The organism is Mucilaginibacter antarcticus (genome assembly GCF_042686155.1).
GTDB classification, from domain to species: domain Bacteria; phylum Bacteroidota; class Bacteroidia; order Sphingobacteriales; family Sphingobacteriaceae; genus Mucilaginibacter; species Mucilaginibacter antarcticus.
The window spans coordinates 57,672-115,342 of the sequence record NZ_JBHUON010000012.1 but is presented as its reverse complement, the minus strand read 5'-3'; the positions used below and the strand labels follow the sequence as shown (position 1 = coordinate 115,342).

The window sequence follows — 57,671 nt, the reverse complement described above, 5'->3', positions numbered from 1 at the left end:
ATATTTAATGGCGATGCGGATACTTACTCAGAAGATGTGATCAAAGCTTATGCAGGCTGTAGCTCCTTTTCCATTCCGGAGATTACTCTTATCAATAAGGAAAACATCGCGAAGCAAAAAATTGACTTTTAAATCCGGGGCATGAAAAAAATAGCAGTTATAGGATCTGGCACCATGGGTAATGGTATAGCCCACACCTTTGCGCAGCATGGTTTTCAGGTATCGCTGGTTGATATCAATGAAGATGCTTTGCTGCGTGCTTTACAGACTATAAATAGCAACCTGGATAAACAAATTAAAAAAGGGATTATAGACGATAGGCTAAAGGCCGACACTTTAAGTCGGATTCTCCCCTCTACCGATTTGAAACAATCAGTGCATGACGCTGAATTAGTTGTTGAAGCGGCGACAGAGGATAGGGAAATAAAGCTAAACCTGTTCAAACAGTTAAGTCATTTGTGCGGTGATAATGCCATTCTTGCTTCAAATACCTCCTCTATCTCCATTACGCAAATAGCTGCTGTTACCAACAATCCTGAGCGAGTTATTGGTATGCACTTTATGAACCCGGTGCCGCTCATGAAACTGGTGGAGGTTATCCGCGGAAAAGAAACCACCGACGCAGTAACTGATACTATAATGAAATTATCACGTCAGCTAAACAAAATACCTGTAGAAGTTAATGATTCACCCGGCTTTGTGGCTAACCGCATTTTGATGCCGATGATTAATGAGGCTATTTTTGCGCTGCATGAAAATGTATCGGGGGTGGATGAGATCGACACGGTAATGAAACTGGGCATGGCACACCCTATGGGCCCATTGCAACTGGCCGACTTTATTGGCCTTGATGTTTGCCTGGCGATAATGAATGTATTACACGAGGGTATTGGTGGTTATAAGTATGCACCCTGCCCTTTGCTGATTGATATGGTGGATAATAAAGTCCTTGGAATGAAGACCGGTGTAGGCTTTTATCAATATACAGCCGGTAGCAAAGAACTTACCGTTGCTAACCGCTTTAAACGCTTAAGAAATTAACGGCTAATTAGTTAACTAATGTAAGCCTGTGGAGAATATCCATCTAGCAACTATAGTTAACCGTGCTGCGTATAATGAACTGATTAAACCAAAACACATTAAGAAATTTTCTTAAAACAAGGTTATAATAATTACTTAATTATATTTAAATTTATACAATAACCACTAGAAATGCAGCGACCCATCCCTGCCCAATATTATCGCATCTGTATGGCCTACTCTGGTTTTCTGCACAAAAAACGCCTTTTACTTTATCGTCTGATTTTTTGTCTGTTTATGCCGATAGCCGGTTTCGCCGAAGGTAGTAAAGAGCTAAATCAAAATGGGGGATTTAGAGCATTTTTATATTCGAGTACCGAGGTTTCAATACCTTCATTCCTGTTTCCTACGCTGGGTACCATGAAGGTATATGCCAAAGTTGGCGAAACCTTATATCTGGGCTCAAGCGCACAAGGCATAGGCAGGGGTACTATAAATTTAAGATCTCCGGACGGTTCAACTTATACTAGTTCAACATCAACATCGACCGGGCGAATAAACAGCCGTGCAGAAGAGGTTGCCGGGCCATTGCCTAACGCCAACGGTTATACGCCATTTACCCGAGTGGTAGCAGCCGGTCAGGAAGGCGTTTGGGAAATTGATTTTGTAAGTGCCAGCAATGCAGGTGCAGAAAACCCTACTGCCCAGGCGGCTAACGGCAACTGGACTCAGGGCACGGGCCCATTTGTTGCGGCTTTTGATATCTCGGTTCGCAACACTGCAAATACCGCGTTTTTGAGCGGTCGGGTGTTTACTACTATTTTTTCGGGCATTATTGGTGGATTTACAGGTGGCTTTAACGGCATATTCTATATCGTTACTAAAGACGGCTACCAATATATTATGGATAACAATGGGCAGGCTGGTAACGGATTTACTTTTTTTGCCAATAACAAAGGTTTCAGGTCGGCGGATGGCAAAGCATCTTATAAAAGTTTAAATTCTGTAACTGGAGCAAATGTGCATAATCCAGGTGCGGCTGATACGCAAAACGATATTACCCACAAAATATTCTTCAATTCCCCGTCTGCAGATTTACCGTTATCGGCGCCAACGCCTGGTAATGGAACAACATGGTTATTAAACCCGCCATTTGTGCCAACAGTAAACGGAGTCAATTTTAAAGGTGGCGAAGGTACAGACGGTAAAACGGGTCCAACATTGGGAGGAGATATTAATTTCACCACAACATCAAATGGCAGTTATACTATAGTAATCGATGCTGATGGCAACGGTGTGTTTACCGATCCTGTTGACCGCACTTTAACAGGTTTGGTTGTGCTTGGCTCTAATAGTGTAAGGTGGAACGGTTTGGATGGCCTCGGTAATCTGGTACCCGCCGGCAATGTTGTTCATACTGCCAATATCAATCTGTCATTATTTAGTGCCGAAGTCCATTTTCCTTTTTATGATGTTGAACGCAACATCAATGGTATTAAACTAACCAGAACCACCGGCGCCAGCGCTCCGGATGATACTGTTTATTGGGATGACAGCGATCTTACAGTCACCGGCACGCCATCCTCGCCTATTGTTAATTTGAGCGGCATGAATAGCTTGGTAAATGGCCACAAATGGGGTAGCATGGTTTTTACCGAAGCAAACTCTGACTTTGGGAATGACCGTGGTATAGATACCTGGGCCTATGTGGCTAATGCTGTTATTAATACCACAACTACCTTTGTTATACAGGAGGCAGATTTAGAGGTTACCAGGTTAAGTTCTGACATTACAATAGGTTGTATAAACCAGGTTATTACATACACTACCGCTGTAAAAAACAATGGCCCTACAGATGTTACCGGCGCTACCTTTTCGTTCAGATTCCCCAAAGAATTAACTGGTATTAAAGTTACAAGTGCCGAAACAACAGGCATAACCGCCATATCCAATGAGCTAAAAACCGACACTTCTTATATTGCTACGCTTAATATACCTAATGGCGCTGTCAGAACTTTTACTATCACAGGCACAGTAACAAAAATCCCTGTAGCTACGCTTGATGTCACTGCGGCTATCTTACGTTCTGCAGATATTACCGACCCGGACGCAACCAATCCCGATAATGCAAAGCCAACGGATCCGTTTGATGAGTGTAATGCTGCTCCATCTGGCGTAGGTTGTAACAATATCAAAACAGCAAGTGCTACTTTCTTCGCCTTACCTAAGGCCGGTGCCGACCAGGTAGTTGAAAAAAATGTAGTTGTTACATTAACCGGCAGCACTACAGGTACCTGGTCGCAAGTTGGATCCATTCCTTCGGTGGCAACAATCGTTTCGCCTACAAGCTCATCTACAACTGTAACTGGTTTAACCACCGTAGGCGATTACAAATTTGCTTTTACAAATGCCAGCGGCTGTGCCGATACGGTGACGGTGAATATCACATCGCCAAATTTAGATGACTCGCCAAACGTGGTTACCCCCAACGGCGATGGTATAAATGACGTACTAACTATACCTGGTATTGAAAACTATCCGGGTAGTAAAATATCAATTTACAATCGTTGGGGCAACGAGGTTTATTATTCTGACAAATACGCTAACAATTGGGCAGGTGCCGGCTTATCAGACGGTACTTACTATTATATGTTTAGCCGTAAAGACAAAGCCGCAAATGTTAAAGTTTTTAAAGGCTGGATATATTTAAGACACTGAGATGAGAAGACGACTGATAAAATGTATCCTATTTATTTCAGTGTTTGGCGTTAATGCAAGTTACGCACAGCATACTATACACCTAAGCCAGTATTTATTTAACGGACTTGTTGTAAACCCTGCCTACGCGGGGTACAGAGATAACTGGACAATTAATGCAAGCAGCCGCTTACAATGGGAAGGTGTGAAAGGTGCGCCTAAAACTAATACCTTGTCTGTAGACGGTGCGCTAGGCGAAGACGGAAATGTAGGACTGGGGGTTTTAGTGAGTAACGAGCGCTTAGGGCCGGAAATTAATACCGCAGGTTATATCAATTATGCCTATCGTATCAAACTCAGCGATGATGATTCTCATCGTCTTAGTTTTGGTGTAGCGGCCGGAGCCGTTCAATATGCTATTGATGCTAGTTTGTTTAATGCCGGGGCAGCTATTGATCCAACTGTAACTACAGGCGTCCAAACCAAACTGGCGCCCGACTTTAGGGTTGGCATATATTATTATTCGCCGTTATTTTACGTTGGTGCATCTGCTTTAAATTTAATCCCTAACGCCTACCCTGATCCCAATTCAATTTTTGTCAGGGAAACCCGTACTTATTATTTAACCACGGGTTTCATAGTACCTATCAGTCCTGTTGTAAATTGGCGACCATCTATGTTGGTAAAAGAAGATTTTAAAGGCCCTACAAATATCAACCTGTCTACCTATTTTTTACTGGCAGACATGGTTTGGGTAGGCGCCTCGTACAATAGTGGCGTAGTGCTATGGAATAAAAGCAATCTGCAAACTAACCTGAATACAGTGGGCGCAGTTACCGGCGCGGTAGCTGTAAATATTACACCTTTATGCCGTTTTGGTTACTCTTATGATTTTGCCACGTCAAAGCTTTCCGGTTTTCAAGGCGCGTCGCACGAAATATCATTAAGCCTGGGTTTCAGTCGTCGAAAAGACAGAGTATTAAGCCCGCGTTTTTTTTAAGTTGATCAAAGAATGAAGAGAATAACAACTATCATATTACTTACTATTGGCTTATCATTAAATGGCTCAGCGCAAGATCAGTTGAATAAAATGCAATTGGCTGATAATCTCTTCAATCGCGACGAATATTTTAAAAGCTTGAGCATCTACCTTGATCTGGCTAAAAAGAACCAAACAAAAGTCCATGTTGTTGAACGCGCGGCTGATTGCTATCGTTTAATGAATGACTACGATAACGCAGAGGTTTGGTATCAAAAAGCAGTTGCATACCCTGACGCTCAAGTTATTGATCATTTTTACTATGCAGAGATGCTTCTTAGAAACAAAAAGTTTAAAGAAGCAAGAGGTGAGTATAAAGTATATGCTGATTACGAAAACGCGGAAATATTGCCGTTAAAATTGGCGGCGATAGATTCTGCTCAAAAGTGGATTCAAAATCCATCGGCAGCATATATTTTGCAGAATGAGCAAAAGTTCAATAGCAAATATTCGGACTGGGGACTAAACTACCTGGACAAGTCGGAATTTATATTTATATCAGACAGAAAAACTAACGCTAAACAACAGGCAATAAACGCCAGCAATGGCGACGGTTATTACAAACTTTATAAAGCTACCGACACGGTTGTTACTGCTGTTGAATTAAAGGTTAAAAACAATCCTATTTTTTCCGGGAATTATCACATTGGGCCAATTGCATTAACATCATCAGGGGATACGGCATATATCACTGTAACTACTACGGTACCTAAAAGTAAGCTTTCAATTGATGATAAAACTATTGGTACCGCGCAAACTTTATATACCAGGCGCCTGCAATTGATAGTGGCCAACAAAGTAAATGGCGAATGGACGAATTTTAAAAACTTTAGTTATAACAGGGTTAAAGAGTTCTCTATTGGTCATGCTGCCCTGGCTAAAAATGGCAGCACTCTTTACTTTTCATCTGATATGCCCGAAGGCGAAGGCGGCACTGACATTTGGTATTGCACAAAAAAGGCGGACGGAAATTGGGACGCCCCTGTTAATTGTGGCAAGCTAATTAATACCAAAGAGAACGAAGCGTTCCCTACCTTATCCGCCGATGGTAAAAGATTGTATTTTTCATCAAAGGGTTTACCAGGCATGGGTGGTTTCGATATATTTAGGGCCGATGGAAAAGACGCTGCCTGGAGCATGCCTGTCAACTTGAAATATCCGCTTAACAGCACAAGCGACGATTTTTATTATTCAACCAGCAATGACACTACCGGTTATATCTCGTCAAACCGCGAAGGTGGTAAAGGTAGTGACGATATTTATAGTTTTAACTACGACCGCACGAAGAGTACTGATAGGCCACCATTTATTGCAAAGTTGCCTAATATAAAAGAGCGTGCCGCGCCTGTAGATAATGGCCCTTTAAATCCAAAAAACATAATTACATCCGGTAGTCCGGGTATCGCTAAAGGTGGATTTGTACCCTCTCCGCAACCTTCTTCAGCAGTAGTTGAGCTTAAAAAAGGGGAAGGTGTAATATTGATAAACATCTATTACGATTTGAATAAATCAAATATCCGGGAAGATGCTGCTGAAGAATTGGATAGGTTAGTTCAGATTCTGAAAGAACATCCGAGTATCCGTTTAGAGGTTGCTTCGCATACGGATTCTCGTGCGCCCTCAACTTATAATATGATTTTGTCGCGTAAACGTGCTGATGCTGCCGTGGCCTATATGGTAAAACGAGGTATTGCTACAGACAGACTAGTACCTATAGGCTATGGCGATACCAGGTTGCTTAACACTTGCCGCAAAGGCGAATACTGCACCGAAGATGAACATCAGCTAAACAGACGTACGGAAGTTCACATTCTGCAAGAATAGATCCGCAGAAAGCGTCTATTGGATCTTAAATTGAAATAATCCCGAATCGGTGTAGTTTCCGTCTGCATCAAAAGTTATTATACGCCAGTAATATGTGGTATTAGCTGTTACTGCTACATCTTTTAATTGACTTTCGGTAAGCCCGTTTTTGATAGCCGGAGGGTTTGACGTGGTACCTAAGCATACGGTATAGCTTGCTATGTTGTTACCCACAGAATTACCGGCCCAATACAACTCTATTTTTCCGTTACTGGGGGTAATTACCTGCCCAAAAGCGGGGTACATAATATCAGCCGGAAACGGAGGATAACTTACTATGCCTGCTCCGGAATTGTAAAATTTCCACCCATCGCTTTGTGTGGTTGTAGATGATGAGTTTTGTTTGGCTGATATATACCATTCGTAAGGTGTGTTACGCAATAAGGTGGCGTTTATTTTTGTGTCGATTGTGTTGATGGTGGTTGAGGTATAAGTAAGCAGGTTTTTCAAAACTAAATCATAACTATCTGTATTAACAGCCGGGTTCCACGTAAATAATACCTGGCTTTCTGTAGCAGAAATAATGGTGCCTGATATACATACAGAATTTTGTGCAGGGGTGGTCAGCGCTGGTTTACCGGGTATGGTTGAGGTTACGGCTTTATTCTTTTTCTTGCATCCGGCAACCGCTAACACAATGAAAATAAAAATTAAGTACTTCCTCATTTCTTCAAAATTTTATAAGATGATATTTTGTTATCCAAACTGAGATTCAAATAGTAGAGACCCGCACCCAATTCTTTTAGGTCTAGTTGTAGAATGCCGGCCTTGAAGCTATAAGCCCGGGTGTAAATCTCTTTGCCAGAAACCAGGCTAAACACACTGACGTGGATCTGTTTTGATACACTTTTACCAATGTTAATATTTAAGGTATTAACAAAAGGATTAGGATAAGGAGTAAAATCGTTTACAACAATTTCTTTATCAAAAACACCCTGGCAGAGCCGATCTGTAGTTACGGTAACCTTGTTAGTGCCATTGGCTAGCGGGAACGAAAGTTGAGTTTGAGCCGTTGTATAAATCTTGCCATTTAGGTTAACAATGTACGATGTGCCCCCATAAAGCTGCAAAGTTATACTGTTTTGAGTTCTGTCGACGTTAGAAAACACGGACAGGTCTTTTGGCTCAACTACTTTAACGCTGTAGCACTGCGAATAAATTTGCCCTACTACAGTAATACAAATGGTATAAGTACCGGGCTTTAAATTACGTATAGTAACCGTATCTGTAAAATTGAACGATGTGTTGCCATTACCTGAATCTGTGACGGTAGCCGTGTAATTTAAGTTTTTGGTAGCTTTTATAGCTACCGAGCCATTATTACTGCCTTTGCAGCTGGCCGAATTGATCAGTAATTTAAAATTTTGCGGAGGTAATATAAATGCAGCCGTTACGGTTGTTACCGGCGAAACGGCGGAACGCCCGTTGGTTATGATACTGACTGTGTAGTCGCCTGATTTGGTGGCCTTGTAACTTGAAGCCGTGGCTCCCGGTATAGATGTCCCATTGTAATTCCATTGATAAGTGTAGCCTGCGGGATACGTTACCGACAGGATAACTGAATCGCCTGCTAAAAACGCAGTTGGACCGGCGGCACTGATCACTGGCGTGCCGGATATTGTTAAGCTCCCCGGTACATAAGAGAAGTTATAGTTATTAGCAATCCCATCACTTACAGTAATAGGATAAATCCCGGCTGCAGAGGCAGTAGTGGCGGTTGTTTGCGCTACCGGTAAAGTGGTTATTTTGGTGCTATCCTCGCCACTTGCAAAGCCAGAATATTTAAATGTTAGCGTAGGATTTTGCTGGCCAGTGATTTTTTGTTGATCATTGGCGGTAACCGTTAGCAGACCTTTGGTTATGGTTAATTGCTGTGTTATAGCGGGCGCAGGCTGATAGCTTGCGTCGCCGGCCTGGTTAGCAGTAATGTTGGTAGTGCCCAAACCAATTACACGTATAGCATTGTTAACTATTACCGCTACTAGTGTATTGCTGCTGGTGTAAGTTATTGGTATTCCAGGATTAGTACTTTTAGCAAAATTCTTAATATCCGGCGCTCCATATCCGGCACTGGTAATGCCGTTAAAGCTTAATGTCTGCGGTGCCGTGTTAGAGACGGTGATATTTATATTGGTGCTTGCAGCAAGAGAACGCGTATACCCCGCAACTGTATAGTTTGTAGACGGCGATAAAGCACTTGGCGTGCCTAAAATAGTAGCCTGGCCATCAAAGATTAACCCGCTTGGCAATTTTGGCGATATTTTAAAGCCGTTTAGTGATATGCGGCGTACTTGAAAGTTCTGTCCATCAGCTATAAGCAAATTGCCTGTAAAATCATATCCAATACCGCACTCTACGCCATATCTGGCCGATGTGTCTACACCTTCAAGATAATTTACACCATCGTAATGAACGCTATCGGCCCCGGCAAAAATTGTGCTAGTGCCGGTGGTAGATACTTTGGTAACAAAACCTTGGCTGTTACTTACAAAAAGTACGCCCGAACTGTCAATGGTAATACCTGTGGGTTTAGACAAGTTGGTGTTACGCACAACTGTGCTTACAAAGCCCGCAGGACTTACTTTTCGTAATGCGTTATTGTTTCTATCTGCAACATAAATCGATCCCGTACGGTCAAGTACCACGCCGTAAGGTAAATAAAAGCTAGCTGATGCGCCGGGTCCATCTACTAAGGCAGGAGCGCCATTACCTGCTATAGTGGTTACTCCCCCCTCTTGCGTAACTCGTTTTATACTGTTACTATAAGTGTCAGCCACTATAATATCCAAATTGGCTCCTACAGTTAGGCCGTAAGGCAAGTTTAAGCCACTTTTTGTTACGGTTGTAACCACACCTTCAGGCGTTATTTTACGGATACTGTTATTGCCAAAATCTGCAACATAAACATTGCCATCGCTGCCGGCAGCTACGCCTGTAGGGTAATTAAATTTAGCCGCTTTGCCGGTACCGTCTGTATTGCCGGCCCCGTTGCCGCCAGCTAAAGTAGAAGTACTACCATCGGGTTCTATTTTTCTGATAGCATTGTTATTGGCGTCCGCAACAAATATATTGCCATAACTATCCATAGTTATACCAACCGGGTTTGCAAAGCTGGCCATATATGACGTTTTAGAATCAAAATAACCATAACTGCCATTGCCGGCTATACCGCTGCCCTGTGCATAAAAACCTTCAGGTATTTGCGGGCCGGTATTAGTAATTTTTATCGGACTTATTGACTTACCTATGGCAAAATTTTGCGGCGTAGTATACGAAAGGACAGGCGTCTGTGCGTAAACTGTATTTACCAACAAAATACCCGCAAAAAAGTAAAATAACTTGTAAAGTCTATTCATACACAACCCTTTGTCAAATATATCGATATTTAGTACTTGTTGTTAAACAATTAAATACTAACCACACAAAAACGTATTGTCCTTTAAGTTAAACTGGGGAGACGATAGTTTTTGCTCGATAATCTTATCTCGTCGCCTCGGAAAAATTCAGGATACGAGTCGATAGTTTACGCTACAATAGCCGACAAAAAAACTGTTGGGGTGATACACTTGTACAAGTCGCTCGCGTTTGCACCGCGATCCTGATGTATAACAATTTCCAAAATCGCGAACTTTTAGTAACTAAAATCCGTTTAAGAGTTATTACGGCATTAATCGACATTACTTATAGCTACATTTAATTTCTTTAAAATAGCAGCAAGTGATAAGTAAAATGCACACATGTGGCGTTTATTATCTAACAAATTAAGTCAATACGGATGTTTCCCCTAACTACCCCAGTGTTATTTATAGTATTTAACAGGCCCGAAACCACAATTAAGGTTTTTGCGGCTATAAGAGAGGCGCGCCCTACTCGTTTATACATTGCAGCAGATGGCCCGCGTCCGGGTAATCAGTCTGACATAGATAATCAAAAGGCTGTTAAAGAAATTGTAAGCAAGGTGGATTGGGCATGTGATGTAAGAACATTGTATCGTGAGCATAATTTAGGTTGTGGTAAAGGCCCGGCCACTGCCTACGACTGGTTTTTTGAACACGAAGAAGAGGGAATTATTTTAGAGGATGATTGCTTGCCTGATCAAAGCTTTTTTAGGTATTGCCAGGAGCTTCTAAAGAAATATCGCCACGATACAAAGATCATGCATATTGCGGGTAGCAACTTTCAAAAGGGTTGGAAAAGCGATGAAGATTACTCGTACTATTTCTCCTCTTACCCGCACGAATGGGGATGGGCTACATGGCGACGCGCCTGGAAATTGTACGATTTTGACGTAAAGGATTATCCTGAGCTGATTAAGAAAGATTACTTTAAAGGGTACTTTGATTCAGAGTTAGAACAAAAGTACCGCCTTAGTAAAATCAAAAATAGCTATAATAACCCCAACGTAAACTGGTGGGATTATCAATGGTCGTTTACGTTATTCAGTCATTCCGGCTTAGCCATAATTCCAAATACTAATATGATAGAAAATATTGGTTTTGGCGCAAACGCTACCCATACCCTGTCTGCAAATGATGAATTGAAACAAAACAAAGCGCAGCCGTTAGAATTTCCGCTTAAGCATCCTTCATTTGTGATACGCGATAGTAAGTCAGATCATCGATATTTTAATAAACTACTGTTTAGCATTTTTAAACGTAAAATATTTAGCTTATTCCGGATCAAGGGATATAACTTTGGTGGATAAGTCTTAATTGGCCAAAAAATATCTTTATAATATTCTTGAACTTGACTCGGTAAATCCTTTACACCGGGTTTGAAGGTACGCCATCCCGACTCTTTTCATCACCGGGATTTTATTAATCGCAAAAGGCAGGCGTTATTACACACCAGTGTTATTGTGCAATATACATACTTCAGCACAATTTCTTAATCACATCCCTTATTTGTTAATCAATATCTGCTTTGGTGTTTTTTTTTCATTTAAGTTAAAACATCCAAATGTATTAGTAAATTAGTCGGGGTAGCAATGACTAAATTAACTTTTTGACGATAAGATACGGGACTTTGCTAACTAAACTGGATTATCCTACCATGGCTAAATCCTATATTTAATCAATTAGATGTAACTTAATGAATAAACGTTATATCGTCAGATTTGACTAATGCCTTTAAGTAAGATTTTAAAATACAGCCTAAATCAGAAGAAAGATAATGAGTAAGATATCATTACCTAAATATGAAGAGTTAAAACGGATAATGCTTGTGAATGCCGGCATAAACAATATGTTACCGGCAGAGTGCAGGTCATTATCTGACCGGGTATATAAAAAAATTGGTAATCGCGTAAGTGAAACAACTTTTAAGCGCATTTACGGGTTTGCTTACAGCAAGTACAGCCCCTCTTTATTTACGTTAAACGTGTTAGCTAGGTATTGTAACTATAAAAGCTGGGACGACTTTTCGCAAAAGCAAGAAAAGAAAGTTGCAAGCACGAATAATAACCAAAATTTAAACTGGCAATTATTAAAGCAAAATGCCAATAAAATAACTGACTTTACCTTACAAGCCTTAAGAAATAAATCAGGTATTCCATATAATCATACGATTGATAGAGCGTTCATCGATGACCATTTTGACGAGTTTTTACAGTCGGGTTGTACAGCTACAATACTGGCCGCTCCAGCAGGGTATGGCAAGACTATTGCGATTTGTCAGTGGGTAGAAAAGAAGATCGCTATAGATGACTTGAACGATAGCAATGACATTATACTACTATTTAGTAGTAATGCGATAATGAGCGTTCTGGTTAGTGGCCGAGATATTCATGATTGGATGTTGGCTCTTTTGGGTTACAATACAGACCATGATCTTAACGTATTACTTGATATAAAACAACGTGGCGGAAGCAAGTTCTACCTCATAGTTGATGGCCTGGACGAACACATGTTTAAAGGCGAAGGTTTTAAGGTAATACTTAACCAGTTAATTGATATATTTTCCTTCTATCAGCCGCATGATTGGTTTAAACTAGTGCTTACAAGCCGGTCTGCTACCTGGATAAACAATAGGCACGAACTTGAAGTTGGAAATAATACATGGTATACAGGCTTTAAAGATTCCGGCTCAGTCAATGTGCCCTTATTTAATCTTAACGAAATAAAGATCTTATGTCAAAAAATTAAACCCGGTACAGAAAATTCAATGGCTATCAACGTTGCCGAAAATTTTAACCACCCGCTTTATTTTCAATTTTTTTATCAACAACATAAAGACAATTTTACGTTAGCAAATGCAGACCGTGTTTGCTTTTACGATACCATTTCAACCTTTATCTACAATAAAGTGTACCTGGGGCATTATTCTGCCGAAAAAATATTACTAATAAAGGACCTTGTTGAACAACTTGATATTGAAAATAATATTAGCCAGATTAATAAGCTGGCGTTAAATAATATTATTAAAAAGCATCCGCATGCTTATCAGGAGTTATTGAGCGTAGGTTTTATCAGGGAATTGAACGAAAGTAATACTTACCAATACAATACATATATAATATTTGGCAACAAAAACTACCTTGAGCATAGTGTTGCTAAAATAATGCTGTTTAATAATGGTAACCTTCTTGATGCCGATTTGGTAAAAACTATTAATAACAAGTTAGGCAGTAATCAGCACAAGTTAAACATCTTAAAATGGTGTATCATACACGCTATAAAATCTGGCCAGTTAAAAAGTATAGAGTATGTTACCGATATCATTCTTTCTACAAATGAAAAGTCCGAGCTAATTACGTTTTTAGGCGAGGTTTTACAAAGTGAATATTCTTCGTCGAACAGAAATGATGCATTAATGCTTTATTTCAAACACTCGTTCAGCGAAAAGCTTTTTGATTATTTCTTCGGCTTAGAGCTTATTAATTCCGATTATAAGAAGTTTTTGGGTGTACTGCTTAAGTTTGAACTTTCAAATCGCAAAAAGATACTTATTCATTCAACACTCGCTATTATCGCAGCTATTCAGTTAGATCTTAGCGAATTAGAGGTTAGCCTTGCTGAATTGAAAACCTTTCCTAAAGGAGAGTATGAATCATTCCCGGTAAACCCATTAAACTGTCTTGATGCTATCTACTATCATTTAAAATACGGCATTATCAAAACGGAGGCCCTGGCAGACATTGCTCAGCTCAATTTTAACCCGGGATTGGCTTCGGGCTTGAAAGTTAGCGCTACCAATGATATCATTTATCTGCTCGCTTTACATACCTCTATTTTGAGTAACAACCCTAAGAAGGTATTGCGTTTTGCTAATTTCCTTAAAACTCATTACCGAAACGATGTCTCCGAGGAAAATACAATTCAATATGGCTTTTTTATAAAAACGGTTACCGCTAACGCCCATTTTGAATTAGGTGATACGCAAACAGTTACCGATTTATATCACTCGGTATCTACAGCTTATAAAGAAAACGATGAATTGTTGACGCCCTACATGCGTATACTTCTGCATAATTTAAAAATCAAAACACTTATTAATACGCCAAAAGAAAATTTGATAGCAACAGAAATGGAGGCTGTAGGTAGTATTGCTGGTCAGTATGGCTATAATTTTACTAAACTGTACATATCAGCTATTATATTGAAAAGCCTGACATTGAATAAAGCCATGCCCAAACTTTACGAACAAATAAATTACGAATTCAATACGATTATAAGCAAGTATAAGCTGAATGCTAAATTGTTTTTGCAAACAATAAAAGTTTAAAGGCGCTGACCCATCTTTAGTTTACTTTATAGATATAAGCACCCTCTTCAGTAAAAGAGATTTTAATATCACCGCTGCCGCTCTCCGACTTTCCCCCCAATAGTTCGGTTAGTTGATACCTTCGCCCTGTTTGCAAACCTAATTTTGTAGTATTAAGCGCTACTATTGCCCCTTGCTTTTTATAGTTAAATACTGCCAAATAAGTACCGCTTGCGTCTTTCCTGATAAAACTTTTTGAAGCCTCACCTGCTTCTCCATCATCAACCGGAGTAAATGCTTTCCCGCTTTTTATCAGTTGCTTAATTAGGGGTTTTTGAAGCCAGTCTTTAATTTCTTTTTGCCACTCCGCATCTTTACTGTAATCATCTCCCAAAATTACAGGCCCTAATATTAAACCAGAAATTAATCTGGCCCGGTTGGCTCTAACCGACTCCTTTTCAAAGACCAAATGATCTGCATCTACATAATCGTAAAGATATGTTTGCCACCAGCCGTAGCTGAGGCTATTTAAAGTATACTCAGTGTCTTTTATAGATTTAAAAGCATCACAAGCAATACGGCGCATATGCGTATAAGGGGCGGTAGCCATTGAGGGTGATATGGCCGCGTAGATCAACATGGTGTTACCCAAAGCGTCTGACACTGTTTCCATTCCTACTTTGTATGCTTGCATCCCAGTATGAATGGAAGGATCGTAAAATTTGGTTGATTCGGCCGCCGCATGTCCCAGGAAATCAATTTTGATCATCGTAAAGCCGCAATCTTTAAATTTGCCTAAAAGGTAAGCTACGCGGCCCTTCGTTCCGGGATGCGTTGGGTCAAGCGCTCTGGCACCATCGATATCATGATATCCCTTACTGGTCTTAGTCCACATATCCGCAAATTTGTAATTACCGCCTTCGGCAATACGCTCTTTATTTTTTGATTGAAAACCCCAGTCTACAAACGGCGCCCAATATATACCGGGTTGCAGGTTGCGTTGTTTACAATAGCTTACAAAGTCTTTCAGCTTAGAAAAATCTCCGTTAAACCCACCTTTAACCATGTTGTCCCAATACGAGTCCAGATCTATGTAAGCCGTCCCATCCTCGTTTTTAAAGGCTGGTATCTGCTTGTCGAAAAAATCCACAACGCCTGTTGCGTTACCGTAATTTAGTTTCGAGCCTAAAACGCCCCAGCTGTTCCATCCCACGGGTGTCGCTTTAGCCCAGCTTTTTATATATGATGGAGTAAGTGATTTCGCAGCTTTTGCATAGTTTTCAAGTCCTGTACGCCAGTCTTTAAAGTATCCGATAAATACTTTCGGCGACTTGATATGATCCCCTTCCAACGAACCATGAGGCATTGAGTCTCGCGTAACGGCAACTTCGTTAAGCCCACCCCAAACCTCTAATTGAGTAATTATGTTATCTTTCCCGGCACTCTTCACGCCCGATTTCCAACTGTCATGCGTTAATGAACCCAACACTAAGCCTTTTCTTGATTGCCTGTCGTATATCACGCCAACCTCGGCACTGATATTAGCCTGGTCAGAAAGCTCATTTGATTTATACCTGATAAAAGTATCATTATCAAAAGGCACAAAAAGGGTTTGCAGATTGCTGCCGTTAACATTTGCTTTAGACGCCACCAGCGGAGCCATATAGTTTGATTTCAGTTGTTGCCCCTGTAACTCCAGTTCGGTAACGATATAATCCTTTTCGCGATAGCAAAAAAAACGTTGCACCATTACCGGAATACCCGCTTTGACTGAGGTAAGCGTTACTAATTGGCCACTTCCTAGCTTATCATTAAGCCGTTGCTGTCTTAAAACACGTTTTGTGTAGTTAGCTGTGCCGTATTTTTGGTTGCCGATGGTGTATGATGCAGAGGCGTCAGTAATGATCGTCTTAGTGCCATATTTTACGCTATATAATCCAGTTGAAGCATTTATTATTAACTGATTGTTAGCGCCAAAGGCAGCTACAGTAATCTGGCCTGGTTGAGCAGACGCGTTGTAACAAAAAAAGAGGATTAGCAGTAGTGCAGCGTATTTACGTAACATAGTCAAAACTTTATCTGCATCAAAAATACCTCAAATCGCCGGAGCCATGTAAAGCTATTTGGCAAACCTATTAAACAATAATGGCAATAATGATTGAGGAGTATCCCCTCTCATTATTGCCATTAAAGCTAAGTTATTAAAACAGTATATCTACTTATTCCACGATCAAGGTTCCGGTCATCACATAGTAATGGCCGGGAACGGTACATACATAAGTGTATTTACCTGCCTTAGGCGCAACAAAATAAATTGTTTGCGACGAGCCGGGGCCTACTAACGTAGTATTGAATAATATTTTAGGTGTATTAGCAATGTAGCTTAGCTTAACAGCCTGTAACCCTAATTTACTCCCCAGCTCTCCAACAGCAATAGCCTGACCTTCTGGCACAACAACAAAGTTATGCGGCATATCATCGTTATTATTAAAAGTCAATTTTACTTTGCTGCCAGCTTTGACTTTAAGCTCCTTAGTATCATACTTTAAACCCGGCACGGTACCCAGGTTAATAGTCTGATCAATTTTAGTCCAGGCAGCCGGCTTAGTTAACTGGTTTTTCTTTAAAGCAGCAGCACCTTTAGTGGCGGTTTCTGCCTTAGCGGTTGCCTGAGTAGTAGTACCCATGTTCATAGTCGACATATCATGCGCCATTTTAGCTTTACGCTTAGGTACATTCAATTTAGCTCCGTCAGGGATATTATTTAAGGTATAATAAGCTACCGGATGCAATACGTTGTAAGCGCTATCTGCTGATACAATCTTTTTGTCTAGTTTAATTTCATGAACGTATTTCTCGCGTAAGCTGTCGGCAACCAAACGTACTCTCAAACCGTCTTCAGACACGATAGCCGCGTTAACAATGTGATTTTTCTCTCGAATGGTCTGACTACCATATACCGGATGATATTTGTAGGTAAATCCGGTGATGTTGTAAGCGTCTGGATCGGCAGCAGCTTGTTTGTTAACCGGTTGGGTAAACTCAATTTCAAAACCATCAGGCATTGCTCTAACAGCCTTCATTTCAAACGGAGTTTTCTTTGACCAAACCAAGCGCTCTAAACCAAATATTTTCTGTCCGGTTGAACCCCAGCCACGGCTGGTTTGACCAACAAATAATGACTGATCTGCACCCCATTCCAGTCTCATTACACCAGACTCAAAGCCTTCGCGAAACGCAAACGCAGCGCCTTGATCTAAGCCTTTAACTTTCTCTAAGAAAACACGGTTGATGCGACTTTGAGCTTGGTCGCCCACTAATACTTGTCCCGCAAAAGGTCCCCAATCCGCATTGTTTGGTATTTGTGTTAAAGCTGATGTAGAGTTACCCATTACACCGTGTGGTAACCATACCGCTGGTGTTTTATATCCTTTTTTAATTTCACCGGAAACTTCTGCCAAAGTTTTGAACGGGCGATTAGGGTCACGATCTTCAATTTTTCCTTCGGGATCATTAAAACGTGGGTTAACACGCGAGTATATATCTTCGGTACGTACTTTTACCGGCGATGCCGGGTCAGCTGCCCAACGCAAACCTGCAGGGTGCATGGCGAAATCGCCTCTGTCAAGCTGCATTATATAGCCAGATCCTACCCAGTCGCCCTGATTTTCTGCATAAAAATATTTACCATCTACTAAACCTTGTCCGGCAGGCGAACGGAAGCCTGTAGCAAACGGCTTCATTGTTCCATCGGGCGAAATCTCTAAGCACCATGCTCTCCATGGCACTAAGCTTTTACCTCTCCACCATTCGTTATCAAAACCTACGTTTAGGTTAACCATCATTTTACCTTCTGGTGTAACCACCGGGCCGTAAGAGTATTCGTGGTAATTACCTGATACCTGCCATGCGTAAACAGTTTCATAAACATCCGCTTTGCCATCGCCGTTTTTGTCTATAAGTTTGGTTAACTCGCCACGCTGAACGCAGTAAAAGTTGCCCTGAAAGTAAGCCAGGCCTAAAATTTCATGTAAGCCCGATGCGAATTTTTTGTAATAAGGCAACGTGCCATTTAACTGGTAAGGGTTTTGAATGATATAAATATCGCCACGACGTGTAGCAACACCCAAATCGCCGTTAGGCATTTTGGCCATGCCGCCAACCTCAAGCTCAATACCTTCGGGTACCGGCACGGTTACAATGCGATAAAAATCTTTCTCAGTAGGCGTAGTTTTTGCAGGTTTGTTTTGAGCAAATGCCGTAGTACAACCCAGCGCCGTTACAGAAAAAGTGAATAATATATTTTTAAAAATAGCTTTCATCTCAATATGTTTTTTACCTTATTAACTAATTACCAGATCAGTGAATATTGAACAAAGGTTCCTTTGTCGGTATTCTTCAACGGCAGCAACATCTCCTTACCTTTTGCAGATGCACGGATAAGTGGTTTAACACCCTTATCCAACTGCACATAATAAGTAAAGTTGTTTATAGCATACATGCCATTACCCAGGTCGGCAATATCGCTACCCTCGCTTACCCGTACGTAAAGATCTTTAGGTGCTGCAAGGCCATCAACGCTAATTCTGCGTAACAGGCCTTTGCCATCGTCACTGGTTGATCTATCGTTAATTTTAACGCCATCGTACTCATATTTAAAAGTAGGTATGCCGTCGCCATCAAGCTCATAGCCTTTTGGTTTGTAAACCATTTTAGCTAAAGTATCGGGCCATGCATCGGTTTCGCTACGGACATATGCGAGTGCTGGTTTATCGTCTAAAGAGACAATACTTCCGTTAGCTACAGAGTTACCGTCGCCGCGAGATAACCACATTGGGGACGCATTTACAAAATTGCCTTTCCACAGTTGGAAAATTGTACCGTTGCTTAGATCATAGCCATAGCTGATATTTTTTAACAGGCCAACGTTGGCGGCATGGGTTACCCTTTTGCCGGGGATATCAGCGAAACTGCGAAAAACGATAGGCGTGCCATTAACTTCAACGTTTACAGGTTTTTCACTCGAATCCCATACATTACGTGTCCCATCTGCCTGCGTGTTGTTTACGCGGGTGCTGTAACGAATATTTTTTATCGCAATCGCGCCATGGTCTCCTTGAATACGCAACGGACCGGTAGCGGCTTCGTTAGGGAAAGCAGATCCGCGGGTTGGTGCTTGCAACTCGGCGTTTTCAATAATTGGTACACCGTTTAACACTATACTAACTATACGTGCGTTAGCTATCTTTTTGCCGCCTGCATCAAACTTAGGTGCCTGAAAACGGATGCGGATATTTTGCCATAAACCCGGCGCGCGGCTAACGTTGATACGTGGCGCAACACCATCATACCCTTGTTGTCCGGCAGGTCGGCTATCATCCCACCGCTCATAAATTGAGCCAAGATCGCCGCTGGTTAAAGCTGATTTACCCCAACTATCAAGCAACTGAATTTCATAGCGGCCTTGCAGGTAGATACCGGAGTTTGACTCTTTAGGCATCATAAAGTCAACGCTCAGGTCTATGTCGCCATGCTCCATTACAGTAAAGATGTCCTTATTCTCGCCTTTACCGGGGATGCTGACCAATATACCGGCACCATCCGTTTTTGTTACGGTGTTGTGCTTGGTAAAGTCGGCAGCGGCAGAGTCGGCAACAGACCAGTTGGCACTTGGAGATTTGAACGCCGAAAGATCATTCAGCGCTATTGATTGCTGAGGTTGTTGTCTGTTTTGAGCCGAAGCAAAAAAAGGCACACAAACCGCCCATAAAAGCATCTTTTGTGGGATACGCTTTAGCAGGTAATTGTTTTGCATAGTTTTATCTTTTATAAAGCAATAGCAACTTGCGTTGCATGAATTGGTATTTACAAATATGTGATTATAAAATCAATAATTCAACTTTTATCTTGTATAGTCAACTTAAGTTTTTGAACATAAAATTTTGATTTCTGTTGTTTTATTGGCTGATTTAGCGCTTTATTGTATTTTTAGAGCATGCATACTGCCGTCATCCAATATACCTGCCTTTTAGCCGTCATTTTATTTAGTGTAATGTTGGCCCAAAAGATCAAGGTGGCCTACCCCATTTTACTTGTACTAATTGGCCTTCCGTTAGGGTTTGTGCCATTTTTACAAGGGGTTGAAATACAGCCCGAACTCATATTTATTATATTTTTGCCACCACTGCTTTATGAAGCTGCCTGGTACACCTCATGGAAGGATTTTTGGAAATGGCGCCGCGTAATCAGCAGCTTTGCTTTCCCCGTTGTGATACTCACATCATGCGCTGTGGCGTTTGTATCATCGAGCCTGATACCTGGTTTTACCTTAGCTACGGGCTTTTTATTGGGCGGCATTGTATCTCCCCCTGATGCAGTGTCGGCCAGCGCGATATTAAAAAACATAAAAGTGCCTAAACGCTTTGTCACCATAGTTGAGGGCGAAAGTTTGTTAAATGATGCATCCAGCTTAGTGGTTTTCAGGTTTGCCCTGGCTGCTATACTAACCGGCAGTTTTGTATTTGCCGATGCCGCTACTGATTTTGTGCTGGTGATAGTTATGGGCATTGCCATTGGTTTATTGGTAGCGCTGCTATTTTATTGCATTCACCGGTGGTTACCAACATCAAATAATATGGATGTAATTCTGACCTTTATAACACCGTACGCCATGTATATGGCGGCTGAAGAGTTCCATTTTTCGGGTGTATTGGCAGTAGTAAGCGGTGGCTTGTTCATGTCTGCAAGGCAACACGAGTTTTTATCACATCGAAGTAGGTTACAAAGCATTAATGTTTGGGAGGCAGTAGCTTTTGTACTTAATGGATTCGTCTTTATATTGATCGGACTTGAGTTTCCTGTTATTATTAAACACCTTGGCCCGGCAGGCATTGCACCGGCTATAAAGTATAGTGCCATTGTGATCGGTGTATTAATTGTCGGGCGTTTTATATGTACTTACGCTGCTGCTGTTGTTACCGTTGTAATGGGTAAGATCATAACCGTTGCAGACCCAAACCCCGGGTGGAAAGCGCCTGCCTTATTGGGTTGGACAGGCATGCGTGGCGTGGTGTCGCTGGCGGCAGCTTTGAGCATACCGGTGGTCTTAAAAAGCGGGGGGCCATTTCCTAACCGGGATATGATCTTATTTATCACCTTTTCGGTAATATTGGTTACACTTGTATTACAAGGACTTACACTGCCATTGTTAGTGAAATGGATTAACATGCCCGACCCGGATATGTCCATGCCGACCGCACAGCAGCGGCAGTTGGTACGTAAAAAGCTAGCCCAATTATCGCTTAATTTATTGGATACAACCTACCTGGCTCAAGCTGAAAATAACGATATGATTAAATCGTTAAAGATGCGTTATAGCGCTGACATGGAATTGCTTAAAGATTGGGAGAAAGACGACAATATCACTCGCGCCGAAGCGTATTACAAAGATTACCGTCACGTTATGGCCCGCTTACTTAAAGAGCAACGAGACCTGTTATTAACCCTAAACAAAAAGGAAAACATCAGCGATAGCCTGGTGAGGCACCAGCTTGAATTACTTGATTTAGAAGAAGAAAAGCTGCGCCAACACTTTGAAATCGCTGATTAATTTAGGCTTAAATCTCCTTAATATCGTTTGATTTAAGCCAGCCTTCGGTTCCGTTTGCCAGTATTATCCTGGTGTAGCCACCGCTGGTTTCTTTCAGGTTAACTTTTGTGCCCTCATGCAGTACAAAAGCGGTTTTCGCTTGTGTAGCCGGGCTACTTTTAACATTGGCTACACTGGCGAAGATGATTCCCTGCTTGTTTGTACTGAAATAGTCGACCTGGTTTTTTGCCATTAAGATGGAAAGTAATGCCGCTACAAAAAAAGCGATTGCCAGGAAGAATGAAACCTTTTTTATTGCAGGCTTTAGGCTAAAAAAGTAAGTGATAAGCAAGATTGAAGCAGTTATGAGTGTAACTACTGCAATTATTGCCCAATTATCTACAGAAAAACGCAACACTATTCCGTTCCACCATTTTGTTAAGAAAAACTGCGGGGCTTCTTCAATTTTGTCAACTGTTCGGGTGCTGGCAAATCGGATGTTGTGATTGATGTCTTCATCGCCAGGCGACAAGAGCCGAGCTTTTTCAAAATATAAAATCGCTGACGGTAGCTCGCCCGATTTGAAATAGGCGTTGCCCAAATTGTAAAACAGCGCTGCAGACTGCTGCCCGCCATTAATAACTGACTGGTAACTGGCAATGGCTTCCTTGTATTGGCCCTTTGCATAAAAGGCATCGCCCTCCAATCCATCCGCCGCAAGGCAAAAGGTTGATAATGCCAGAAAGCAAAACAATATAATGAGCCGTTTAAATTTCATTTTCAATAGCATTAATGATGTTCTTTGCTTTTTCAAAAACCTCGGTAGGTGATATGTGTGTTACCGGCGCATAACGGGCCATTTCGCACAGATCAATGGTTTCTAACAATTGCGTAATCAAGCCTTCACTTATCCCCCTCGCCTTCAGTGTCGCAGCAACGGTTTCCCTGTCCAGATCTGCATATGATAGATTGAGTTTGTGGCTTAAATAACCATAGAAACCTTTAAACAATTCCTCATAAAACGCTTTGGTATTGTTGGCTTGCAACTCTTTTTTAGCAGCGGCCAGGTGTTTTGCGGCAAGTTTACCAGCTCCCCTGCTTTTTACTTTAACAATGTCGCTATTGTACTTGCGCATTATATTGCGGTAAGCAAAAGCTCCTGCGCACATTACCGGGCCTAGTAGCAATAACAAATAAAAATCGGTGGACCCAAAAAAAGCCTCGCCCCGCTTTTTTAAACCTGCATCGCCCGTTTTTATAAAGTGAATATCCTTGTCCAACGGTTTATCGATTTCGGCATCGTCAGCTGCCAGTGAAGCCACGTTTTCGTCGGCAAGGCCTTTCTCAACTTTTACGTTGAAAGCTTTGATTTGCAGGGTTACATACTTTTTAGTTGCCGGATTAAAGTATGAGAAGTTTAGCGGTTGGATAGTAAAATCGCCTTTACGCCTTGGTATCACCACGTAAGTATAATCGCGATAGCCGGTTAAGCCCTTGTTAGTGATATTAATGCTATCTGTTAATTTAGGATCGTACTTTTCAAAGTCAGCAGGAAATATCGGATTAAGATCTTTCAGTAGCTTAAGGTTGCCCGCGCCCGAAATCCTAACCTTATAATTTATAGGTTCGTTGGCTTTTAGGTGGGTTTTATCAACCGATGCCTGGATACTAAAGTTGCCAACCGCGCCGGCAAAGCCCGGCGGCTTACCAGTCGCAGGCAATGGCTTTACGTGGATGACCACCGGCAAGCTTTTGGCCATATAATTAACCTCTTGGACATTATTGCCAAAAAACTGATCCATAAAATCGCGCGGTGCACTTTGTACACGCGCAATAAACTGCATGCTAAATGGCTCAATGGTAATGTTGCCAGAATGCTCAGGGAATAATACCACCCTCCGCAGATCAGCCACGTTATAGCGCTGGCCTTTATAGGTATCTATCTTAAATTGTGCAGGTTGATTGCTGCGTACCTCTTCTGCCCAAAAGCCGGTAAGATCCGGCATTTTATTAAGTTGATTTTGCAGAATGTCTACCCGGGTGTATACCCGATAGGTTAAAGTGATTTGCTGGCCCTGATATACATCTGATTTATCAACCACAGCCCTTAAGAATAGCTGTTTCGATAGGTCTACTGTATTTTCTCCCTCAGCTTTCGGGCGATTGTTGTTTTGTGGAACGACTTTGCCCTTAACCACCGCCATCTTTATCGGGGCTGATGTGTACTTTTTTCCGTTAACGGCTACAGTTGCCGCACCAATACTGAATGAACCTTCACGCACGGCCATTAATATAAAGCTATAGGTTGTATTGTAAGCCCTGTTACCGGTATTGTCAAACTCCATATAGGTTGATACATTGGGGCCACTTAGTAGCTGAAAATCGGCCATAGCCGGCGGCGCAAATCCTTCAACGTTACCGTTTATAGAATACGTGATTTGAAACTGCTCGCCCGTACCTACCGTTGTTTTACTTGCTGACGCCTGGAACTTAACCTCCTGCCCAAACAGTGCAGCCGCAAACAACAACAATAATATGGTTATGTAATATTTGATCTTCATTTATCAATTGCGGATTGCTACCAATCTTTTAAAGGTTTCCCCGCCACACCTTTTGCTTTTTTACCTTTTAACTTCTCCTGGGTTTGTTTCTCCTGGTTGTTAAGCGCGTCTAACATACGTTGCGCGTCTTCCTTGGATATTTTATCAGGCTGAGGCTGTGGTTGCTGCTGCTGGCTTTTATCGTCTTTTTTATCCTGATCCTTTTTGTCTTTATCGTCTTTGTTCTGATCCTTTTTATCCTGGTCTTTCTTGTTTTTATCCTTTTTCTCGTCTTTGTTTTTACCGTCCTTACCCTTATTTTGCTTTTTTAGCTGATCCATCGCATAAACTAAATTATAGCGCGTTTCTTCGTCTTTTGGATCGTTCAATAAAGCCTTTTTATAAGCAGCCACACTCTCCTCCAGTTTTTTACTTTCTAAAAGTGTGTTACCCAAGTTATGGTAAGCGCGGGCGGTAGTAGTTTTGTCTTTGTTACTTTCTGCAATTTTCGAGAATTGCTCAGCGGCTTTGTCGTACTTTTTTTGTTTGTAAAAAGCGTCGCCAAGGTTAAACTGTCCTTCAACGCTTTCCTTTTTCTTCTCTACAGCTTTGGTATAAAGTTCCGCAGCCTCAGTGTATTTTTTTTGCTGATACAGATCATTACCTTTTTTAACATAGCTTTTATCCTGCGCCTGTAATCGCGCAGCCGAAAGCAAAATCACACCTATTATTAATATCGCTCTCATCCGTTCCTTACCTCAAATAATTTAACGTTACTTAAGCGTACACTTTTACGGTTAGTAATAAAAAATTCAATAGCCAGGCAAAGCAGCGCTAAACCTATCAGGTATTGAAAGCGATCTTCGAAATCCTTAAAAGACTTGGCATCATAAGTTTTACGCTGAACTTTCTCTATCTGGCTTGTCACAATATTAAGGCCGCTGTTAGCATTGGTAGCCCGTACATATGTCCCCTTACCGGCGGCAGCTATCTCTTTACACATGGCCTCATTTAGCTTGGTAATTACAGATTGCCCTGAGCTATCGGTGCGGAAACCAACTTGTTTATTATCGCGATAAACCGGCATTGGGGCTCCCTCTTCTGATCCCATGCCTATAACATTTACAGATACATCCTGATCGACCGCTTTTTTAACAGCAGCAATAGCATCATCTTCATGGTTCTCGCCATCTGTAATTACAATCATAGCTTTACCTGTACCGTTTTTAAAATCAAACGATTTCAGTCCAAGCTCAATAGCCGCGCCAATAGCTGTGCCTTGTGTTGGCACCATATCCGTATTTATGGTATTTAAAAATAGCTTGGCGGCGGCGTAATCTGTTGTTACCGGGAGTTGCACGTATGCCTCGCCGGCGAAAACTATCATGCCTATACGGTCGCTGTGCAAATTATCAATTAACTGAGATATGGCTAGTTTGGCATTCTCTAACCTGTTTGGCGCCATGTCCTGTGCCAGCATACTGTTTGATACGTCAAGCAGGATCATTAAATCAGCCCCCTTCCGTTTTTCTTCCACTATCTTTGATCCAATCTGCGGGTCAGCAATCCCAACAACCAGAAAGGCAAAAGCCAGCATAAACAGCGCAAACTTAATCTTCGGGGCAGAAAAAGAAACCGCGGGAACAATTTTGTTGATTACCTGGCGATGGCCCAAAGCTTTAAGTGCTTTTTGTTTCCAGTTATTAACCCACAAAAATATCAGCAGAAAAAGCGGGATTGCAGCTAATCCCCATAAGTATTCGATATGTGCAAAACGTAGCATTAGGTTAGCGCTCCTTTCAGTAATGTATTTTTAAAACCAAACTCTAACACTAAAAACAACAGCCCAATAAAGGCAAACGGGAAAAATAGCTCTGTTTTTTTATTGTATTGGGTTACATCAATCTTGGCTTTCTCCATTTTGTCTATCTGCTCATAAATATTTTTAAGCGCTTCGTTATTAGTAGCCCTAAAGTATTTGCCGCCGGTAATGCGCGCAATTTTGGTAAGCGTAGGCTCATCAATATCTACCGCTGCGCGTTGGTACTGTACGCCCATAGGCGTTTGTACCGGGTAAGGAGCAAAGCCTTTTGTGCCTAAACCAACGGTATAAACCCGCACGTTAAACTGCTTCGCGATTTCGGCAGCGGTAATAGGCGGAATTGACCCCGAGTTGTTTGATCCGTCTGTAAGCAATATAACCACTTTGCTTTTTGCTTCGCTGTCTTTAAGCCTATTGACTGCAGTTGCTAAACCCATGCCTATGGCGGTACCGTCGTTTATCATCCCGTTTTTAATATCGGCAAACAGGTTAATCAATACCGAGTGGTCAATAGTTAAAGGGCATTGTGTAAAACTTTCGCCGCTAAATATCACCAGGCCAATACGGTCGTCAGGGCGGTTCTTTATAAAATCGATAGCGATGTTTTTACCGGCCTCTAAACGGTTAGGTTTAAAATCTTCGGCGAGCATACTGCCCGATATATCCGACGCAATAACGATATCTATACCCTGCGTGGTACTATTTTGCCAACTCAACGAGGTTTGAGGACGAGCCAGTGCAACTACTAAAGCAATAATGGCCAGGGATCTGAAAACGATCTCGAGGTGCCTTAATTTTGGCACCACGCTTTTAACCGGCAAAGTAAAGCCCTTTATAGACGAGATATTTAAGTGGCCAACAAGTACCTTTTGCCGCCATATATACCAGGTAACCATTACCGGGATAATCAGTAGCAACCAAAAGAAATCGGGCGATGCAAATTCGATACTTTTAAATAGTTCCATCAATGCCGCTCCCTCTAGTATGGTTATTTGTGGTCGATTTGCTTTCCTCTTTGGTTTTTAATACAAACGCTACAGCATTATCCATGCTTGTCTCGTTTTCAATTGGCAGAGGATTAAACTTGGCAAACTTAGCCAAATCGGCTAGCGTTAAAAGCTGTGTTAAAAGTACGTTAGCTTCGCTGTTCATAGCCCGATTGTTGAGCGAGGTCAATATCTCGTCGGTAGTCTTCTCATACACCTTTATCTCGTAGCGTTGCTCAAGGTATTCGCGGATAATGTCCGCCAGTTCGGTGTGGTATTCTTTGAAGTCACCTTGCTGCCATACTTTTCTGGCATTCAGATCGGCTAATTTACCTAAGGCAATAGTATGCGGTGGTACGGCAGGTTTAAGTATATTTATAATCGCATCTGCCTTTGGCCGGTTGCGCAGATAATAAACGATGCCCCCTATTAACACAATCATCCATAAAACGGCAAGTAGCCAAATCCAATTATCCTTAACCCAATCCATAAAGGTGTACGTAACAACTATGGGCTGTTTAATATCATAGATAGCTTTTGAGGTATCTATTTTGACCGTTTGCACCTGCAATGATAATTCGTTGCTTCTTAATGCCCCCGCCGAAGTACCAAAGGTAAAAGCCGGTAAATTATGAATACCTGCCTCAAAGCTGGTGATGGTATAACCCTGGGTTACCGTTATTCTATTTTTATCTTGTTGATCAACAACTGTATCGGCCTTATTGGTACTTACAATTTGTATTGGCCCGGTAATAGTATCCTGAAGTTTTGGAAAGGTTACACGCTCATTAGCCGCCTGGCTAACTATTAAAAACAGTTTGGTTTGGTCGCCTATTTTAATTGTAAAATCTTGTAAAGAAGCTTCAACTTTTACAGACTGTGCCGATGCTATGCCTGTATAAAGGAGTGTCGTACAAAGCAACCTGAAAGTGTATTTTAAAAACATTTTATTCATGGTTGATTATCGCTTTTTCTCGCGCTTTTTAAATAATGTCATCAATGGTTTAACGTAACTTTCATGTGTACCTATTGATGTGGTATCAACCCCGGATTTTTTAAAGGTTTCTTGTATACCGGCGTTTCGGCTCAACGCTTCTAGTTTATACGCTTCGCGGATGTTTTTATCGCCGGTATTAACCCAGGCTATCTGGCCGCTTTCTTCGTCTACCACCGGGATCAATCCAAGATCAGGAAACTCGTTTTCATGATTATCGAATAATCTCAGCGCAATTACATCATGCTTTTTGTTGGCGATCTTTAGCTCGGCTTCAAACACAGGGCTAATAAAATCTGAAATAATAAATGCGGTACATTTCTTTTTGATAACCGATGTAAAGTATTTAAGCGCGCCGCCAACATCAGTGCCTTTATTTACAGGCTCAAAAGCTATCAGTTCCCTGATGATCATCAGGATATGGCCGCGGCCTTTTTTAGGCGGAATGAATTTCTCTATCTTATCGCTAAAAAATATCACCCCTACTTTATCATTATTCTGTATGGCAGAAAATGCTAGCACCGCGCATAACTCTGTAGCCAAATCAAGCTTTTGCTGATTAATGGTGCCAAAATTACCGGAGCCGCTCACATCCATCAATAACATTACCGTAAGCTCGCGCTCTTCATCAAACACCTTAACATAAGGGTGGTTAAAACGAGCGGTAACGTTCCAGTCTATAGTGCGGATCTCGTCGCCCACCTGGTATTCGCGCACCTCGCTAAAGGCCATACCTCGGCCTTTAAACGCCGAATGGTATTCGCCCGAGAAGATATGATTACTTAACCCGCGGGTCTTGATCTCTATCTTCCTAACCTTTTTTAATAATTCCTGGGTATCTCGTGCCATGTTGAAATAGAGTTAAGAGGCAATAGTCAGAAGGTTTTTGAATTTCCGTTCCTGATTCTTGACGCTTAATTCCTCGATTCTAAATATTAAGGTACCTCTACCGCATTTAATATACCGGTGATGATGTCTTCACTAGTCATGCTTTCGGCTTCCGCCTCGTAGGTTAAACCAATACGGTGACGCAAAACATCGTGCGCTATTGCTCTAACGTCTTCCGGAATAACATAACCACGTCTTTTTATAAACGCGTAAGCTTTTGCAGCCAGCGCCAGGTTGATGCTTGCACGCGGCGAACCGCCGTAGCTGATCAGATTTTTATAATTAGCAAGTTTGTACTGCTCGGGGTAACGGGTAGCGAAAACAATGTCAATAATGTATTGCTCAATCTTTTCGTCCATATAAACCTCGCGCACAACTTTACGGGCACGTACAATATCCTCGGGCTTAATAATAGCGTTTGGTTTTAGCATACCTTGCGGGGATATGTTTGCCCGTATAATGCGTTTTTCGTCCTCTTTACTTGGGTAGCCAATCACTACTTTCAGCATAAAGCGGTCAACCTGCGCCTCGGGCAGCGGGTAGGTTCCCTCCTGCTCTATTGGGTTCTGTGTAGCCAGTACCAGGAAAGGGTTTGGTAGCGGGAAGGTATTATCGCCAAGGGTTACCTGTTTCTCCTGCATGGCCTCTAAGAGGGCACTTTGTACTTTTGCCGGTGCCCGGTTAATCTCATCGGCCAAAATAAAGTTCGAGAAAATAGGCCCCTGCCTAACTATAAACTCTTCCTTTTTTTGGTTGTATATCATGGTACCTACTAAATCGGCAGGCAACAAGTCTGGCGTAAATTGTATCCGGCTAAAATCTGCCTGGATAGCTTTAGCTAAGGTGTTAATGGCTAATGTTTTTGCCAAACCGGGTACGCCTTCTAAAAGTATGTGCCCGTCGGCCAGTAAACCTATCAGCAGGCGGTCTACCATAGCTTTCTGACCTACAATTACTTTATCCATCTCCAAGCGCAGCAGATCAACAAACGCGCTCTCGTGCTGGATCATCTCGTTGATGGCACGTATGTCCGTAGAATATGAGGTTGGTGCACCAGCTAAGGGTTGCGCTGTATTACTTAATGATTCTTCCATTTAGCAGTATTAAATATTGGTAGGCAAACTTAAACAGCAAATCAATTTTTTGCCAATCAAATTGCCGGTAATTTTGTTAAAAAGTGTTAAATTTTGTGAGAATGCTTATTAGCTGTAATGTTACATATTATCTAAAACTTATGAACCAAATTTTAATTTTTTGCAGTATTTTGCAACACCAATTATAATTACCCCTTAAAATGAAAAAGCACTTTATTATAGCATTAGCTTTTAGCTTGTTTACCGTTGTGCAGTTTGCCAAGGCGCAGCAGGTACCAAATCCAAAACCACCCATGTGGGACGATGTGCAGGCCATTAAAAGATACGACGGCATGTTTGCCCCACCGCAACACCCCATTATATTTACCGGCAGTTCATCTATCCGGAGATGGGACGATGCACAGTGGATCTTTGCTAATTACCCGGTACTTAATCGCGGTATAGGCGGCGCGGTAACTAATGACGTTTTATTTTATTTAAATGATATCGTATTAAAATATCAGCCCAAACAAATTGTGTTATATGTGGGCGAGAACGACCTGGTAGACAAACGTTTAAACTCGACAGTAGATTCTGTTTACAACCGTACCATGAAGTTGTACAGCGCTATTCGTGCAAAAATGCCCGAGGTGCCTATCCTTTATATTGGTATGAAACCCAGCCCGTCGCGCGAGGTAATTGTACCTATGGAGCTTGAGTTTAACAAAAGGATGAAAGACTTTTTTGCTAAAGAAAAGAACACTAAGTTTATTGATATATACCCCCTTATGCTTGCCAAAGACGGAAAAATGCGCCCCGAACTTTACGTAGGTGATAAACTGCACATGACAAAATTGGGTTATGATATTTGGGAGAAAGCCGTAAAGCCAAATTTGATCAAATAACAAATTTCTTTATAAAAAAACAAAGGGCAATACTTCATCAGTATCGCCCTTTTTTTTTTACTGGTAGTGCTGTATTACAGCGTCTTAACAGGCTGGCCGTATACTTTATGGTAAAGCATATAGGACGCCGCACCCAGCCCAATAGCTAATAGCATAAACAGTAGTGCTGAATTTACGCCAAACACGCATATTAATGAATAGGTAGCGCCAATCAAATCAAAAAACAAACCCGCATAGGCCCATTCTTTTATGCGGTAGTAGCCCGGAACAAGGATAGCGATACATCCTAAAATTTTAGCCACACCGATAAAGGGGATGAAATAAGCTGGATAACCAAGTTGCTTCATAAAAGCCACCGCCTCTTTTGCCATGGTAACGTTAGAGATGGAACTAAAGATCATAAACCCAGCAAACAGCAGGGTAACCACCCAACAAATAACTTTTGTTACTTTCATATTGTTGAGGTATGGTTAGTCTTTGTGGCTTAGCATCCAATTAATGCCGTATTTGTCAGTAAAGTTACCGTAATACGCACCCCAAAATGCATCTTGTACCGGCATTTCTACCACACCATCTACAGACAACTCGTCGAACAACCTTTTGGTTTCTGCTCTTGAGCCTGGTTCAATGTGGATATGCATATTGTTTCCGGGAATGACTTTAAAGCCCATACTTTCAGGAGCATCAGTTGCCATTAATACATGGCCGCCGATTATGGGTAGCTCAACGTGTAATATCATTTTCTTTTCGTCGTCAGACAATGGCGGCTGGCCTTCATGTGCCGGGAAGTCACCTAATCGCTTGATCCCACCAGAGAACGCTGATCTGAACACTGTGCGATAGAAATTAAGCACCTCTTCAGTATTACCCGGAAAATTAAGATAAGTACAAACTCTTGGCTTATTGTCTGTTCGTAGGTTGTTCTTTAATTCCGCGCGCGATTGCAGGTATCTATCCAATTTATCAAACGTACCGGCAAAGCCTTCTTGCATGTTGTCTTTGATAGAATGGTAAGTATCTTCTTGGGCTGTAGTGGCGTTTATCGGACTACCTTGTAATGTTAGTGTTGTACGACCATTAGTCTCCGTTAAAGTAAGTTGATTGAAAATCTCCAGCGGAAAATCCATCGGGAACGGAGAAGTACAGATATTGCCGGTTTCATCTGAGAATGAACTGGTGAATTCTATTAAATCGTACCTATTGATGTTGCCGTATTTGAACAAGCCCCACATGGTTTGGCCATGTCCTTCCATTTTATAATGAAATTTACCTCCGGTGGTAAAGTCAAAAGCTTTTACTATAAGGTCCATGCCCGCAGGGCCCCACCACTCTCCCATCGCTTCGGCATTGGCAAACGCTTCAAATACTACTTCTCTTGGTGCATTAAAATGGCGTACTATTTTAAGCCCTTGTTTTGATTGATTTATCATTTTGGCTGATTTTTATGCTGTATTTTATTAATGTATTTATCTAGTGAGTCAAATCTCTCCATCCACAACTGGCGATACTGGTCAATCCAGGTGGATACATCCCCTAATGCGTCAAGCTTAGCTTCGCAGTAGCGCTCTCTACCCTGTTGCTTTATTACCACCATGCCACACTGCGTAAGTATTTTTATGTGGTTAGATACAGCCGGTCTGCTGATATCAAATTTATCAGCAATGGCATTCAAATTCATTGGTTCAAAGGCAATCATGCCCAATATCTCACGCCTGGTGGGATCTGCAATTGCCTGAAAAACATCTCTTCTTGCTTCTGCTGCCATATATATATGTAATCAAATGATTACACGAAAGTATATGTAATCATTTGATTACGCAAATTTATTTGTAAAAAAAATCCCGACGCGGTTGTCGGGATCGTATTTTAATATAAATGAGAAGTATTTATTTATTTTAAAGTAGCATAATTATAGAACTGCAAACGGCCATTACCTTGTACCGTAATTGTTTTGATTTCTTCTACGCCCTGAGCATTTCTTAGGGTGATATCAACTTTGTTCTCTCCCATATTTAAAGGGATTCGGGCGTAAGCGATGTAAGCAGGTAACGTTTGCCAGTTGCGGGTATCGGCCTTTTCAGACAGGGCATTGTATAATTGTAAACCATAGCCTAAGCCTTCAAGCCAGCCATTGGTTTTACCGTTGCTGGTTGCAGCTTGCCGAACACTGTATTCGGCCATTTTTTTAACCGCCTGGCGCGATAATATTTTGCCCATCTCTTGTAATGCCCGCTGCTGCAACGTTTTAAAGGCCAGCTCATTTATATCTTCTGTTTTAACTAAACTTAACTGCTGACCGTTAACGCTGACAGAACCACCGGTGAAGTAGGGATTTTGAGCTATATATTTAGGGTATGCAATATGTAAGCTCTCTACAGCTTTAGTATTTACCCTGCCACGATCACCCCCATAGTTAAACGGGATGATGATACCGCCACCAACATCTGTAAAAAACAGATCGCCATTACTTTGCCTAACCAGCGTGAACAACATGTCTGCCTGGGTTTTAACCGGCGCTAAGCCGTTTTCCCAAAATACAACCAGCTCCCCGCCTTCTGAGGGGCTTGGCTGACTGTAGGTTATGCCAAATTTCCTTTCAAATTCTTCAGCTTCGGTATTGAAGCCATTTAAACGTGCTGTTCTTATAACGTCTTGCTGTAGTGTAAGTGGTATTGTTATGCCATACCAGGTTTGGTCTGGTGCTTTTAAATAAACCTCGGCCGCGTTGCGGTAAGCTATAAAAGCATTATTGATGTCGCTAACGCTCTCATATAACATGCCTTGCAATGTCAGCGAAAACGCGTCATTACTATAACGGTTATCTTTATTGTTAAACTTATCTGTCTGTTGTTGTGCCTGTAAGGTTATACGGCGCGCTTCAACTATGGCGTCCTCAGTTTTGTTAAGATATACGTAGTTAAGCGCTTTATAATAGTGGATCATGAATTTCTCAAAATCCTCTCCTTTATAAGTTTGTGACATTGAGTTAACAAATACACCCACCGCCCCGTCGGCAGCGCCGCCTAAGCCCTGATCTAATAGTTGATCAGCTTCATTAAAGTAGCGATTGCTAACGTCGTACTGGCCGTTTAAATGGCTCACACGCCCTTTCTCTATCAAGTATAGTAAACGGTTGCGGGGTTTTTTTATCAGGCTATTACCGTCAAGAGTTTTCTCGGCCTGTTTGTAATTTCCGGCGTGAACATTTTGGTAGTAAAGCGTAATCCGTTCATTATAGGTGGCGCAACCCAATAAAAAAAGCACCAACATTATTATTGATGATGCTTTTAAAATATGCGTACGTAAGTATGTCATTGATAATGGTTGATCTGGCAGCTCAAAAAAATACCGCGCAGATAAAGATAGCCTAAATTAATTTTTAACCGTTTTAGCTATTTTTTTCTCACCTATCCAAACAACCTCATTAGTTTGGATATTGGTAAGCTCTAGATTTACCTGGTAGTAAACCACTTTGTTCCGCTTGTGTGCGTCAACAATTGAGTTTATAGATCCCTGCAAAATATAGTCGGCACCATTTTCTAAACCAAATCTTTTCATGCTGGTAGTTGAGGCGTTAGTTTGCTGATCGGCTTTCTCGGCACGTAACTCATTACGTTTAGCGCCACCTTGTACCAAACGCACTTTCTGCGATTGGAGAAATGAGCTTTCTATATCTTTTACAAAAGTTTCTGCTTCAATATGTTCATGGCTTTTGTTTTGTACCATGCCCACAATAACCACCGGTTTTTTGCCTTGGTGTGCTTCCTGATGATCGCCTACCCAGCTAGCTCCTAAAATTTTTCCGGTCAGTTCGTCGGCTACCATGCGCGAGTCGCTATTGTTCCAGTTGCCACTTATATCGATAGTCTGATCGGTACTGACGCGGGTTACCTTCCGTGCGCATGAGGTTATAAAAAGAACGGTAACTGCTACGACAGCCACGGCTAATATTCTGTTAAATTTCATTTTGTTTATTATTTGTGATGTTAGATAGAATACAATATTGTTTGTTACCAGTTATAGCCGAAACCGATACTGGCACGTGGACCCCAAAAACCATTACGGCCCCACTGGCTACCCAAGCCATAGCCGTAACCAAAATTACCGTAGGGAGATGAGTACCCGCTGTACAACCCCCACGAGGGGTATGAATAAGCACCGCTCATAACTTCCTGATGGCGCCATTCGCGACGTTGTTGGCGGCGTTCTAGTTTATCCTGGTACCAATCAAAAGCTTTGTAAGTTTTTTGTACAGTCGTGCCTTGTAAAGCTGTTAAGGTATCGGCCATGGCGGTATATTTAGCCTGGCTTTCCATATAACGCGGATTTTGATCGGCCAAAAGCCCGCTTTGTGCGTTAACACGGACGCTACATAAGCCCTCAATTAGTAAAAGGGCAATGATGATGATTTTACTTTTCATCCTGAAGATTGTTATAAGGCAAAATTAAGCAATTTGTAATCAAAACGTTACTACCAATGTGAACTTGTTGTAATTGTTTTTCATACAGACTTACTAAGATGGATATAGTTTAACAGACTATAAAATTTTTATAGCAATTATGTTACAATAGATTTTTCATTTGCAATTAAACATAACCTACGGTTAGTTGTGTTTACCTTATGAATTATATCGACCTCATATTATTCGCTATCATCGCTATCATTATATGGCTCGATTTTAAACGAGGTTTCATTATCGCCATGCTTTTACTGGCATCTTGGGTTGGTAGTATGGCACTGGCCTTTTGGCTATATCCGCCACTAAGCGCATTACTCCATCGCATATTGCCTACTATAGATCTTTGGGCAGAACCGGTTGCTTTCATTTCATTACTGCTGCTTTTCAGGTTCATGTCAGATATTATATCCCAACATATAATTGAACACGTCCCCGATGAAGTGCATCAAAATATTACTAATAAAGTTTTAGGTATCATTCCAGGCGTAATAAACGGCTTAATATGGGCAGCCTTATTGTCTACCATTTTTATGCTAATGCCACTAACTAAAATAGCTGAAAAAGTTAGCGAGAGTAGTTTTTCAGACAACCTGGTAAAAAGAGTAAGTTGGCTTGAAACTAAATTAGCGCCTATTTTTAGCGAAGCTTTAAATAAAATTGTACGCAAAACCACTGTGGGTGATGAGACCCACGGAACGGTGAAACTACCTTATAAAGTAAAATATCCTAAAGAACGCCCTGATATTGCCGCCGACATGTTGGTATTGATTAACCAAGAACGTGAACAGCGCGGACTGAAAAAACTAAAGGCCGACCCCGAAATAGCAGTAGTTGCACTTAAGCACTCCGTGGATATGTTTGCCCGTAGCTACTTTTCGCATTATACACCAGAGGGTTTAGACCCTTTTGACAGGATGAGGAATGGCGGCATCAAATTTATTACCGCCGGTGAAAATCTCGCCTTGTCGCAAACGCTCAAAATGGCTCATACAGGTTTAATGAATTCGCCGGGGCACAAAGCAAATATCTTAAACCCTACATTCGGAAGGGTGGGTATCGGTATACTTGACGGCGGCATCTACGGTTTGATGATCACTCAAAATTTCAGAAACTAGTGGAGCAGAGTGAGCAACCTCTTTTAAGATAAAAAGCCAAAGGGTGCTAACGCAGTTGTTTATTGCCTGCAACTGTCTTTTAAACTTTTTTAACTTTTGCAGAACAATTGCAAAACCTAAGGGTTTAAACATTATTACTTTCCGCACCGGTTAACGCCTATTTTTCTGAAGCTCTATCGCGTTTTGATGAAACAATTTTACCAAAACTATGAAAAAAGAAACGGGGGAACCCAAATTCAGCACCAAAACATCGCCTAAAGAACAGCCTGCCTTACTTGAGTTGTTTACAGATGGTATAAAAGACATTTATTGGGCAGAAAATCACCTGGTTAAAAATTTACCCAAAATGATTGCCGCGTCAACCTCTAAAGCTTTAGCAGCAGGTATATCAGATCACCTTGAAGAAACTAAAACGCATGTAACCCGCCTTGAACAGGTATTTGAATTACTGGGCGAAAAGGTACAGGCGCAGAAATGTGACGCTATGGAAGGCCTTGGCAAAGAAGGTGAAGCCATTATAGAGAGCACTGAAGCCGGTACCGCTACGCGCGACGTTGGTATTATCCTGGCATCGCAAAAAGTGGAACATTATGAAATTGCTACCTATGGCGGCCTGCATCAGTTGGCAATAACCTTAGGCTTAGATGAGGTGGCCGAAATTTTGGCGTTAACACTGGCCGAAGAGAAAGCAGCCGACGAAAAATTAACAGAAGTTGCTGAAAGCGACGTAAACTATACAGCCGCAACAGAAGAATAAAATCATGGCAAAAAAACCATCACCCAAAATGGGCACCGAGGCCGCTATTGACAAAAAACTAGCGCCACAACCCGAAAATGCAAAAACTGAAAGCTTGGCAGCACACACCGCTGACGCAGCTGGGGAAATAATGAATACCAACACTGGTTTGCCTATTAATGATGACCAAAACTCGTTAAAGGCCGGGGACCGTGGCCCAACGTTGATGGATGATTTCATCTTCCGCGAAAAAATGACGCATTTTGACCATGAACGTATACCAGAGCGTGTGGTACATGCCCGTGGATCTGGCGCACATGGTGTGTTTAAAGTATATAAGCCCCTTGCGGAGTATACCAAGGCAGCTTTTTTAAACGATACTGAAGTGGAAACGCCGGTATTTGTGCGCTTCTCTACCGTTGCGGGCTCACGAGGATCAACCGATCTGGCGCGAGACGTTCGTGGTTTCGCAACCAAATTTTACACTACCGAAGGTAATTTTGACTTAGTTGGTAATAATATTCCGGTATTCTTTATCCAGGATGCCATTAAGTTTCCAGACCTGGTACATGCCGTAAAACCCGAGCCGGATAACGAAATCCCTCAGGCAGCCTCGGCCCATGATACATTTTGGGATTTTATCTCGCTAATGCCTGAGTCTGCACACATGATTATGTGGACAATGAGCGACAGGGCTATTCCCCGCAGCTATCGCATGATGGAAGGTTTTGGCGTGCACACTTTCCGTTTGATCAACGACGAGGGAAAAGCCAGTTTTGTGAAATTCCATTGGAAACCTTTACTGGGCGTACACTCCGTTGCCTGGGACGAAGCACAAAATATATCCGGCAAAGATCCCGACTTCCACCGTCGCGATCTTTGGGATGCTATAGAAAGCGGGGCCTATCCGGAATATGAGTTAGGCTTGCAAATTATCCCAGAGGAAGATGAATTTAAATATGATTTTGATCTGTTGGATTCTACCAAACTGGTACCGGAAGAACTGGTGCCGGTGCAACGCGTCGGCAAACTGACGCTGAACCGTAACCCTGACAATTTTTTTGCCGAAACAGAGCAGATAGCCTATCACATAGGCCACGTGGTGCCGGGTATTGATTTTACTAACGACCCACTTTTGCAGGGCCGTTTATTCTCTTACACCGATACGCAGCTTACTCGTTTAGGTGGGCCAAACTTCCAGGAGATTCCAATCAACCGCCCTATTGTGCCGGTGCACAATAATCAGCGAGACGGTTTTATGCGTCAGACCATTAACAAAGGCAAAACCAGTTATAGTCCTAACTCGTTAGGTAATAACGACCCACAGCAGGTACCAGAGTCGGCCGGTGGTTTTGTAAGCTACCGCGAACGTATTGATGCCAGGAAAGAGCGTATGCGCAACAAAAGTTTCTTCGATCACTTCAGCCAGGCAAGGTTATTCTTTAATAGCCAGTCTGACCCGGAGAAAAATCACATCATCGATGCATTGACTTTTGAATTAGGCAAAGTTAAAACCGTCGCCATCCGCGAGCGTATGCTGGGTATTTTAGCCCAAATAGAAAAAAGTTTAGCTACCCAGGTTGCTTATGGCCTTGGTTTGCACTTACCAGAAGTATTACCAACCAACCAAAGCATTCCGGCCGATGGCAACCCGGCAGATTACCAATCCATACAAGTAGAAGGGGCTTTATCAATGTCGCCTGCGTTAAGTATGGCCAATACGGTTAAAGACAGTATCAAAAGCCGTAAAATAGCTATTTTGACTGCTGACGGGGTTGATGCCGAATCATTAACTATTGTTAAAGATACGTTAACAGCACAAGGCGCCGTAGTAGAAGTGATAGCGCCGAGACAAGGGTTTGTAACTGCTATTGACGATACTCAGATTGCAGTAGATCATAGCTTTTTAACTGCGGCATCAGTATTGTTTGACGCTGTGTATGTGGCAGGTGGTACCAACGCTGTGGCCACACTTGAAGCCGAGGCAAACGCGGTTCATTTCCTGAACGAAGCATTTAAGCACTGTAAACCAATCGCCGCTGCGGAAGACGCGATGCAAGTTATTGATGTCACTTATTTCAGCAAAAAACTACCTCCCGACTTTTCGGAAGAATCGGTATTAAAAGAAGGCATACTAATTGGCAAGGCAAACAAAGATTTTGCCACGCTACTAGTGAAAATGATTGCACAGCATCGTTTCTGGGAACGCGAAAAACCGAGATTAATCCCTGCCTAAATCATTCGATCAATAATGACTGATACAATTCAACCTATCATCAACGCCGCCCGCATGGGCGACGTTGATGCTTTACAGACTTTAATCACGGCAGATACAAACCTTAACGCTACAGATGAAAAAGGGTATACCCCCTTAATCATCGCCTGCTATAATAATAGATTAGAAGCCGCACGCATTTTATTGGAGGCCGGCGCCGATGTTAACGCTGCTGACTTTGGGGGTAACACCGCCTTAATGGGTGTATGCTTTAAAGGTTATCCCCACATCGCGGAACTGCTTATTAAGCATGGCGCAGATTTAGACATGCAACATGGCAACGGCGGCACCGCGCTTATGTTTGCGGCCATGTTTGGTCGTAATGATCTGATAAAAATCCTACTAGGTCATGGCGCTGATAAAACTTTGCTAGACAGTCGCGGTTTATCAGTATTCGATTTAGCTGCACAACAGGGAAACGAAGATGGCATTCTGATCCTGGAAGAAAACTAATACGCCACAATGGACATTACACAAATTATCGGGTTGGTTGCGGGCATATGTACGTCTACAGCCAGTATCCCGCAAATTATCACCACCGTTAAAAAGAAAAAGGCGACGGATGTGTCGCCTTTAATGTTTATAATATTACTGGCAGGTAATAGCCTTTGGGTATGGTACGGCATTGAAAAATCAGATTTTCCTATTATCGCGACAAACGTTATCTCGGTAATATTAGACCTCACCATGCTGTTCCTCCGGATTCGATACAGACAGAAAACGAATCACTAAGACAAAGCCACATCGCACTTCACAATAATCGACCGTTATTTTCCGATACAGAACTTACTAAATATATTATCTAGTAAATCATCAGTTGTAACTACCCCGGTTATCTCACCAAGATAATGCAAGGCTTGCTTAATGTCCATCGACAAAAAATCAGACGTTACGGAATCTATACCACTGAGCACCCTACTCAGCGACTCTTCAGTTCTTTGCAAGGCTTCCAGGTGGCGGATGTTGGTTATCAGAGTTTCGTTACCGTCAAGTTGGTTTTTGACGGCTGAGTGGTATATTTTTGATTTTAGATCGTCTATGTGCGTTTTGTCTTTGGCTGAAATGAACAATGTTGCCGATTGCAGAAATGCCTCCTTTGTTTGGTCAGAGAGCAAATCAGCCTTATTGGCCACTATCAACATCGTCACCCCTGGGCGTTGCAGACTTGCGATGTCAGCCTCTAGTTCTTCATCTGTTAGTTGATCAGCGTCATATATATATACCAACAAACTAGATTGCGCAATCTTTTCCATAGTGCGCTCTACTCCTATTTTTTCAATGGCATCTGTGGCTTCGCGGATACCGGCGGTATCTATCAGGCGGAAATTGATCCCATTAATGTTTAATACTTCTTCTATGGTATCGCGGGTGGTGCCTGGGATATGGCTCACTATGGCACGCTCTTCATTTAACAAGGCGTTTAGCAATGTAGATTTACCAGCATTTGGTCGACCGGCGATCACCGTATTTACTCCATTTTTGATAACATTACCTAGCTCAAAAGACTGTATTAAAGCCACGATTACCTTATTGATCTCAAAGATCAGCTTCTTTAACTGGTCGCGATTTGCGAACTCAACATCCTCCTCTGCGAAATCAAGTTCTAGCTCTATTAATGAGGCAAACTGAACAAGTTGCTCACGCAAGATTTGTAGTTGATTACTGAATCCCCCTCTTAGTTGTTGAAGGGCCACTTGCTGCGACGCCTTTGAGTTAGCCGCGATCAGATCTGCTACGGCCTCGGCTTGCGATAGATCTAACTGGCCATTAAGGAAAGCCCTCAAGGTAAACTCACCCGCTTTGGCGGAGCGGGCACCTTGTTTTATCAGTAATTTGATGATTGACTCAATAATGTAGGTTGAACCATGACAAGATATCTCAACCACATTCTCTTTAGTGTACGATCTAGGGGCAATAAACAATGCCATCAGCACCTCATCCAAACTCAGGTTACCGTCTATAACGCTGCCGAAGTGGATGGTATGCGACTGCTGTTTGGTAAGATCTTTACCCTTAAACACACTATTGGCAATGCTGATGGCATCTGGGCCAGACAGACGGATAACGCCTATTGCCCCGGCGCCTGCAGGTGTAGCAAGGGCGACTATGGTTTCTTCAGTATTTGTCATTAAGGGCAAAGGTCGCAAATTAGCGCAAACAATGGCTATAACCGTAACGTAAAAAAACTAACTTGCACCCAATTATGGTAACCTCTTTCGAAGCATATTTAGATACAATTTCGGTACATCACGTCGGCAACCAGGCACAAAGCGAGCTATACGCTTTATCAGACCATCCTCTTGAACTAAAGGACGAAATCATATCCGGAATACTTAAGCAATACTTCCTTGCACCTTTTCAAAAGGTTGTTGAGGTATATCACCTGATGCATAATAGCGACGATCTGGCACTTAACGAGGTGCACCACTTTGTATCGCAAATTTTTGAGGATAAAGCAAAGTTTCATGAGATGTCGCAGCAATTGGCTAAGCACTTGTACAACGTTGCTAATCACCCTAACATCAAATCGGGCGAGGTATATGTGGCTTACTTTAAAGATGTACAGATTGAAGGCAACCAGCTAGATGCTATCGGCATTTTCAAGTCAGAAAATAAAGAGACCTACCTTAAAGTGTATCCAGACAAAGGCGGCTTCAATGTCGACTATGAAGAGAATGCTATTAACATCAATAAATTAGACAAGGGCTGCCTTATTTTTAATATCGAAAAAGAGAACGGTTACAAGGTAGTGGTTATAGACACTGCCAACCGCGGTCAGGATGCGGCCGTTTATTGGAAAGACGATTTCCTGCAGCTTAAGGTCCGCAACGATAGTTATAATCAAACGAGCAATACCTTAGGGGTATACAAGAATTTTGTAACCAACAAGATTGACGAAGCCTTTGAGATGAGCAAAACTGATAAGATAGATCTCCTTAATCGGTCGATGAAATACTTTAAGGAGAAAGAAACCTTTGATATTGACGAATTTGCCGAAGAGGTGATTAGCAACCCTCAGGCTATTCAATCATTTAAAGACTACAAAAGTCAGTTTGAGGATGAGTTTGATACGCGTATTAACGACACCTTCGAAATTTCAAATAACGCGGTGAAGAAACAGAACAAAGCATATAAGAGTATATTAAAGCTCGATAAGAATTTCCACATTTATATACATGGCGATAATAAGCTGATTGAAAAGGGTTTTGATGATGACCGCAATATGAATTACTACAAGGTATTTTTTAAGGAAGAGGCATAATACCGAGGCTGTTTTATTTTCAATAAATATGAAACAGTTGAATCACCATTTTTCCTTAACCAACTGTTTTATATTCCTTTACATAACTGTCTGAATCAGTTTGCAACAGCACTATTTGTTTAAGTTATAACGTATAAGTTATTGTAAAGTAACTTGTTAATAGTTTTTTGTTAATATTTCAATAATTGAATGAATCACCTGAAGTGAATCACCTCCGGACGGTTCTTAAAACCTAATATACCCTAACCAAGCTTTTCATACTGCGGCAAGTCTGCTGGTGACAAACTGGTGTCACCAACTCTTCCACAATCAGGCCGTATCTTAGTGGTATTCCCACAATTATTATGGACAATTATAACACTCCCCGGCTTTATCAGGGCAGGCCGGACGAAATCGAACTTATCAGGGCCGCCAACCGTGGCACCCTCACCAAAAAACAAACCCATCAGTTAAACCAACTTTTACGAAGCCCTAGTGATAGCAAGGACGCGTTCATTATCAAACCTGCAGGCGAATTTTTACAGGATGCTACGTCACGTCAAAACGGTGGCATGCTATTTGGCGATTTTTGGTATGAAGGCGAGCTTTGTATTTTGTTTGCTGATACCAATGTTGGCAAATCCATTTTGGCAGTGCAAATTGGCGACGCTTTAAGTCGTGGCCGGCCCCTACCCAATATCAACATGCGTGCGCAATCATCAATAGTATTGTATTTTGATTTTGAGCTGAATGATCAGCAATTCAGCAAGCGATACACCAGCGCGGAGGACGGGCAATACCAGTTTGCTGATACTTTTTACCGCGTAGTATTTAATCCGGATGCGGCCAGGGCTAATAGATTTACCAGCTACCACGAATATATTAACAACGCGCTCGAAAACATGCTCATCACTACCCAAGCGCGTATCATAATAATTGATAATATAACCTGCCTGCGTACCGGTACACAAGCAGCGGCGACGGCCATTGCCCTGATGCAAAAGTTGCAGGGACTTAAAAATAAGTACGAACTTTCAATACTAGTGCTTGCGCATACTCCAAAGCGCAACCCTGCTAAACCTATTAGCCGTAATGATTTGCAGGGCAGCAAAATGCTACTCAATTTTGCCGACAGTGCTTTTGCTATTGGCGAAAGCTATACGCGTGCCGACCTGCGTTACTTTAAACAGATAAAACAACGCAGCGGCCAATTAACGTACGGGGCAGATAATGTATATCTCGCCGAGATCATAAAACCTTATAACAATCTGCATTTCAGTTTTATCGGCGGCGCCAACGAAGCCGAACACCTGCTGCAATATACCGAGCAGCAGCGCCAAAGTACAGAAGAGCGCATTATTAAACTGCACCAACAAGGTCTTATTTACGGCAGGTTGCTGCGGATACCGGGACTGCATACTCTAAGGTATACAGGTTGATAAAAAGAATAGAGAGCAACGAAAATATAAAGTAAAAACACCCTGCTAATTTTAATCGGCAGGGTGTTTTTATGAAGCTACTGCTAGCGTATTAAACTGACAGTTATATATAACGAAAAAATGCTATTTCGCCATTTCAATATTTAAAGCTACTAATCCCTTAGGGCCTTTTTCAGTACTAAAGGTTACTTTATTACCTTCTTTAGCCTGGAAGGTTAGGTTGTTAACGTGGAAAAATATATTTTCCCTCGACTTATCTTCTGCAATAAAACCAAAACCTTTTGATGTATTGTAAAAACTTATAATACCTGTTTTAACGGCATCTTCTGGCTCATCAATTTGTTTCGGAGTAGATATCCTAACATCCTCTAAAGACACCTGCTTGCGTGGCACGCCATCCGGAGGTGTAGATGTGATATTACCATCGGCATCTATATAGGCCATCATATCTTCTAAGCCTTTACCCTTATCTGAGTTAGCTTTACGATCTTCGGCCTTTTCTTTTTTCTCCTGATGTTTTTTCAGGCGTTTCTTTTCTTTTTCTTTTTTGTTAAATGTTTCGTTCGATCTTCCCATTAGTTATTTTAAAGTGGACAACATATTGAATAAACAAAACAACTGCAGGGCTGCAACCGATGTTTAAGTATAATTTTATGGTGATAAATATATTACTAAAACGCTTGCCGCATCCAGACATTATACCTTTTTATTAGCCTCACTACTTTTTGTAGCCTGGCAAATTTTATAGATCAAGCCGTCTGTACTTGTACCCAATTGGCTAAATTAAATGCAGATCATTTCTTTAAAAAGATCAGGCTTTTTCTTGTAGCACGGTATGTTTTGTAGAATAGGCACAAAGGTATGCTTTTCTAATTACATATAAACATTTTTATATCAAAATATTGTAATGAATTCCCGGCTTGAAAAAGCCAGTTATTATCGAAATTTCAACATAATTGATAATGCTGCCTTAACATCACCTTAAATCAAAAATACCATCTTACAAAAAGTAAACATGTTAATTCAGTTTAACCTCGTGTTGATGTTGTTAATGCAGGCAAACTCTGGGTTTAGCTTCAAAACTGCAATGCTTAACATTAAATTAAAGAACACATGTTGTTTTGATAACCTACAGTTAGCATTGTGGAAATATGCGCGGATTAGTTTTGACAAAAAATTAATACGTGAAGAAATTATTATTAATCCTCATCCTTCCTGCTTTAATACACTTAAATGCTGTTGCACAGTCAACCGGCAAAATTGCAGGTAAAATCATCGACGCAAAAACCAGCGAGTTACTAATTGGTGCTACGGTTGGTATTGAAGGTACAACTAAAGCTATTGCTACAGACATCAACGGTCAATACGTTTTATCCGGCGTTGCCCCCGGCACTTATACCCTTGTAGTTAAATACATCGGTTACGAAACTAAAGCTATATCTGAGGTGGCTGTAAAGGCCGACGCGGTAACTACCCTCGACATCTCTATTGCCGAAGCTGCTAAGTCTTCGTTAAAAGAGGTCGTTATTCGTTCAACCTATCGCCAGGCATCTATAGCGTCGCTATACGCCGCACAAAAAAACAGCGTAACCATATCTGACGGTATATCATCCGAATTGATTAAGATGTCGCCTGATAAAAACACCAGCGAGGTTTTAAAACGCGTAAGCGGTGCTACTATTCAAGATAACAAATTTGTTATCGTTCGTGGTCTGAGCGATCGTTACAACACAGCATTGCTTGATGGTACTGTATTACCAAGTACGGAGCCTAACCGTAAGGCTTTCTCTTTCGATATCGTACCGTCAAACTTAATTGAAGGTATTGTTATCAGCAAAACAGCTACCCCTAACCTACCCGGCGATTTTGCCGGAGGTGCTATTCAAATCACTACTAAAGACATCCCTACAGAAAACTTTATTACCGGTAGCATAGGCCTTGGTTACAATACTAATACTACTTTTAAAGATTTTCAAAGCGGTTATCGCAACACGTCAGATTATTTTGGTTTTGACGGTGGCGCCCGTAAATTGCCATCAAACTTCCCTTCTACCAACCGGGTAGCTTCAGGCTCATTAACCTTGCCACAGCAAATAAATGCTTTAAAGTCATTAAACCCCAATTTTAATGTATACAACAGCCGCGCTACACCAAATCAAAGCTACCAGTTAACTTTTGGCCGCGTAGCCGAAGGTAAAAACGGCAATAAATTTGGTACCACTGTCGGTTTAACTTACCGTAACGCAATGCAAACTATCCGTGATCTGAAAATTGATTACTATGAGTTTGATTTTAACGATACTAAATACAAATTTTCTACCAGCGTAGGGGCACTGGCTAACTTTGCTTATACCTACGGCAAAAATAAGATCACTTTTAAAAATATATACAACCGTACGTTTGACGACCAATACTTATACCGTACCGGTTATAATAACCAAACCCAAAACCCTGACAACCATTTTACCGCGTTTGACCTGATTGAAAAAAGCTTACTGAAATCTACCCTAGCCGGTGATCACGCTTTTGATAACAACTCAAAAATTACCTGGATTGGCAGCTTTGCCAACGTAATGAACAATCAGCCAGATCAGCGTAAAACCAATTACGCTTTAATTGGTGGCCAATATGTTGCTGATAATACTACGGTAGGTAAACAAAACGCTCGTTTCTTCTCAGACCTTAACGAAAATATTTATAGCGGCCAGGTTGACTACAGCTTGCCGGTTAACATGTTTAAAGAAAAATCAAATTTAAAAGTTGGTTTAGCAACTTCATACCGCGACCGTACGTTCAGCCCGAGATTTATCGGCCCACAATTAAGAAGCGGCATGGATGGCGCCAACGATATCAGAACACTGCCGCTTAACCAGATATTCAGTCGTGCGATTATCAATAAGGGCTTTTACAACTTAACCGAGATCACATCATCAACGGATCCATACACTGCTCACACAATGGTTAACGCTGGTTATGCTATGCTAGACAATAAATTAAGCGATAAGGTACGTTTGGTGTGGGGTGTGCGAGTTGAAAAATTTGACCTGAAACTTAATGATAAAGAGCCTACTACTACAGAAACCCGTTTAAATAACGTTGATGTTTTGCCGTCGGCTAACTTGACTTACGCTATTAATGATAAATCAAACTTTAGGGCTTCATACTCGCATACGGTTGCACGCCCGGAAGCCAGAGAGCTTGCCGTTACCAGTTACTACGACTTTGAGTTACTAGCCAACATAGCCGGTAACAAAAACTTAAAACGTGCGCAAATCAAAAATGCTGATATCCGTTATGAGTTTTATCCTTCGGCCGGCCAGATCTTTTCGGTATCTGCATTCTATAAAGGGTTTAAGGACGCCATTGAGCCTGTTTATGATGATAAAAACTCTACTCCCGATTTTAGATTTTTTAACGTACAACGTGCTACCAACTTTGGTTTTGAACTAGAGCTGCGTAAAACGCTGGACTTTGTAGGCGAATCATTTAAAAACACCACATTTTATACTAACATAGCGGTAATTAAATCAAAAGTATCTGATGACCGTCCGGAGGTTGTTGCTGATGCATCAAGACCAATGGTAGGCCAGGCGCCATATGTTATCAACGGTGGTTTAATGCAAACCGCTTACAACAACAAATTAACCTTTAACTTACTATACAACCGCGTAGGCCCCCGTATAGCAAGGGCCCGCGGCGCAGTATTTCCGTCGGTATATGAAAACGCCCGCGACGTAATTGATGCTCAAATTAGCTATAAAGTAAGCAAAAAAGGCGAGTTCAAACTTAATGCCAGCGATCTGCTTAACCAAAATTCAATACTGTATTACAAAACGCCAACAACCCAATATGACCTAACTAAAGGTTCAACATTGGCATCATACAAAATGGGTTCAACATTTACGTTGTCTTACAGCCAATCTTTCTAAAAACTAAAACCAGACATACAATACATCAACACAAATTAAAAACTAACATGAAAAAACGTTCATTAATTTTAATGCTTGCAGCATCACTTTTTGTTACTGCTTGTTCAAAAAACAACGACCCGATCAATGACGGTCCGGATGTTGTTGTTCCTTCAAATACAGTTGAAGTAAGCGGCGACATATCTGCAAACACCACCTGGAGCGCCAGCAAAATGTATCTAATTAAAGGATTTGTATATGTAACCAACGGCGCTACATTAACTATCGAGCCGGGTACTATCATAAAAGGCGACAAAGCAAGCAAAGGCACTTTGGTTATCACCAGAGGTGCTAAAATCAATGCTGCAGGTACGGCAGCTAAACCTATTGTATTTACATCAAATGTTGCTACCGGTGGCCGTGGCGCAGGTGATTGGGGTGGTTTGATCCTTTTAGGTAAAGCGCCTATCAACTTTGCTAACGGTGTAAACAACATCGAAGGTGGTTTAACCCCAACGGGTGGTGGCGATCCTGTTAAATACATCCAATACGGTGGTACAGATGCTAACGATAACTCTGGTACGCTAACTTATGTACGTGTTGAATACGCAGGTATTCCATTCTCACCGGATAACGAGATCAACGGTATCACTTTAGGTGGTGTTGGTGCGGGTACTACTATAGATTACGTAGAAGTTTACCGTTCTGGTGACGATGCGTTTGAATTTTTTGGTGGTACAGTAAATGCTAAACACTTATTAGCTATTGGTACAACTGATGATGACTTTGATACGGACAACGGTTACTCAGGTAACATACAATTTGGTTTGGCGCAAAGAGCACAAGTAGTTGCCGATTTTTCAGGTTCAAACGGTTTTGAGTCTGATAACGACGCTACAGGTTCAAACAACCAGCCACAAACCAGAGCTGTGTTTTCTAACATGACAATTGTAGGCCCGCTATTTGCAGCTACTGCAACTGCACCGGGCGGTAGCTTATCAAACATCAACGCTAACTATCAACACGCTGCTCAAATCCGTCGTAACTCTTCTATCAGCATTGCTAACTCGGTATTTGCTAACTACTTTGAAGGTATTTATATTGACGAGAGCACTGTTGCTACTGCAGGCGCTACCACTAAAAATTATACTGATGGTAACTTAGTGTTTATAGACAATATTATTTACAACTGTAACGCAAAAGGCACCGAAGTTAAGGGCAACAATGTTACTAGCAAAGCTATTTTTGAAGCTAGCATGCGCCTTAACAACACTTTTGATGCTACTAAAACTGTAGGTGATTTATTAACTGACGCCTTAAAATACGGTACAGACTTTAAAGCAACCGGCAACGCATTGTTAGGCACACCAAACTTTACAGCAAAAGCTGGCACAGCAGCTGCTGCAGGCGCAAAGTTTGACAACGCAAAATTGAAAAACGCTTTCTTTGAAGTAGTTGCTTACAAAGGTGCATTTGGCACTACAGATTGGTCAACTGGTTGGGCTAAATATGATCCACAAACTTTACCTTACACTACCCCAGGTCAGGTATTGTAATTGCAATAATCAGATTTAAATTGATACTATCCCGTCCACACCCAGTGTGGACGGGATTTTTTGTTTTATAGCTATGTCGCCATTACGCCCCGTCTCTATTTTAATGCAATCAAATATTTTTTTACTGATTTACTTTGAAATGCAAAGTATTTATATTTAACTTTGTATATCAAAGTACTTTTTATCAAACAATCACTAAAAACTATTAAACCATGAAAATCTCAAGAGCCAGGTTTGTCACCTACTTCGTCCTTTCAGCCTTTGTATTTATATTTGCCTGTAAATTTCTGTTAAATCAACCGTCAGAGTGGCGGGCCCTGGCGGTGGATCAGTCTACCTGGCAATCAGTCATTTCGACGATTTTATTACCCATTAGGTTTATTTTAATGGCGCCGCTAATGCCTTTTATCGCTTTTCTGCGCCAGGAACCGGATACCCCACCCCCATTCTTTATGATCGGTTTCGCGATGTATTGGACCTTGCTTGGATTATTGGTGCACTACATCGTCATCAAAATAAGAGGCACTAAACCCAAAACCGCTTAAGCCCTAGCAACCCACAAAAACAAAGCCCCGTCTGATTGAACAGACGGGGCTTTGTTTATAGATGTGGGAGAATTAGTCTTTCATACCATATTTATCAGCATAACGCTTGTAAAGCTGCTTGTGCAGGTTATCAAGATTGATATCCCTGCCTTGTATGTAAGCTTTGGTTACATCAAGGGTAATCATATCCAACGCGTCACCGTTTGAAATAAATAGGTTGGCATCTTTACCGGTTTCTAAAGTCCCTGTCGTTTTATCAATACCCAATATTTTAGCATTGTTGATAGTGATCATACTTAAGGCCTGCTCTTTAGTTAAACCATAACCGACAGCCTGTCCGGCTTCGAAAGGTAAATTGCGCTGACGCCAGAAACCAATGCCGGTCAAACCATAAAGAACACCCGCATCCTGCAGTATCTTAGGTAATTTATAAGGCAAATAAACGTCATCTTCCGCACGCGATGGCAGGGTCTGTGTCTCGCGTAAAATAACCGGCACGTTGTTTTGCTTTAAAACAGATGTCACCAGGTACGATTCTTTACCGCCAACAATCACCGCCTGCAAGCCCAGTTTAGTGGCAAAGGTTACCGCTTCAATAATCTCTTTTGCGCCATCGGCATTAATAAACAGTTTTTTACTGCCGTTAAACAAGCCTTTCATGGCATCAAGGCGCAGGTTAATTACGGTTGGTTTGCTTTCAGCATACGCCTTAACTTGCGCAAATAAATTGTTGATAGCATCAAGGGTTTTCATCCTGGCTTCGTCCGGCGACTCAGCACCGGCTACAGCAGGTGCACCACCACCTCTACGGCCACGGCCTCCGCCGGCTGATGGCCAGGTTAAGTGAACCGCGATATCCATTTTATAAGCAGCGTCTTCCCAGTTCCAGGCATCCAGTTGCACAACCGATGATTGGCCGGCTATAGTACCGCCCTCCGGTGTGGGCTGTGCTAGTAAGATGCCGTTTGAACGTACGGTAGGAATTACCTTCGAATCGGTATTATAAGCGATAATTGAACGCACGTTAGGATTAAGATCTCCGGTTTCAGAGTCATCCACGGTACCGCGGGCACCGCCTTCAACTTCAATTAAACCTAAATTTGTTACGGGGCATATAAAACCCGGGTAAACCTGTTTTCCGGTGGCGTCAATAATTTCGGCGCCTGCCATGGATGGAGCGGTACCCTCGCCCACAGCGGTGATCTTTCCCTTATCAAAGGCGACATAGCCCTTACTGATCACTTTTCCGTCACCAATATGGATAGTGCCACCTGTTATAATTATCGTTTTCGCTTGTGGGTTGGCCGGCGATATAGTTGCCTGCCCGTATGTTAGGACCGTGCTTAGCAATAGTCCTCCAAAAATTAATATCTTTTTCATTTTGTCGATCCTATTTTTTGTTCAACATTCCGTTATACTCATCAGCAACTACAAAAGCGCTGTCCTCAACCGTATCGCAGGTATAAGACGGGCGACGTGCGCCACCAGTTGGCCTTTGCGTAACCGCGCCCTTACCTTTAGCATCAATCATTTTTTGGATGATACGGCCTTCGTCGGCTTTTAGCGCTTTTTGCTTTTCGGCATCTTTATCATAGTCCCAGTAAGCAATACCGTCAACATATGTTTTTTCAGCTACGGCATAGATGGATAAAGGATTAGCAGACCATAATACCAAGTCAGCGTCCTTACCCGCTTTAATACTGCCAACTTTATTATCAATGTGCAATATTTTGGCCGGATTAAGGGTAACAAGCTTAAGGGCTTCCTCTTCGCTCATTTTACCATAGGTAACCGCTTTACCGGCTTCCTGGTTAAGGCGACGGGCCATCTCATCATCATCAGAGTTAAAGGCTGTTAATACGCCTTGCTGGCTCATGATCTTACCATTATAAGGTATCGCGTCGCTTACTTCCATTTTATAGGCCCACCAGTCAGAGAAAGTCGAAGCAGCTATATTATGCGCTTTCATCTTGTCAGCCATCTTGTAGCCCTCTAAAATGTGGGTGAAGGTATTGATGCGGAAACCCAAAGAATCTGCCACATGCATCAGCATATTGATCTCAGACTGCACGTAAGAGTGACAGGTAATAAAACGTTTGTTATCCAGAATTTCTACCAAAGTCTCTAGCTCCAGGTCGCGGCGAACGCTATTGCCTTTTACAGCAAGCGCGGCTTTATACTCTTTAGCACGGGTAAACGCATCTACATACACCTGCTCAACGCCCATACGTGTTTGCGGGAAACGGGTGTTAGGGCCTGCCTGAATATTAGCGTTACTTTGTTTTACATTTTCACCTAAGGCAAATTTAATAAAGCCGTCAGCGCCTTCATATTTCAATTGCTCAGGCAATACGCCCCAACGGTGTTTCATTAATACGCTTTGGCCACCTATAGGATTAGCCGACCCGTGTAAAATTTGCGATGTAGTAACGCCACCAGCCAGTTGGCGGTAGATATTAATATCTTCCGGATCCAACACATCTCCCATACGTACCTCGGCCGTATTAGCTTGTGTGCCTTCATTGATACCCGCAGTTATAGCGATATGCGAGTGCTCATCAACAATACCTGCAGACAGGTGCTTACCGGTAGCGTCAACTACTTTAGCGCTACCGGCCGCAAGGTTTTTACCAACTGCTTTTATTTTACCGGCCTCTATCAATACATCGGTATTTTTAAGGATACCGTCTTTTTCGTTCGTCCAAACCGTGGCGTTTTTGAATAATACAGCTTCGGCTTTTGGTAACTCTGTATTACCGAACGGCGCGAATGGATATACTACCGGGCTAGCCGTAATATTAGGTTTTGCAGCATCGCCCTTTTTGTCAGCCGGGGTTGCCGGCGTAACACCGTTAGAAACTGCTGTCCAATTAGTAGCAGTACCGTCGGGCAGTATCGCAGTACCTGCCAAGCTCAATGGCGATGTCGAAGAAATATAGCCACTTAGTCTTACCGTTCCGGCTGGTTTTGCTTTCAAGTCAAATGTCATGCTTACCATGTCCCCGGTACGGCTAAAGGCACCACGTGAACGCACGCTGTCGGCTCCTGCACGCTGCACATCTAAATTGTACGAGCCTGGTGTCCCGCTAATTTTCAGGGTGATATTTTCTAAACCGTCAGCGGCTAATTTATAGGTACCTGCTATGCTCATTGGGGTTACCCGGCTGGCAACATACTGTTTACCTTCAACCCAGTTTTCATATATAACGTTTTCTTTTTTAAATAAACCGTCAGACGTAATCAGGAAATTAGCCAATTTACCCTTGGCCAGCGTACCAATTTGATTGCTTACGCCAAGCATTTCTGCCGGGATCTCCGTTAATGATTTTAACGCTTGGGTTTCAGTCAAACCATGATCAATAGCGGTGCGGATATTTGTCCAGAAATCGCGCGGATTATTCAAACCATACGATGTAATGGCGAATTTTATACCGGCTTTCTCTACGATTCCCGGATTTTTAGGGGCAAGCTCCCAGTCCTTCAATTGATCGTAGGTTACCCTGCGGGCCTGCAATGGATCTTCTACATCAAAAGCATCAGGGAATGTTAGCGGAATAATAAACGTGCTCCCCGTGGCTTTCATAGCGTCGATACGACGATACTCGTTGCCGTCGGTCTTGTAGATGTATTTTACGCCAAACTCTTTGGCTATTTTCTCAGCACGTAAAACCTCGAAAGCGTCTGATACTTCAAAAATTTGCGGTAAAGACTGCGTGCGGTTAAATTCTGCTATAGAAATATTGAATTCTTGCTTTTGCGATTTGTACCACTGCGCATCTAAATAAGTTTGACGTAGCAAAGCTATTGAGCCTGCTAATGACGAGGGATAATTGGTTGCAGCCGTACCTTTACTGAACGAGTAATGCGCCGCAGCTTCGCCGTTGAGCAACACCAGGTTATCACGCTCGTCGCCAAGGGTAGCTACTACCGATGTGCCACGGGCAATACCATCATGTATTAAGGACTGCACCGCGCCGAAACCTATCTTTTTTAAAGCCTCGGCCTTTGCAGCGTCAACATGGAAAATAGATTTTACGTTCATCTCCGGCTTTATCGCCTCGTTCCAGCCGTAAGCGCCCGGCTTGGTTGAAATAGGTGTAGCGCCACGAGCGCCGCCAAATGTGGTAGCAGCCTGCCTTGCTCCATCCGGCAAACCGTAGGTGCTGTAGGCATCAATTAACCCAGGGTAAACGTATTTACCCTTAAGGTCAATAACAATGTATCCTTTAGGGATAGGTGTAGCTGCGCCAACCGACTCGATTAAGCGGTCTTTAACCAGTAATGTTCCGTTTGTAATAGTTTGTGTGGAGCTTGCAATAATAGTTGCGTTGGTAAATGCATACAATCCTGGCCGGATGTCTTGCACGCCATTTACAGGGTAGGTTTGCTGTGCCCTGGCAAAATTGCAAAACAGCGCAGCGAAACCTAAAAGTAAGCGTTTCTTCATATGTTTAATTATGATCAGTTAATTTTAATTTCCCTAAATATAATTGGAAAAATCAAAAATAGTGGGGCACAACAAAAAAATAGTAAAGAAATCAGGGATTTGGTATCAATGTGATAACAAATCAAGTATGGCAAGTCTTTTTCCAAAAATCAGGTAGAAAAAAAAGGCCCTTTACCAATAAGGTAAGGGCCTTTTTAATTTATTTGTAAATACGCTTATTTTACTGCGTCAACCACTGCTTTAAAAGCATCCGGATGATTCATCGCTAAATCAGCTAATACCTTACGGTTTAAACCAATTTCGCTTTTTATTAATTTACCCATTAATTGAGAGTAAGAAATTCCGTGCTGACGGGCACCAGCGTTGATACGTTGGATCCATAAAGCTCTGAACTCTCTTTTTTTGGTTTTTCTATCGCGGTAAGCGTATTGTAAACCTTTTTCAACTGTGTTTTTAGCAACGGTATAAACCTTGCTTCTTGAACCCCAATAACCTTTGGCAAGGTTCATGATTCTTTTCCTGCGTCTTCTAGACGCTACGGCGTTAACTGAACGTGGCATTTTTTTGTCTTTTTGGTAGTGAGTGCCTTTCGGTCTTTAAAACTCTAATACCTGGTTAAAAATTAATTAATTACTTTCCGATACAAAGCATACGCTTTACGTTACCCATATCACCCTTAGAAACTAAGCTTGTGTGTGATAGGTTACGCTTACGCTTGGTCGACATCTTAGTTAAGATGTGGCTTTTGAATGCGTTTTTTCTCGCAATTTTACCGGTTCCAGTAAGCCTAAAGCGCTTTTTTGCACTGGAATTGGTTTTCATTTTTGGCATATCCGTTATTTATTTGTTAGTTATAGGCGTTTCGCAACGCTTTATCTTCAATTGTGCAAAAGCACATTTTGTTATTTTTTTGCGGCCTTTGGTGCAACGGTTAAAAACATCCGTTTACCTTCAAGCTTCGGTAATTGCTCAACCTTACCTACATCTTCTAATGCTTGTGCAAAACGCAGCAGCAATATTTCGCCCTGCTCTTTGTAAACAATTGCACGGCCTTTAAAGTGTACGTAGGCTCTTACCTTTTCGCCAGCCTCTAAAAACTTAGAAGCATGCTTTAATTTAAAGTCAAAGTCATGATCATCAGTATTCGGTCCAAAACGAATTTCCTTGATTACCGTTTGCTTGGCATTGCTCTTTATTTCTTTTAGCTTTTTCTTCTGCTCGTAAATAAACTTATTATAGTCAGTTACTTTACAAACTGGAGGTACAGCGTTTGGAGATATCTCCACCAAATCTAATTCCTGCTCTTCGGCAATAGCCAAAGCGTCTTTTAAGGCATAAATGCCTTGTTCTACATTGTCGCCGGTTAAGCGTACTTCTGCAGCTCTGATAAATTGATTGATGTTGTGTTCGGCTTCTTTCTTCTTGAAAGGTGGCCTTGGGCCTCTGTTAAAGGGTCTGTTTAATGCCAAGTTATACTGTTATTTCTTTAATTATTTGAATTTTAAATTCTTCAATGCTCATGCTTCCCAAATCGCCCTGACCATGTCTGCGTACAGAAACCTTGTTTTCTTCAGCTTCTTTTTCGCCCACAATCAGCATGTAAGGGATCTTTTTAACTTCGGCATCACGGATCTTACGACCAATTTTTTCATCCCTAAAGTCAATCAGCCCGCAAATATCGGAATTCTTTAACTCATCTGAAAGTTTTTTTGCATATTCTTCATACTTTTCAGAGATAGGCAGAATGATAAACTGTTCGGGCGATAACCAAAGCGGAAAATTACCGGCGCAATGTTCAATCAACACAGCCACAAAACGCTCTAATGAGCCAAAAGGTGCACGGTGAATCATTACCGGGCGGTGCTTCATGTTGTCGCTACCTGTATACTCTAATTCAAAACGTTCAGGCAGATTATAATCTACCTGTATAGTGCCTAATTGCCATTTTCGCCCCAACGCGTCTTTTACCATAAAGTCAAGCTTCGGGCCGTAAAAAGCCGCTTCGCCTAACTCAACCACAGTTTTTAAGCCTTTTTCGTCTGCAGCTTCAATAATAGCTGCTTCGGCAAGGGCCCAATTCTCGTCAGACCCAATGTATTTTGCTTTGTTTTCCGGATCACGAAGCGAAACCTGTGCGGTATAGTCTTCAAAACCTAAAGCTTTAAATACGTACAACACCAGGTCAATTACCTTCATAAATTCTTCTTTTACTTGGTCTGGGCGGCAAAACAAGTGAGCGTCATCCTGCGTAAAGCCACGTACACGGGTTAAGCCGTGCAGCTCGCCGCTTTGCTCATAACGGTATACAGTACCAAACTCGGCCAAACGTACCGGAAGGTCTTTGTATGAACGTGGTTTTGTTTTATAGATCTCGCAATGGTGCGGACAGTTCATCGGTTTTAAGAAGAACTCTTCTCCCTCCTGCGGGGTTTTTATTGGCTGAAATGCATCTGCACCATATTTTTCATAGTGACCAGAGGTAACGTACAAGTTTTTATGTCCGATATGCGGCGTAATTACCTGCTCGTAACCGGCTTTAGCTTGTGCTTTTTGTAAAAAATTAACCAGCTTTTCGCGCAATGCGGTTCCCTTAGGTAACCACAATGGCAAGCCCATGCCTACTTTTTCAGAGAAGGCAAACAGCTCCAGCTCTTTACCCAATTTACGGTGATCGCGTTTTTTAGCTTCTTCCAATAAATGCAGGTATTCTGTCAGCTCGCTTGCCTTAGGGAAGGTTACGGCATAAATACGGGTTAACTGCTTACGGCTTTCATCGCCGCGCCAGTATGCGCCGGCAAGGCTCATTAACTTAACTGCTTTAACAAAACCGGTG

46 protein-coding genes (2 of these 46 cut by a window edge) are annotated in these 57,671 nt (G+C 41.9%); 19 read left to right on the top strand and 27 right to left on the bottom strand.

What is annotated here, in order from left to right; genetic code table 11:
- From bioD to ACFSYC_RS11495, 5 genes are all read left to right on the top strand, one after another.
- Positions 1-132 carry the 3' end of a dethiobiotin synthase gene (bioD, locus tag ACFSYC_RS11515; protein ID WP_377127430.1) on the top strand. Its footprint begins 471 nt before the window's first position, so 132 of the gene's 603 nt are visible here — the last part of the coding sequence; the start codon falls outside the window, past its left edge; the stop codon is at positions 130-132.
- Positions 133-141: 9 nt separating this feature from the next.
- Entirely contained in the window at positions 142-1,041 is a 900-nt protein-coding gene (locus ACFSYC_RS11510; RefSeq protein ID WP_377127427.1) for a 3-hydroxyacyl-CoA dehydrogenase family protein, read from the top strand.
- A 171-nt stretch (positions 1,042-1,212) separates the two neighbouring features.
- Positions 1,213-3,738: a T9SS type B sorting domain-containing protein gene (locus ACFSYC_RS11505; protein WP_377127424.1), complete on the top strand. Its 2,526-nt coding sequence runs from the start codon at positions 1,213-1,215 to the stop codon at positions 3,736-3,738.
- Between the two features lies 1 nt (position 3,739).
- The gene (locus ACFSYC_RS11500; protein ID WP_377127421.1) at positions 3,740-4,717 is read left to right on the top strand and encodes a PorP/SprF family type IX secretion system membrane protein; all 978 of its coding nucleotides are present in this window, start codon (positions 3,740-3,742) and stop codon (positions 4,715-4,717) included.
- A gap of 12 nt (positions 4,718-4,729) precedes the next feature.
- Positions 4,730-6,580, top strand: a complete 1,851-nt coding sequence (locus tag ACFSYC_RS11495; protein ID WP_377127418.1) for an OmpA family protein — start codon at positions 4,730-4,732, stop codon at positions 6,578-6,580.
- Positions 6,581-6,595: 15 nt separating this feature from the next.
- Here ACFSYC_RS11495 and ACFSYC_RS11490 read toward each other — a convergent pair whose 3' ends face one another.
- Together ACFSYC_RS11490 and ACFSYC_RS11485 are read right to left on the bottom strand one after the other, a co-directional pair.
- Positions 6,596-7,285, bottom strand: coding sequence for a hypothetical protein (locus tag ACFSYC_RS11490; protein ID WP_377127416.1), 690 nt, complete (start codon positions 7,283-7,285; stop codon positions 6,596-6,598).
- Positions 7,282-9,975 (bottom strand): MBG domain-containing protein, encoded by a 2,694-nt coding sequence (locus tag ACFSYC_RS11485; RefSeq protein ID WP_377127413.1) that lies wholly within the window; start codon positions 9,973-9,975, stop codon positions 7,282-7,284. The genes ACFSYC_RS11490 and ACFSYC_RS11485 overlap by 4 nt, the downstream gene beginning before the upstream one ends.
- Positions 9,976-10,415: 440 nt before the next feature.
- Here ACFSYC_RS11485 and ACFSYC_RS11480 point away from each other — a divergent pair, with 440 nt between their 5' ends.
- Both ACFSYC_RS11480 and ACFSYC_RS11475 read left to right on the top strand, forming a co-directional pair.
- Positions 10,416-11,324 (top strand): hypothetical protein, encoded by a 909-nt coding sequence (locus ACFSYC_RS11480; protein ID WP_377127410.1) that lies wholly within the window; start codon positions 10,416-10,418, stop codon positions 11,322-11,324.
- A 467-nt stretch (positions 11,325-11,791) separates the two neighbouring features.
- Positions 11,792-14,341: a hypothetical protein gene (locus tag ACFSYC_RS11475; protein WP_377127407.1), complete on the top strand. Its 2,550-nt coding sequence runs from the start codon at positions 11,792-11,794 to the stop codon at positions 14,339-14,341.
- Between the two features lie 16 nt (positions 14,342-14,357).
- On the opposite strand, the gene ACFSYC_RS11470 is transcribed toward ACFSYC_RS11475, so the two are convergent.
- The 3 genes from ACFSYC_RS11470 to ACFSYC_RS11460 all read right to left on the bottom strand — a co-directional run bounded on the left by ACFSYC_RS11470 (position 14,358) and on the right by ACFSYC_RS11460 (position 20,135).
- Entirely contained in the window at positions 14,358-16,385 is a 2,028-nt protein-coding gene (locus ACFSYC_RS11470; protein ID WP_377127404.1) for an alpha-galactosidase, read from the bottom strand.
- 154 nt (positions 16,386-16,539) lie between these two features.
- Complete coding sequence (locus tag ACFSYC_RS11465; protein ID WP_377127402.1) at positions 16,540-18,642, bottom strand: plastocyanin/azurin family copper-binding protein; 2,103 nt, start codon at positions 18,640-18,642, stop codon at positions 16,540-16,542.
- A gap of 29 nt (positions 18,643-18,671) precedes the next feature.
- Positions 18,672-20,135, bottom strand: coding sequence for a 3-keto-disaccharide hydrolase (locus ACFSYC_RS11460; protein WP_377127400.1), 1,464 nt, complete (start codon positions 20,133-20,135; stop codon positions 18,672-18,674).
- Between the two features lie 180 nt (positions 20,136-20,315).
- Between ACFSYC_RS11460 and ACFSYC_RS11455 the strand changes: the two genes are divergently transcribed.
- Positions 20,316-21,929, top strand: a complete 1,614-nt coding sequence (locus ACFSYC_RS11455) for a Na+/H+ antiporter (protein WP_377127398.1) — start codon at positions 20,316-20,318, stop codon at positions 21,927-21,929.
- 7 nt (positions 21,930-21,936) lie between these two features.
- Here the strand turns inward: ACFSYC_RS11455 and ACFSYC_RS11450 are convergent, their stop codons facing one another.
- The 8 genes from ACFSYC_RS11450 to ACFSYC_RS11415 form a co-directional block, all read right to left on the bottom strand.
- The gene (locus ACFSYC_RS11450; RefSeq protein ID WP_377127395.1) at positions 21,937-22,686 is read right to left on the bottom strand and encodes a tetratricopeptide repeat protein; all 750 of its coding nucleotides are present in this window, start codon (positions 22,684-22,686) and stop codon (positions 21,937-21,939) included.
- A complete protein-coding gene (locus tag ACFSYC_RS11445) occupies positions 22,676-24,469 on the bottom strand; it encodes a BatD family protein (protein WP_377127392.1) in 1,794 nt (597 codons plus the stop codon). The genes ACFSYC_RS11450 and ACFSYC_RS11445 overlap by 11 nt, the downstream gene beginning before the upstream one ends.
- Positions 24,470-24,486: 17 nt before the next feature.
- Positions 24,487-25,194: a tetratricopeptide repeat protein gene (locus ACFSYC_RS11440; protein ID WP_377127389.1), complete on the bottom strand. Its 708-nt coding sequence runs from the start codon at positions 25,192-25,194 to the stop codon at positions 24,487-24,489.
- Positions 25,191-26,231, bottom strand: a complete 1,041-nt coding sequence (locus tag ACFSYC_RS11435; protein WP_377127386.1) for a vWA domain-containing protein — start codon at positions 26,229-26,231, stop codon at positions 25,191-25,193. Before ACFSYC_RS11435 ends, ACFSYC_RS11440 begins: the two co-directional genes overlap by 4 nt.
- Positions 26,231-27,235 carry a vWA domain-containing protein gene (locus ACFSYC_RS11430; protein ID WP_377127383.1) on the bottom strand — a complete coding sequence of 335 codons (1,005 nt, stop codon included), beginning with the start codon at positions 27,233-27,235 and terminating at the stop codon, positions 26,231-26,233. Before ACFSYC_RS11430 ends, ACFSYC_RS11435 begins: the two co-directional genes overlap by 1 nt.
- Positions 27,222-28,211: a hypothetical protein gene (locus ACFSYC_RS11425; protein ID WP_377127380.1), complete on the bottom strand. Its 990-nt coding sequence runs from the start codon at positions 28,209-28,211 to the stop codon at positions 27,222-27,224. The genes ACFSYC_RS11430 and ACFSYC_RS11425 overlap by 14 nt, the downstream gene beginning before the upstream one ends.
- 6 nt (positions 28,212-28,217) lie before the next feature.
- Positions 28,218-29,099, bottom strand: a complete 882-nt coding sequence (locus tag ACFSYC_RS11420; protein ID WP_377127377.1) for a DUF58 domain-containing protein — start codon at positions 29,097-29,099, stop codon at positions 28,218-28,220.
- Between the two features lie 86 nt (positions 29,100-29,185).
- Entirely contained in the window at positions 29,186-30,232 is a 1,047-nt protein-coding gene (locus tag ACFSYC_RS11415) for an AAA family ATPase (RefSeq protein WP_449288989.1), read from the bottom strand.
- 200 nt (positions 30,233-30,432) lie between these two features.
- Here ACFSYC_RS11415 and ACFSYC_RS11410 point away from each other — a divergent pair, with 200 nt between their 5' ends.
- The gene (locus ACFSYC_RS11410) at positions 30,433-31,116 is read left to right on the top strand and encodes a GDSL-type esterase/lipase family protein (RefSeq protein ID WP_377127375.1); all 684 of its coding nucleotides are present in this window, start codon (positions 30,433-30,435) and stop codon (positions 31,114-31,116) included.
- A 74-nt stretch (positions 31,117-31,190) separates the two neighbouring features.
- Here the strand turns inward: ACFSYC_RS11410 and ACFSYC_RS11405 are convergent, their stop codons facing one another.
- From ACFSYC_RS11405 to ACFSYC_RS11380, 6 genes are all read right to left on the bottom strand, one after another.
- Positions 31,191-31,571: a DoxX family protein gene (locus ACFSYC_RS11405; protein WP_377127372.1), complete on the bottom strand. Its 381-nt coding sequence runs from the start codon at positions 31,569-31,571 to the stop codon at positions 31,191-31,193.
- Between the two features lie 15 nt (positions 31,572-31,586).
- Positions 31,587-32,546 carry an SRPBCC domain-containing protein gene (locus ACFSYC_RS11400; RefSeq protein ID WP_377127369.1) on the bottom strand — a complete coding sequence of 320 codons (960 nt, stop codon included), beginning with the start codon at positions 32,544-32,546 and terminating at the stop codon, positions 31,587-31,589.
- On the bottom strand, positions 32,543-32,881 hold the full coding sequence (locus ACFSYC_RS11395; RefSeq protein WP_377127366.1) for an ArsR/SmtB family transcription factor: 339 nt from the start codon (positions 32,879-32,881) through the stop codon (positions 32,543-32,545). Before ACFSYC_RS11395 ends, ACFSYC_RS11400 begins: the two co-directional genes overlap by 4 nt.
- Positions 32,882-33,006: 125 nt before the next feature.
- Positions 33,007-34,431, bottom strand: coding sequence for a COG3014 family protein (locus ACFSYC_RS11390; protein ID WP_377127363.1), 1,425 nt, complete (start codon positions 34,429-34,431; stop codon positions 33,007-33,009).
- A 57-nt stretch (positions 34,432-34,488) separates the two neighbouring features.
- Positions 34,489-35,082 (bottom strand): penicillin-binding protein activator LpoB, encoded by a 594-nt coding sequence (locus ACFSYC_RS11385; RefSeq protein WP_377127360.1) that lies wholly within the window; start codon positions 35,080-35,082, stop codon positions 34,489-34,491.
- Positions 35,083-35,126: 44 nt separating this feature from the next.
- Positions 35,127-35,537 carry a hypothetical protein gene (locus ACFSYC_RS11380; RefSeq protein ID WP_377127357.1) on the bottom strand — a complete coding sequence of 137 codons (411 nt, stop codon included), beginning with the start codon at positions 35,535-35,537 and terminating at the stop codon, positions 35,127-35,129.
- A gap of 200 nt (positions 35,538-35,737) precedes the next feature.
- Here ACFSYC_RS11380 and ACFSYC_RS11375 point away from each other — a divergent pair, with 200 nt between their 5' ends.
- From ACFSYC_RS11375 to ACFSYC_RS11355, 5 genes are all read left to right on the top strand, one after another.
- Entirely contained in the window at positions 35,738-36,691 is a 954-nt protein-coding gene (locus ACFSYC_RS11375) for a CvpA family protein (RefSeq protein ID WP_377127354.1), read from the top strand.
- Between the two features lie 208 nt (positions 36,692-36,899).
- Complete coding sequence (locus ACFSYC_RS11370) at positions 36,900-37,448, top strand: YciE/YciF ferroxidase family protein (RefSeq protein WP_377127351.1); 549 nt, start codon at positions 36,900-36,902, stop codon at positions 37,446-37,448.
- A 4-nt stretch (positions 37,449-37,452) separates the two neighbouring features.
- Positions 37,453-39,663, top strand: a complete 2,211-nt coding sequence (locus tag ACFSYC_RS11365) for a catalase (protein ID WP_377127348.1) — start codon at positions 37,453-37,455, stop codon at positions 39,661-39,663.
- Between the two features lie 15 nt (positions 39,664-39,678).
- The gene (locus tag ACFSYC_RS11360) at positions 39,679-40,155 is read left to right on the top strand and encodes an ankyrin repeat domain-containing protein (RefSeq protein ID WP_377127345.1); all 477 of its coding nucleotides are present in this window, start codon (positions 39,679-39,681) and stop codon (positions 40,153-40,155) included.
- A gap of 9 nt (positions 40,156-40,164) precedes the next feature.
- Positions 40,165-40,434 carry a SemiSWEET family sugar transporter gene (locus ACFSYC_RS11355; RefSeq protein WP_377127342.1) on the top strand — a complete coding sequence of 90 codons (270 nt, stop codon included), beginning with the start codon at positions 40,165-40,167 and terminating at the stop codon, positions 40,432-40,434.
- Between the two features lie 35 nt (positions 40,435-40,469).
- Here the strand turns inward: ACFSYC_RS11355 and mnmE are convergent, their stop codons facing one another.
- Positions 40,470-41,831: a tRNA uridine-5-carboxymethylaminomethyl(34) synthesis GTPase MnmE gene (mnmE, locus tag ACFSYC_RS11350; protein ID WP_377127339.1), complete on the bottom strand. Its 1,362-nt coding sequence runs from the start codon at positions 41,829-41,831 to the stop codon at positions 40,470-40,472.
- Positions 41,832-41,905: 74 nt separating this feature from the next.
- Here mnmE and ACFSYC_RS11345 point away from each other — a divergent pair, with 74 nt between their 5' ends.
- Both ACFSYC_RS11345 and ACFSYC_RS11340 read left to right on the top strand, forming a co-directional pair.
- The gene (locus ACFSYC_RS11345; protein ID WP_377127336.1) at positions 41,906-42,964 is read left to right on the top strand and encodes a nucleoid-associated protein; all 1,059 of its coding nucleotides are present in this window, start codon (positions 41,906-41,908) and stop codon (positions 42,962-42,964) included.
- Positions 42,965-43,308: 344 nt separating this feature from the next.
- The gene (locus ACFSYC_RS11340; protein ID WP_377127333.1) at positions 43,309-44,382 is read left to right on the top strand and encodes an AAA family ATPase; all 1,074 of its coding nucleotides are present in this window, start codon (positions 43,309-43,311) and stop codon (positions 44,380-44,382) included.
- 123 nt (positions 44,383-44,505) lie between these two features.
- Here ACFSYC_RS11340 and ACFSYC_RS11335 read toward each other — a convergent pair whose 3' ends face one another.
- Entirely contained in the window at positions 44,506-44,958 is a 453-nt protein-coding gene (locus ACFSYC_RS11335; protein WP_377127331.1) for a cold-shock protein, read from the bottom strand.
- Positions 44,959-45,566: 608 nt separating this feature from the next.
- Here ACFSYC_RS11335 and ACFSYC_RS11330 point away from each other — a divergent pair.
- The 3 genes from ACFSYC_RS11330 (at position 45,567) to ACFSYC_RS11320 (ending at position 50,391) form a co-directional block, all read left to right on the top strand.
- Positions 45,567-48,311 carry a TonB-dependent receptor gene (locus ACFSYC_RS11330; RefSeq protein ID WP_377127328.1) on the top strand — a complete coding sequence of 915 codons (2,745 nt, stop codon included), beginning with the start codon at positions 45,567-45,569 and terminating at the stop codon, positions 48,309-48,311.
- A gap of 47 nt (positions 48,312-48,358) precedes the next feature.
- The gene (locus ACFSYC_RS11325) at positions 48,359-49,846 is read left to right on the top strand and encodes a hypothetical protein (protein ID WP_377127326.1); all 1,488 of its coding nucleotides are present in this window, start codon (positions 48,359-48,361) and stop codon (positions 49,844-49,846) included.
- A gap of 212 nt (positions 49,847-50,058) precedes the next feature.
- Positions 50,059-50,391: a hypothetical protein gene (locus ACFSYC_RS11320; RefSeq protein ID WP_377127323.1), complete on the top strand. Its 333-nt coding sequence runs from the start codon at positions 50,059-50,061 to the stop codon at positions 50,389-50,391.
- Between the two features lie 72 nt (positions 50,392-50,463).
- On the opposite strand, the gene ACFSYC_RS11315 is transcribed toward ACFSYC_RS11320, so the two are convergent.
- From ACFSYC_RS11315 to thrS, 6 genes are all read right to left on the bottom strand, one after another.
- Positions 50,464-51,771, bottom strand: coding sequence for an amidohydrolase family protein (locus tag ACFSYC_RS11315; protein ID WP_377127320.1), 1,308 nt, complete (start codon positions 51,769-51,771; stop codon positions 50,464-50,466).
- 10 nt (positions 51,772-51,781) lie between these two features.
- Entirely contained in the window at positions 51,782-54,838 is a 3,057-nt protein-coding gene (locus tag ACFSYC_RS11310) for an amidohydrolase family protein (RefSeq protein WP_377127317.1), read from the bottom strand.
- A gap of 215 nt (positions 54,839-55,053) precedes the next feature.
- Positions 55,054-55,398: a 50S ribosomal protein L20 gene (gene rplT, locus ACFSYC_RS11305; RefSeq protein ID WP_377127314.1), complete on the bottom strand. Its 345-nt coding sequence runs from the start codon at positions 55,396-55,398 to the stop codon at positions 55,054-55,056.
- Positions 55,399-55,468: 70 nt separating this feature from the next.
- Positions 55,469-55,669, bottom strand: coding sequence for a 50S ribosomal protein L35 (gene rpmI, locus ACFSYC_RS11300; protein ID WP_377127311.1), 201 nt, complete (start codon positions 55,667-55,669; stop codon positions 55,469-55,471).
- Positions 55,670-55,740: 71 nt separating this feature from the next.
- On the bottom strand, positions 55,741-56,307 hold the full coding sequence (gene infC / locus ACFSYC_RS11295; RefSeq protein ID WP_377127308.1) for a translation initiation factor IF-3: 567 nt from the start codon (positions 56,305-56,307) through the stop codon (positions 55,741-55,743).
- Between the two features lies 1 nt (position 56,308).
- Positions 56,309-57,671, bottom strand: partial view of a threonine--tRNA ligase gene (gene thrS, locus ACFSYC_RS11290; RefSeq protein WP_377127305.1) — the 3' portion only. Its footprint extends 563 nt past the window's final position; the window shows 1,363 of its 1,926 coding nt (coding positions 564-1,926); the start codon falls outside the window, past its right edge — the gene reads right to left on this strand; the stop codon is at positions 56,309-56,311.

Excerpts from the sequence above, each read along its gene's own strand:
- ACFSYC_RS11395 (WP_377127366.1), bottom strand. The coding sequence starts at position 32,881 with ATGGCAGCAGAAGCAAGAAGAGATGTTTTTCAGGCAATTGCAGATCCC.
- mnmE (WP_377127339.1), bottom strand. The coding sequence starts at position 41,831 with ATGACAAATACTGAAGAAACCATAGTCGCCCTTGCTACACCTGCAGGC.
- ACFSYC_RS11360 (WP_377127345.1), top strand. The coding sequence starts at position 39,679 with ATGACTGATACAATTCAACCTATCATCAACGCCGCCCGCATGGGCGAC.
- ACFSYC_RS11385 (WP_377127360.1), bottom strand. The coding sequence starts at position 35,082 with ATGAAATTTAACAGAATATTAGCCGTGGCTGTCGTAGCAGTTACCGTT.
- ACFSYC_RS11430 (WP_377127383.1), bottom strand. The coding sequence starts at position 27,235 with ATGGAACTATTTAAAAGTATCGAATTTGCATCGCCCGATTTCTTTTGG.
- ACFSYC_RS11450 (WP_377127395.1), bottom strand. The coding sequence starts at position 22,686 with ATGAAATTTAAACGGCTCATTATATTGTTTTGCTTTCTGGCATTATCA.
- ACFSYC_RS11440 (WP_377127389.1), bottom strand. The coding sequence starts at position 25,194 with ATGAGAGCGATATTAATAATAGGTGTGATTTTGCTTTCGGCTGCGCGA.
- ACFSYC_RS11365 (WP_377127348.1), top strand. The coding sequence starts at position 37,453 with ATGGCAAAAAAACCATCACCCAAAATGGGCACCGAGGCCGCTATTGAC.
- ACFSYC_RS11405 (WP_377127372.1), bottom strand. The coding sequence starts at position 31,571 with ATGAAAGTAACAAAAGTTATTTGTTGGGTGGTTACCCTGCTGTTTGCT.
- ACFSYC_RS11510 (WP_377127427.1), top strand. The coding sequence starts at position 142 with ATGAAAAAAATAGCAGTTATAGGATCTGGCACCATGGGTAATGGTATA.
- ACFSYC_RS11375 (WP_377127354.1), top strand. The coding sequence starts at position 35,738 with ATGAATTATATCGACCTCATATTATTCGCTATCATCGCTATCATTATA.
- ACFSYC_RS11470 (WP_377127404.1), bottom strand. The coding sequence starts at position 16,385 with ATGTTACGTAAATACGCTGCACTACTGCTAATCCTCTTTTTTTGTTAC.
- ACFSYC_RS11445 (WP_377127392.1), bottom strand. The coding sequence starts at position 24,469 with ATGAAGATCAAATATTACATAACCATATTATTGTTGTTGTTTGCGGCT.
- ACFSYC_RS11355 (WP_377127342.1), top strand. The coding sequence starts at position 40,165 with ATGGACATTACACAAATTATCGGGTTGGTTGCGGGCATATGTACGTCT.
- ACFSYC_RS11390 (WP_377127363.1), bottom strand. The coding sequence starts at position 34,431 with ATGACATACTTACGTACGCATATTTTAAAAGCATCATCAATAATAATG.
- ACFSYC_RS11425 (WP_377127380.1), bottom strand. The coding sequence starts at position 28,211 with ATGAATAAAATGTTTTTAAAATACACTTTCAGGTTGCTTTGTACGACA.
- ACFSYC_RS11335 (WP_377127331.1), bottom strand. The coding sequence starts at position 44,958 with ATGGGAAGATCGAACGAAACATTTAACAAAAAAGAAAAAGAAAAGAAA.
- ACFSYC_RS11345 (WP_377127336.1), top strand. The coding sequence starts at position 41,906 with ATGGTAACCTCTTTCGAAGCATATTTAGATACAATTTCGGTACATCAC.
- ACFSYC_RS11460 (WP_377127400.1), bottom strand. The coding sequence starts at position 20,135 with ATGCAAAACAATTACCTGCTAAAGCGTATCCCACAAAAGATGCTTTTA.
- ACFSYC_RS11310 (WP_377127317.1), bottom strand. The coding sequence starts at position 54,838 with ATGAAGAAACGCTTACTTTTAGGTTTCGCTGCGCTGTTTTGCAATTTT.
- ACFSYC_RS11320 (WP_377127323.1), top strand. The coding sequence starts at position 50,059 with ATGAAAATCTCAAGAGCCAGGTTTGTCACCTACTTCGTCCTTTCAGCC.
- ACFSYC_RS11410 (WP_377127375.1), top strand. The coding sequence starts at position 30,433 with ATGAAAAAGCACTTTATTATAGCATTAGCTTTTAGCTTGTTTACCGTT.
- ACFSYC_RS11465 (WP_377127402.1), bottom strand. The coding sequence starts at position 18,642 with ATGAAAGCTATTTTTAAAAATATATTATTCACTTTTTCTGTAACGGCG.
- ACFSYC_RS11420 (WP_377127377.1), bottom strand. The coding sequence starts at position 29,099 with ATGGCACGAGATACCCAGGAATTATTAAAAAAGGTTAGGAAGATAGAG.
- ACFSYC_RS11485 (WP_377127413.1), bottom strand. The coding sequence starts at position 9,975 with ATGAATAGACTTTACAAGTTATTTTACTTTTTTGCGGGTATTTTGTTG.
- ACFSYC_RS11455 (WP_377127398.1), top strand. The coding sequence starts at position 20,316 with ATGCATACTGCCGTCATCCAATATACCTGCCTTTTAGCCGTCATTTTA.
- ACFSYC_RS11435 (WP_377127386.1), bottom strand. The coding sequence starts at position 26,231 with ATGCTACGTTTTGCACATATCGAATACTTATGGGGATTAGCTGCAATC.
- ACFSYC_RS11505 (WP_377127424.1), top strand. The coding sequence starts at position 1,213 with ATGCAGCGACCCATCCCTGCCCAATATTATCGCATCTGTATGGCCTAC.
- rplT (WP_377127314.1), bottom strand. The coding sequence starts at position 55,398 with ATGCCACGTTCAGTTAACGCCGTAGCGTCTAGAAGACGCAGGAAAAGA.
- ACFSYC_RS11495 (WP_377127418.1), top strand. The coding sequence starts at position 4,730 with ATGAAGAGAATAACAACTATCATATTACTTACTATTGGCTTATCATTA.
- ACFSYC_RS11370 (WP_377127351.1), top strand. The coding sequence starts at position 36,900 with ATGAAAAAAGAAACGGGGGAACCCAAATTCAGCACCAAAACATCGCCT.
- ACFSYC_RS11400 (WP_377127369.1), bottom strand. The coding sequence starts at position 32,546 with ATGATAAATCAATCAAAACAAGGGCTTAAAATAGTACGCCATTTTAAT.
- ACFSYC_RS11415 (WP_449288989.1), bottom strand. The coding sequence starts at position 30,232 with ATGGAAGAATCATTAAGTAATACAGCGCAACCCTTAGCTGGTGCACCA.
- ACFSYC_RS11475 (WP_377127407.1), top strand. The coding sequence starts at position 11,792 with ATGAGTAAGATATCATTACCTAAATATGAAGAGTTAAAACGGATAATG.
- ACFSYC_RS11340 (WP_377127333.1), top strand. The coding sequence starts at position 43,309 with ATGGACAATTATAACACTCCCCGGCTTTATCAGGGCAGGCCGGACGAA.
- ACFSYC_RS11490 (WP_377127416.1), bottom strand. The coding sequence starts at position 7,285 with ATGAGGAAGTACTTAATTTTTATTTTCATTGTGTTAGCGGTTGCCGGA.
- ACFSYC_RS11315 (WP_377127320.1), bottom strand. The coding sequence starts at position 51,771 with ATGAAAAAGATATTAATTTTTGGAGGACTATTGCTAAGCACGGTCCTA.
- rpmI (WP_377127311.1), bottom strand. The coding sequence starts at position 55,669 with ATGCCAAAAATGAAAACCAATTCCAGTGCAAAAAAGCGCTTTAGGCTT.
- ACFSYC_RS11500 (WP_377127421.1), top strand. The coding sequence starts at position 3,740 with ATGAGAAGACGACTGATAAAATGTATCCTATTTATTTCAGTGTTTGGC.
- ACFSYC_RS11380 (WP_377127357.1), bottom strand. The coding sequence starts at position 35,537 with ATGAAAAGTAAAATCATCATCATTGCCCTTTTACTAATTGAGGGCTTA.
- ACFSYC_RS11325 (WP_377127326.1), top strand. The coding sequence starts at position 48,359 with ATGAAAAAACGTTCATTAATTTTAATGCTTGCAGCATCACTTTTTGTT.